Origin of the sequence: Enterobacter sp. BNK-13 (genome assembly GCF_048685015.1) — a bacterium.
Classification (GTDB): Bacteria; Pseudomonadota; Gammaproteobacteria; order Enterobacterales; family Enterobacteriaceae; genus Enterobacter; species Enterobacter quasiroggenkampii.
In genome coordinates, this window is record NZ_JBLQTP010000003.1 from 57,040 (window position 1) to 113,833 (window position 56,794).

A 56,794-nucleotide genomic window follows, 5' to 3' on the forward strand; every position below is an offset into this window, starting at 1 on the left:
AAGGCCATGCAGGCGCTGGATAAGCACCTTGTGGATAACGAAGGAGGGCTGATCAAACTGTTAACGCCTCCTTTCGACGGACACGGTCCAAATCCGGGCTACATACAGGGGTACCTGCCCGGCGTGCGGGAAAACGGAGGGCAGTATACGCATGGCGCCATCTGGGCAGTGATGGCCTTTGCCCGAATGGGGAATGCCGAACGAGCCTGGCAACTCTGGTCAATGCTCAGCCCTGTAAATCATACCCTGAATGCGGACTCTGTCGGGATTTATAAAGCTGAGCCTTATGTCATGAGTGCTGATGTCTACAGCGTCGCTCCCCATACCGGACGTGCAGGGTGGAGCTGGTATACCGGTTCCGCAGGCTGGGCCTGGCGTTTACTTACCGAGGAATTACTGGGGATAAAACGTTCCGGCACTGACTTTAGTGTTCATGCCAGGTTACCGGATGAGTGGTCGTCTTTTTCTATGGCATATCAATATGGTGAAAGCCATTATCAGATTAGTGTTTCACGCGGCGATGCAGAATATTGCGTGACGCTGGATGGTGTTCTCCTCCCTGATGACAGAATACCGCTGAAGGATGATGGACAAAACCATACGGTTGAGATCATTCAGAACTGACACTGATCCCGGAGGTGCATTAACGTCTGCCGTTAATGCGCTGATTATCCCTGAGAACATCAATCGCAGTCTGCATGGCGATTTTGTCATCCCGCCTTTTTTGTTTGTCCTGCATGACCTGAAGGTATTCCAGCAAGGTGCGGGTATTAATCGGTCGGCCCTGTTTACCCACAGCCAGCACGGCTTCGCCAAGAATAATTTTCACAGGCGGTAGTTGTGCCGGATACCAGTCAAGGGTGTCTTCTGATTTCATCTTAAATTTCTCACGGAAGGGTAGTGTACCATAAATCAGACGTTCAATTTTCAATATCTGATAACCTCATTCAGACACAACTTAACATAACTTATGCCAGTTATTTTTATATTAAAGCGTATAATAATTACTATATTTCTCAGAGAATTATTTATGTCTTATACAAATGGGCTCAGGTATTTTAAAGAAAGACCGGTTCATGTTGCCTGCCCGGTATGCGCATACAGAGCCGATCAGAAAGCAGGTAAACTAAGAAAAGATGCGGTTCTTGAGTGCCCTGCCTGCGGACTGTTGTTCAGACCTTCAGAATGCTGGTGTATCGGCGGCTGAACGGCTTCTGCCACGTAACGTCAGTGATGTCGGAAAATGACAACGTTCCTCCTGTACTGCAGTTGTCGAGGGTATGATAATGAAATCTAAAAAATCTGTTTTTATTGAAGGACATATCCTGTCGAACAGCTGTCACGGGCAGGCTGGCCAACCTTTCTGTATTCACCGGGTCAGGTTTAGTAATGGTAAATATGCGATTATTCGGGTGGCATCCGGGATATGTTTCAAACCAGGGGAAATTATTCAACGAAACGATTGTGAGTGGTTTTATAAACTTACCAAAATTCGGCTTCTTTCTTTTGAGTACCTTGATGATGATGAATCAAGAAGACAATTTCTTGAGTATCAATGATAAAACATGGATTTATAACAGAATAACTTTGCTGGCTTACAATTCATTCCTGACTCTTTAAATTCTTTACCAGTCATTGCAAAGTTATTTTTTTCTGAATTTAGATGACTTTAAATTGTCTAAAACAAAATGTATCGCTAAAGACAAATTGCTTCATTGTTTTCCTTTTGCGTTATAACCTTCATTAGCATTAAGGAAATTTATGGCACAGACTTTTACTCATAATTTACTTCATCCTCGCCACTGGCTTACCTGGTCTGGTTTGGGTCTGCTGTGGCTTCTCGTTCAACTTCCTTACCCGGTTTTACATACTCTGGGCTCTGGCCTTGGAAAAATATCCAGACCCTTTCTGAAACGCCGGGAAGGAATTGCGATTAGAAATATCGAACTGTGCTTTCCCGAGATGACACCGTTTGCCCGGAGCCAGATGGTCAATAAAAACTTTGTTTCTCTCGGGCTGGGACTGATGGAAACAGGAATGGCCTGGTTCTGGAGCGATGCGAGAGTCAAAAAATGGTTTGATGTCGAAGGGCTTGAAAACCTGACCGGCGCGACAAAAGGAGTAATGGTTGTCGGGATTCATTTTATGTCCCTTGAGTTGTGTGGAAGAGTAATGGGGTTATGCCATCCTATGATGGCAACGTATCGCCCACACAATGATCCATTAATGGAATGGGTACAGACAAAAGGTCGTATGCGTTCAAATAAGGCTATGATTAATCGACGTAATTTATCAGGTTTTGTTCATGCGCTAAAAGCAGGTGAAGCCGTTTGGTTTGCACCAGACCAGGATTATGGGTCTAAGGGAAGCGTTTTTGCACCTTTTTTCTCGGTAAAAAAAGCAGCCACGACGAACGGAACGTATGCTCTGTCAAAACTCGCTGGTGCACACTTGATCACACTTAGCATGGTTCGACGTAGCGATAAAAAAGGTTATCACATGTATATCAGCAATCCGTTGGCAGGTTATCCAGGGGAAGATAAGGTCGCCGCAGCGGCTTATATGAACAAGATCATCGAGCGTGAAATTCTCCGTGCTCCTGAGCAATACCTGTGGATGCATCGCAGGTTCAAAACGCGTCCTGAAGGCGAAGTCTCTTTATACAAATGAACAACTCAACTTGTCATGAGCCAGAATCTATCTTTCTTGCCACTGCGTATTTGTAAAAATGCAATAAGGAATTTTCGATCGGATTCATGTTAACGATGGCTTGACTGACAGCCAAGGTTAATCAATTGAACCGGTTCGGATTTGAAGGTCCGTTTTTCGCTCAAAGCACAAGTAAGGTAGCGTTACAGGGAACATACAATGTTCCCATTTAATTCTCGTATCAGCGTTTATTCAGGTCCGGCTGAGAGCCTTCAAAGGCTCGTGGTTCTTTTTCCCACCGGTTAATGACTAATGGAGCAACAACATTTCCCAGGACGTTGAGGGTTGTTGTTCCGCTGTCAATAATACGGAATATCCCGGCTATCAAGGCAACGGCGTCAAGCGGTAATCCCGCAGACGCCAGAGTGGCTGAGAGAATCAGAATGGCAAACCCCGGCACACCGGCTGCTCCTTTCGACGTTAGCACCATTGTGACAACTAAAATGATCTGTTGCATCAGCGTCAGGTCAATGCCGTAAAGCTGAGCCACAAATATGGTCGCCACACCGAGAAATATCGACGCGCCGTCAAGATTAAAAGCATATCCCACGGGCACCACAAAGCTGACGATCCGACCCGGTACGCCATAGCGTTCAAGCTTGTACATCAGCTGTGGCATAACCGCTGCAGAAGCGGCGCTTGAGAATGCCAGCACCAGTTCCTGACGAAAATGTTTTATCAGCTTAAAGACGTTTTCCCCGATCAGCGCGCAGATACCGCCCAGCACGATCAGGGCGAATAAAACCAGACCCAGATAAACGGTGCCTACAAGCTTAATCAGCGGCAGAAGGGAAGCGAAACCAAAAGTGGACACGGTGGCACCAATCATGCCGAAGACGCCAACCGGCGCGTAGGCCATGACAATGGACACCACCCTGAACATGCCATCTGATACGCTTTGGAGAACGCTGAGGATCGGGGCTGTTTTATCCCTGGGAAGGCCATTAAGCGCCAGGCCAAACAGCACGGCAAAGAACAAAACTGACAGCAGTTTGCCCTCGGAGAGCGCAACAAACAGGTTATCAGGAACGATATTCTGGAGAATAATCAATGCGCCCCGCGCCGGCTCCATTTTCATGTGTCCGTCGCCGTGCGCCATTCCCTGAATACTGGTGCCTTCGCCTGGGGAAATAAGGTTAGCCAGCACCAGTCCAAAGATGGTGGCCAGCCCCGTGACGATAAAGAAGTAACCGAGCGCTTTCGCGCCCATTCGTCCGAACGACTTGTTGTCACCGCTTCCGGTTATGCCCAGAATCATGCAACAGAAGACAATAGGCACCACGACCATTTTCATCATTTTGATGAAAATATCGCCCAGCGGTTTAAGGATTTCGTGGCTGACCCACTGCTGATACTCAGGGTGCGTATTAAAATACCATCCCACAATTATTCCAAGTACAAGTCCAATAACTATCTGCCAGACCAGTGTTATTTTTTTCATTACGCCCTCAGTTTAAACAGGGGCAACTTCTGCCCGAAAGAGGCAGAAGCCACGCTTAAAAAATTCGGGTGAAGGAGTGGTATGGCACGGCCTCAGGCCGTGCCGGGTAATCATTTTGCGAAAAGCTGACTCATATCCTTGAACGCTTTGAACTCAAGCGCGTTGCCACAGGGATCGAATAAAAACATGGTGGCCTGTTCTCCGACCTGTCCCTTAAAGCGGATGTAAGGTTCGATTACAAATTTGGTGTTAAATGATCTGAGGCGTTCTGCAAGTGCCTCCCATTCCTCCCACTTCAGGATGATGCCAAAGTGCGGGACGGGTACGTCGTGACCGTCGACGGAGTTGGAATGCACGCTCTCCTGCGATGCGGTTTTAGGATGTTCGTGAATGACCAGCTGATGACCGTAAAAGTCAAAGTCAACCCACTGTTCGCTCGAACGGCCTTCACTCAGGCCGAAGGTCTCGCCGTAAAAACGACGTGTTGCTTTCAGATCATAGACAGGAATCGCCAGATGGAAGGGGGAAAGGCTCATTTATGCATCCTCAGTAAGAAGATCAGCCTGCTTGCGGCAAGATCGATAATTTAGGGAGGCGTAATGTTCAATGCACAGCCGGGTTTCAGTACTTTCCCGCATTAACATTACCGTCACAAATGAGCTTATGGATAATTTAATTTGATTAAAATCAATTTATATCTTTATATATAACAAATAATATTTGTGTATCGTGAGCGCGATGATCCGTGAACTGAAAACGTTTCTGATGGTGGCAAAGGAAGGGACCTTTGCGGCGGCTGGCAATAAAATTGGTCTGACGCAGGCGGCCGTCAGCGCCCAAATGCAGAGGCTGGAGGCCGACTTAAACTTCCCGTTGTTTGACCGGTCGGGGAGAAACGCACGTCTGAACCAGAAAGGGCTACAACTGATCTCTCAGGCACAGGAACTCCTCGCGTTGTATGACGGGCTGGGTGAGCGACTGAATTTGGCTACCCCCGGTAAGACCATCACGATAGGCGCAATTGCCTCAATACAGCGTACGCTGCTGCCGGATGCGCTGACGGCGTTTTGCAGACACAGCGCCGGCTGCCGTATCCGCGTTATACCGGGCCTGTCGATGGAACTGATTAACCTTGTGGACGCCGGTGAAATAGATATGGCCGCGGTGCTGAAACCTCCGTTTGCGCTGCCGACAGGGCTGCAGTGGAGTGCGCTGGCACATGAACCTTTTCACCTCATCGTGCCGAAAAATGTGGCAGGTAACGATATTGCCGCTCTGCTGAGCGACCAGCCTTTTATCCGCTACGATCGTTCGTCCTTCGGTGGACGCCAGGTTGATCGCTTTCTTCGCGAAATGAATCTCTCGGTCAACGAAATCTGCGAGGTGGACGAGCTGGAGGCCATCCTCAAGCTCGTCAGTAATGGCATGGGGGTTGCTCTGCTGCCCCGGACGGCCAACTGGCGGCGCTGGCCGGCCTCCGTCAGGGCCATCGGTCTGAATGAGAAGGTTTTTTACCGGGACGTCGGGCTTATTCACCGCCCGCTTGAAAACCTTGACGATAACGTCAGGCGGATCTCCGAGCAGATTATCCTGCAGGCGGGGCGGTAAACTCGACCGGCAACAGCGTGAGACTCAGCCTTGCGGCTCTCCGGGCGTTTGCAGCGGCGCGTCCGGCACGTCCAGCGGATCGCCGGTAGTGTAAAAGTGGCCGCCCGCGATATAGTGCAGACTTCGCCAGTCCGCCGCTCCCCGTTCAAATTGCCAGTGTCCGTCCTTAAAAGCGCGACTGTCAGCCCAGGCCGCTTTTATTTCTCCGATGAATAAATCATAGGCCTGCTGGGTATGTGCTTCAGGGATGAGTTCGCAATACAGCCACGCGGCACATCCTGACACCATTGGCACATCCGCGCCGGGCAGTTCAAACAGCAACACCCCGGACTGAGCGAGTTTATCCGCTTCGCAGGACAGTGAATGTGAACCGAGGTAGTGCACGAGTGAGGCCTGGCCTGCCACCGGGACCTGAATAACAAAGGAACGGCTTTTTTCAATCAACCCGCGGGTGAATGCGGTCTTGTCCAGCACGACGGTCAGTCGCGCCGGTTCGTAATCCAGGGCGCAGACCCATGACGCAGCCATGACGTTGTCCGTTCCGTTATAGCGCGCAGAGACCAGCGTTGCCGGTCCATGATTTATCAGCCTGTAGGCCTTTGCTGGCTCTACGGGCACAATGTAGTCAAGCATTTCCGGGCTCCGTTAATACGTTACAGGTTTTCAAGGTAGGCAGCGAGGCTGCGGTGGCCTGACGCTATCAGCTCCAGAACGCTCGCCTCCATCGCTTGCACCTCGTTGCGGGACCGGGCTTCAAAACTCGCCTGCCAGGCAATGACCGTTTCGTCGCTATCGCTCAGAGGAATGAGGCTGACTGTTGCCACATAGCCATCTACGGCCAGCGGGGCTTCAATAAAGCGATATGAGAAGGCCCGCTTACCTGCATCCAGCATGAGGAGCTCTTCGCGCAGGACATCGCCGTTTTCAAGTACCAGTCGGCGCCGGCAGCCCGGGCGACCGTCGGGCTGATTATCTTCGATTTCGCTGCTGCAGATAGCAGGATGCCAGTCGCTGATGCGTCCGAACTGGCTGAGCGTCTGCCATACGCGGTCCGCATGGGCGTTAACCACGGCATTAAAGTTCACTACTGACATTACGGTTCCTTCTTAATCATTCATCTTCAGAAAATTATCTTGCAGAATTTATTTCACCCGCAGAAACAATATGAATGCCCGACCTGGGTGTGGTCACAGCTCTGAGGAGATGGCGGGCTATGTCTTCAGCCGGGCTGAGCTGCCAGCTGCGTGGCAGAACCGGCGATAAGAGCCTGAGCGCCTGCTTCAGCGCCGTTTCACCCGGGCGGGATTCAGCCCGATCGCCGGCAATAACGCCGGGACGGACCAGCGTCAGTGAGGGGAAATTTTCGTGCCTTAGCGCCTGTTCAAGCTCCCCCTTCACCCGGTTATAAAAGAATCGGGAGCCGACATTTGCGCCGGTCGCCGAGGTCAGCGCGAACGCTGAGGCGCCGCCATTACGTGCCAGCCGGGCAAACATCAGAGGATAGTCATAATCAACCCGCCGGAATGCCTCCCGGCTGCCGGCTCTGGCAATTGTTGTGCCGAGCGCACAGATAACCGCGTCAACGCGCCACTCCAGAGCGTCAGCGTCGGGGGCATCAAAGTCGATCAGGGGATTAATAAGCCGGGTATGGCCTGTGGCGCACCATGCGAGAGGTTTTCGCGTCGGCGCAATAACGGTACCGATGTGCGGGCTGGACATCGCCTGTTGCAGGACATGACTGCCCACGAGCCCCGTTGCACCGAGCAGCAGTAGCCGCATATCCGGTTCTGAATCAGCGGACCAGTCCATCTCAGCGTTCCGCCATCTGCTGAACCGCCTTTCGTACCGGCACCTCACCGTCGGTCAGCTCAATGATGACGCGGCTGACGCGGGGCTGAGCGATAATTTCAGCCAGCGTGGCCGCCACGTTATCCCGGGCGACCTCCCCGTAAGGTATGGCCAGCCCGGCGCGGACATATCCTGAACCTTTGTCATCCAGCAACAGGCCGGGGCGCAGAATGACCCAGTCCAGCGAGCTTGCGGCCAGCACGACTTCTGCCTGCTTTTTCACGCGCATATAGTTTTCAAACGACGCCGAGGTGGATTCATTTCTTGAAGCCTCCGGAAAGGCCGAAACCAGCAGGAAGCGGGAAATGCCGGCCATCGCGGCCGCCTCTGCGGCCGTCTTAAGCCCTTCTCCGTCAATGGCGTTCGTCATTTCCGGGCCACCTTTGCCGCCGGCACCGGCCGAGAAGACAACCACATCGCAGCCTCTCATCATGGTCGCCAGAGCCGCGGCATCCAGCTCCGTCAGGCTCCCGCTGACGGGCTTTGCTCCCTGCAGACGAATCAACTGCGCTTGCTCCGGCTGACGGTGCAGCGCATGAACAGCGTGCCCTTTCTCCGTAAGAATTCTGGCCAGGCGCCGGCCCACCTTGCCTGCGCCGCCGATAATAAACACCGTACTCATGGATAACTCCTTTGCGAGACCTGTTTTTTGCTAAAAAACTGCCGCCAGTCAGCCCGTAAACTGGTGATAGACTTTCGCAATCACCTGCCAGCGACCGTCGATGCGGATGAGGGTCAGGTAGTCGTTATAGTCGGCGCCGATAGCATCCTTTTCCATGTCCACGCGCACCACCGCCGTGGTCGGAGTGATGGCCAGCACATCCAGATGCGTTTCAATCTCTGGCGCACTGCCGTTTTCACGGACGAATTTATACAGGTTGTCGACAGACCCTCCCAGCAGTTCACCGTCAGTAAAGCCATACATGACGGCGTCCTTGTGAAACGCTTCTGCCACCGTTTCGGCGCAGCCTTTTTTCAGGCCGTCAACGTAGCGACGCGCCGTGTCGAGAACGGCCTCATAGGAAGAAACAGGGACGGTTTTGATATTCTGGCTCATGTTTTTTCCTCTCTGGGTTTCGCCGCGTCTGGCGGTCAGACGCGACGGATGAAGGGAGAATGGCGGATGTCAGGAAGCGGCGTGGGTATGGTAAATTTTGCTCACTACGATCCAGCGCCCGTTGACCTTCAGCAGGTTGAAAAAGTCCGTAAAACGGAAGCCTGAAATATCGTCGGTATCGATACGCGCGCTTGCCGCGGTGCCCACGATGTCGACGTATACAATGGCGGCCTTCGCCTCCGGTGAAGGTCGGAACGCGGTATCGATGGTGTCGAAGAGGCCCTGGATCGGACCGCCCGTGAGATTTGCATCAGCGTCAACACCAAAAATCGTGGCCTGGTCGCTGAAAGCGGGCTTCATTACCTCACTCTTTGCCTGCTTTCCGCCTTCGTTATATTTGCTGAGGACTTCCACGATAGCGTTATATTCCTGCACATAAGTTAAGTCGGTCATATCATCTGTCTCCGATTGTGTTGTTACGGGTATCCGCACGGATGCCCGCTATGCGGTTGAAAATCTTTTTTATGACAAACAGTAGCATCAGACCCGCCACAGCAACTGCCATGCCGGTTAACACATCCGCTCGCTGTAAAATATCCCCGGCGCTGAAACCGCCGTGCAGAAGCACCTGGACGTCAGAAATAACACTCCCGGCAGCGGCATACACATACGTGCCGGGGATCAGGCCAAACACCGTCGCTGCGGCGTACTTTCGTAGCGATACACCGCTGACCCCAAGCACGTAATTTAGCGGCGTGAACGGCAGGACCGAGCTCAGACGTAGCAACAAGATCAGCAGGAGGGCATTGTTATGCGACAGTGAAAGCAGGGTTTTCAGATAGCGGTTCCGGCCTGCAGCGCGCGATGCGACCGGAAATAACTGACTTTTACTGAGGCAAAACGCGACCAGAGCGGAGGTGGTGCCCGCCAGCAGAGCCAGCACGGCTCCTCCGATAGCGCCGAACAGCCACCCGGACAGCGCGGCCAGCAGAGAAGCCGGGAAAAACATCAGCGTGGCCGTGACAAAAATAACGAAATACAACACAACCCCTGCCTCTCCGGAGGACTGCAGATAATGGCTGAAGGAGAACGCGAGTTCTGACATAGGGGGCTCATATAATTGTGTAGTGGTCACTAAGTAATGTTATTATTGTATAGTGATCGCTATGTAATATGTCAAGAGAATGATTTTATGCCCGACATGAAGACGAAAAACGCAGGTGCCACTGGCGAGAAGCCAAAAGGCCGGCCGCGCAGCTTTGATCGTGACTGGGCCCTGCTCAGGGCGCTGGACATTTTCTGGCGTAAAGGGTTTGAGCCAGCATCGGTAGCCGAGCTTTGCGCTGCGATGGAAATCAATCCGCCCAGCCTTTATTCCGCCTTCGGTAACAAGGCAAAACTTTTCCTGGAGGCCGTGAGCTATTACGAGAGGGTCTACTGGAAGGCAACCTGGGAGCGGCTTGAAGAAGAGCCAGATATCACGCGGGCGATTGATAAGTTCTTCAGCGAAGCGGCTGATATTCTGCTTTCGCCTTCCGCACCTTGTGGCTGCATGGTGGTCCTTGCGGCCATCAACGTCTCTCAGGAGTCTGCTGACGTTGTGGAGGCGGTAAGCATACTCAGGCAGGAAGGAAAAGACCTGTTTGAAAAGCGACTGCGCAGGGCTGTACATGAAGAGCAGTTACCTGCAGGTACCGGCACCGCCGCGCTGGCCACCGCGCTGAATACGCTTCTGGAGGGGATGTCGATCGAGGCGAAAGATGGCGCCACACTGGAAAGCCTCAGAGCAACCGGCCAGTATGCGTCGCGTCTGCTGCCTTGCAGAAAACAGTGACCGCACAAAATGCGAACTGTAACACTAGACGACCGGTCAGTTTTATAGCTAAGCTATACGGACTATGAAAAAACAAACGGCTAACGTGCGTCAGCACATCATTGATGTTGCCCGAACGCTTATCACCCATAAAGGTTATAGCGCCGTCGGCCTTGCTGAGATTGTCAAAGCCGCTGGCATTCCTAAAGGATCCTTCTATTACTACTTCCAGTCCAAGGAAGAGTTTGCTGAAGCTTTGCTGGAACATTACTTCACTCATTATCTCGTTCAGGTTGAAGAGCAGTTGTGCGGCAGCCAACCCGCAAGAGAGCGGCTGCTGCGCTACTTTACGTTTTGGAAGGCCACACAGGGAGCAGATCTGCCGGAAAGCAAGTGCCTTGTCGTCAAACTCGGGGCAGAAGTCTGCGACCAGTACGACAAAATGCGAAGCGTCCTGGCAAACGGAACCCATGAGATTATCCTTAGGATCACGGCGTGCATACAACAGGGGCAGGAGGATGGCTCCCTGCCATCAGGTGTGGATTCAGAGGCTCTTGCAGAAGAGCTTTACCAGCTGTGGCTGGGCGCATCCCTGATGGCAAAAATTCATACGCCTGAACAGGCGTTCGACAAAGCAATGAGTGCAACAAAGCGGCTGCTCGCGTAGCCGCATTTTTTTCTGCCAATTTACTAGACGACCGGTCAACTATTTAGGAGTAATCATGACTGACAACAGTAACCGTACCGATCTCTTTTCCCCTGTGACTATGGGGAAACTTCAGCTGGCTAATCGTATCGTTATGGCGCCTGTCACCCGTAGCCGCTATGGTGAAGATGGTGTACCAAATGAGTTACATGCAACATACTACGCTCAGCGCGCCAGCGCTGGACTGATTATTTCAGAAGCGACAAATATCTCAGCTCAGGGCCGCGGATATGCGGCAACGCCGGGTATCTGGAGTGAAGAGCAGGTCGCAGGCTGGAAAAAGGTCACCGATGCCGTTCACGCAGAAGGCGGTAAAATCGTCTGTCAGCTCTGGCATGTAGGCCGTTTTTCAAGCGTTGAACTGCAGCCCAACGGCGAGCGTCCTGTCGCCCCCTCCGCAATCAAGGCCGAAGGCCAGACCTATACCGTCAATGGCTTCGTACCGGTATCGACGCCACGCGCGCTCGAAACCGACGAGATCCCGGGCATTATTGAGCAGTATAAGCGTGCCGCAGAAAACGCCCTGCGCGCAGGTTTTGACGGCGTGGAAGTGCACTCTGCAAACAGCTATCTGCTCGATCAGTTCCTGCGCGACTCAACCAATCATCGTACCGACGCCTACGGCGGCTCTGTAGAAAACCGCGCGCGCCTGACGCTGGAAGTCACTGAAGCGATCGTCAACATCTGGGGCAATGACCGCGTAGGCATCCGCCTGTCACCGGTAACTCCTGACGCAGGCAACACGCCGCCGGACAGCAACGTGATGGCGATGTATGGCTATCTCATCCAGCAACTTAACCGTTTTAATCTGGCATACCTGCACTTCGTTGAGGGTGCCACTGCAACGTCGCGTGACGTGCCTGCCGACGTGGATATGGATGCGCTGAGTGCGCAGTTCAGCGGTCCGTTCATCGGTAACAACAACTATGACCTCGAAATGGCGATCAGCCGCCGTAATGCAGGGGTCATCGATGCCGTTGCCTTTGGCCGCCTGTTTATTTCCAATCCGGATCTGGTTAAGCGTCTGCGTTATGGCGCCGAGCTGACCATCGCGCCTAAGGAAGCCTACTACGGTGGCGGCGCGAAAGGTTACACCGACTGGCCGGAAGCGAATTACTGATAAATACAACCGGCGGGATCTGCCCGCCGCCTGTACCTCATCCCAAAGGATAAGAATATGAATCATCTGCAGAACAAAACCGCGGTAATTACTGGTGCGTCATCGGGCATTGGTGCCGCGACCGCGCTGGAACTTGCACGTCATGGTGTGAATATCGTAGCCGCGGCACTTGATCAGACCGGTCTCGATAAGCTGGTAAAGGATATTGAGTCAGCCGGTGGCCATGCTTCCGGTCTGGTGACGGATGTGACTCGTCTTGAAGATACACAGGCGCTGATAAAGCATGCTACCGATACCTTCGGTACCGTTGATATCCTGATTAACAACGCCGGGCTGATGCTCTTTTCAGCCTGGAGTGACATCGCGTGGGACGACTGGAACAAGATGGTCGACGTCAACATCAAGGGCTATCTGAACGCCATTGCGTCCGTACTCCCGGTTATGCTCAGCAAAAGTGACGGCCAGATCCTGAACATGGCTTCTGTGGCAGGCCACCAGGTTGACGCCGGCGCGGGTGTGTATAGTTCGACCAAATTCTTTGTTCACGCCATGACAGAATCAATGCGTAAAGACCTGGGCGTGAATAAAGGCATCCGGGTCAATACCATCAGTCCTGGCGTAATTAACACAGGATGGGCTGATAAAGTGAGCGATCCGGAAGGGCGTAAGGTGGCGCAGGAGCTGACAAAAATTGCTATCAGCCCGCAGGATGTGGCAAATGCGGTGGTCTATGCACTCAACCAGCCCAGAAACGTGACCGTTAACGATCTCATCGTGTCCCCTACTAAGCAGAACTGGTAAATCAACAATGGCAGCCGGCTGGCTGCCACTTCATCTCTGAAATAAAAGTCGTCAGCCTATCGTCATCAGACCGACGCGGTCTGCAAGGCTTTAATTCCAGCCAGATAAACATCATTTTCCAGCACCCTGCGCATCTCGCTGCATAAGTCCGGTTTGCAGTTAAAAGAGGCTGACCAGACAACATGCGTGTGTCCCGGAGTGCAGGTTGGCAGCAGTTGAATGGTGGAGAGATAATTTTCAACAGGCAGAGGTGCTGTTTCAAAGGAATAGGTCAGCAGATATGCTTTGCTGTCTTTACGGATTAACTTTTCGGTTCCCGTGGCTCCGTTTCCAAGGGTTACGCGGCGAACGGCTCCTACCACATCTTCTGTGCAACCCTCTTCGAACTCACTGCTGACTACGGCAGGATGCCATGCTGACAGAGCGTGAAACTTTTCAATAATTTCCCAGACTTCTTCAATATTGCGCGGTATAACCAGCGATGCGACAGTGCTTTCCATGATTCTCTCTTCAATTTGATTACGACCACAAATCTTTTTGTATCGGTCACTATGTAATGTGTTTATATTTTTAGTGATCGATACATAATAAGTCAACTGGATTGTCTCTCAGCCAGATACTTTGAGTACTCACAAACGCTGATTTACTGATAATTAATTAACTCAGACCTGATAACTATCTACAACACTACTTCCGCTTTTCGCTCATAGCGGACAGTTTCATCTCTATGCGCTTCCATCAGCCTTTATTGGTTCATATGTGGCTTTCGATAGCTCCGCTGGTGCCAGCCTGTCCGCGAAACTTGCGCAGCAAACGCGCCGCGCATATACGGTTTGGGCTTACCTTTTATCAAACGCTTAGACTACGATTCGCCTGCCAAATTTTTTGGATAAAAGCCATCATTACCAAAGCAACATCGAAAAATGCTTAATTAAAAGTGCTCACGCCTGCATTCCCTTACCCCGTGCCAGATTAATTCTTTCAACGCATTCCCTAAACGCTTTAAGTTGCTCCGTAGAGAGTTCAGATTCATCAATTTTGACCAGAAGAGCGTTGAGAGAGCGTTCAATATCATTTTTAATTAGCCGTAAGCAGATAACCTTAACCCAACGTGGAGAAAGCTTACTGAGGCCAATTGCTCTTGTGATTTGAAATTTCATGCGATGCCTCTCAACCGCCAGTGTGCCGGTTTTCAACCTCGGTTATAACACGCAATGGACAGGACGTCTGTTATTCCTTCGCCTAAAATTTAGCATGAAGCGCTTAGCCTAGGATCAACCAGCTTTCAGCGAACATCAAATTTGGTTGCCCAGCCTGATGCGCAAGCGATACGTCATACCAGAGAGTTACTAGCTTAACTTATGGCAATTTTAATGATCTGATACAGGTTGGGATGTCAGCTTTGTGCCATGAGCAGACGTTCCTAATGTAAGTCCTTGCTAGTTAACGGAGAGCAGGTCGCAGCGGAGGATTAATATCAAACAATTCAAAATCGATACGGGAAAAACTCAAAAGCAGTGAATGGTTTTTGTTGCCCGCTAAAGTTGAACGAAACCCTTATCGAGTTGTGCTTACATCGTTGATGTCACCAAAAAAGATAGCAAGCGATTGTTCTATAATACAAATAATCTTTCGTTGAGGCTAACTGCAATCTTGCTGCCTACTAAGAGGGGAAAAGAAAAGATATCGGTACTTACATTTATTATAAAAATTCAGCATACTTTTTGATTGTAGCTTATAATGAATAAGCTTCTTATGAAGCACATGAATGGTAAAGCAACCTTTTCTGATTTTCAGAAACCGTGTTAAGCACACGGTTTTTTTTGCACGCACTCAAAAAGTTAGTGTGTGAATTTTAAAAGAAATATTAGAATTCTTTTTTTGCAATAAAATCGGAAATTCATGCAACCTCTACACTCATCTGCAGATGGTTATTTCTTTAAATCAAACGACCGTTAGATGACAAAAAATATTAAATGCGTCCATTAACTCTCGAAGAATTGCATATTGACGAAAACATGATCTTATTCTAACTTTATCAAGTGGTGAATCCCCCTCAGCGGCGGGGCGAACCAGTCAAAATGCAATATGCTCGCGTATCTCAGGACTGGTAAAGATACATCGGGAGGCACCCGGCACCACATCTTAACGTATCTTTATAAAAGAACATTTTTCCTTAAGCAGTTGTTCGATTTTTTTATACAAAAATCTAGAGGATTTTTTTCAAAAAAAAACGGGATAATCGACATCGAATATCCCGTCAAGAATTTCACATCGATAATATTCTTTATCTTCTTTATACAATATACACGACGAGCCATGATTAACAATCTAGTAATTCTTTTGTGTTATATATAAAACAATAACAAGAAAACTATTAATTTTTAAAATCAATTAAAGGGGAGGCTATTTTCTGCACAGCTAAGACTTTATGTTCCAATAGCGGGCCAGTTCTTACCAACATATCTCATCCCGACAATACAATCGCATTATCATGGATGGGCAGCAACGCTTGGTCTTGATGACACGCTGTAAGGCACTGATTCCGTGAGGAGAACAAAATCTTAACTGAGATACAAGAAAAGCAAGAATCTCAAGGGGATCCATCTTCTGTTTGGCCATAACAAACTGGAACGCACAGTCCGCTATCTGGGCATTGAAGTCGATGATGCGTTAGAGATATCTGAGTCGATGGAGTATAAGATTGTCAGGGCTATAACAGCAACCTTGCGCCATAAGCGGAAGTAAAGATTTCTAAGGCGATCAGGGTAGCATCACATCCCTGTATCTGAAAACGAAGTCTCAGGAAAAGTGCTCGCTTTGTGCAAAATATTTCTATGTTTGTCATGGTTAATTTTTATCTTATCAACCATGCTTTTTGTAATTACAGAATTGGGCACTTCGATGCTCCATAGTAGTCTAATCAGACATCCCAGGATACGTAAATGCGCAATGCAATTCTTCCCATCGCCGTAGCCGTGGCAATGTTTATCCTGGGGTTATTCATTCTTAATACACAGGTCTGGTACACCACTCGCGCAGACGGTCTTGCTGGGGCAAGGTATGTATCAAACAATATGACAGTGATTCTGAATGAAGCCCGCCTTGCTAACCGGACGGCGATGGGTATTGCCGAAAAAGGCTGTGGCCCGGAAGAGCAATATCAGCTTGGTACTTTAGCAGCACTCCTCCCCCATCTCAGAACTATCATTATAGTCAGGAGGGGAGCAGTCTGGTGTTCATCCCTACCGGGAAATCGCGTACTACTGGTTAACATTAACGCATTGCCGAATTCCCAACTGTTACTTGTGCCTTCCAGCAGTACAGTTGACGGTCTTCCTGTTCTTCTCGTTCAGACCAAATACGCTGACAGCCGTATCATAGTCACAGTAAGCGATAGTCATATCAGGGATGCGCTGGATATCCCATTAAAAGGCCTAGGATACGCCCTAAGGGTAGGGAATAACGTAATAGGTATGTCCGGTGATGTCACTAAGGTAAACGAAACGCAACATCTTTCTGCACACGTTAGGGACTCAGAATATCCCTTCAGTATTGATTACAACTACGTTGCGTTTTTCAGCATGCAGAACCTGCAGAATATGATCAGTCAGGCTGGGGGGATACTGCTGTTTTTACTGCTGATGTCCTGTCTCGCCGCCTACATCCTTAATAAATATCTTACTAAAACTACTCTCCCTGAAGAAGCGCTTGGTCGGGCCATTTCCAAGGGGGATATCGTCCCTTTTTATCAGCCTATCGTAAATGGCAAAGATGGCACACTTCGTGGTGTTGAAGTGTTGGCCAGATGGAAGAATCCGAACGGAGGGTATATTTCTCCTGCTTCATTTATTCCTCTGGCGGAAAAATCAGGGTTGATAGTACCGTTAACGCAAAGCCTTATGGCCCAAGTAGTGTCTAATTTGAACGCCGTTGCCAGTAAAATACCAGAAGGATTCCATGTTGGGATTAACTACAACCCTTCTCATATCGCAGCGCCCACATTTGTGGAAGAGTGTTTGAAATATAAGAATTGTTTCAGTCGGCACGATTTGAAACTTGTCATTGAGGTAACCGAGCGTGAGCCCCTGAATATCGATGAAAAACTTGCTCAAACCCTGAATGAACTGCATGCAAATGGTTTTTCCATTGCACTTGATGATTTTGGAACCGGCTACTCAGGGCTCTCCTACCTACAGGATCTCAATATTGATTACATCAAAATTGATCAAACTTTTGTAAGTCGGGTTAATGAGCATGAGGACTCGACTCTCATACTGGATTCTGTCCTTGACCTTGCGCGAAAACTTTCAATAAGCATTGTTGCAGAAGGTGTAGAAACGCAAGAGCAGCTTGACTATCTAATCAGGAACAATATCTTATTTATGCAGGGATATTATTTCTTTAAGCCAGTTCCTTTTTCTGAATTAATAATGATTTTGTTATCTAAACCTAAAGTGAGAGTGAAGGTTGAATGAACAGTTGGATGTTCACAAGAAACGTCCGCTCCTCGCTCATTGCCGACCTTCAACTCAACTGCCTTGTCCGCTTCGTGCCATAAACGGACACTATTGACCTTGAACAATGAAAATGAATAACAACCCGGCCGGGCCTACCCAATCATTTTTCAGAGTATGAAATGCGGTAGCCACTGCCTTCCCTGAGAACACTGGCAAACCCAGCCTGACTTAAATGCATGCCGGCAATGATCATTTTTTCGCTGGCGGCTTTTCTCATAATTTTCTTTCTTGTTTCCTCAGCCTGAGCGGCATCAGTGTCGAATAAAATAGAAACAGCCGGTTGCGCTGACTGAATATGCGGATAATGGACAATGTCTCCCCATATTAATAAGCATTTATCATCCGCATCGATGCGAAAACCGGTATGCCCAGGCGTATGACCCGGTAGCCATACCGGCATAATACCTTCTGCTATTTTGTCGCCGTTAAAAAAACGCACCTTACGGGCATAAGCGTCTAAGGTTTGGCGGACCAGCCAAAAATTACGTTGTCCGCGCTCATTTGCGATGCTGAGTTTTTTATCATCCTGCCAGTGTCTCGCTTCGAGAGGATGAAGAAAAATTTCAGCATGTTTGAAAACAGGCTGTTTCTCAGAATCCAGCAGGCCTCCAATATGATCCGGATGGCAGTGCGTCAATAAAACAGTATCGACGTCGTCAGGGCTTACACCCGCAGCAGCAAGGTTCGCGTTGAGTTGTCCTGCCATGTTGTTCAACGGGCCTGTGCCAGCGTCAACCAAAATGATCCGACCCAGACCGCGGATAAGATAACAGTTTATATGGATATCGCCGGGCTCACTGACTCCGGCACGGCATTGAATAACGTCCGCATCAGCTTTTTCAATGCCTGACAGCAAATCCAGACTCGCCGTCATATTGCCGTCACTCAGCGCAGTTATTTGAAAATCGCCAATCTGGCAGAACGGAAAGGGATGGCTCATCATTTCCTCGAGGTTAGTTGCGGGCGAACAGGTGTTCTGCTGGATAGCCAAAACAGCGAATACGGGTCGTCAGACCAGAGGCCTGATGAGTGACAAATTCCAGTTCAAGCATAAAGTTTTCCATGACTTCATGGGTTCGCAATGTTGTCAGACGATAAAAGAGCTCGGCATAGACCGGGTGCCCGCATCCCGGCTTAACATCGACAAAAACGATATGAACGTTTTTGGGCTCTGCATCAAGGATGTCACAGCAGAGGGCGCTGCATTTATAGGTAAAATCACCAAGATTTTTAAACTTGTCAGAGTGATTTTCAGAAATATAAAAAGTCAGATTAGGCATGATGTTATGGCTTCCCTTTATCAGGGCTCTGCAACTGAGGTGTCAGAGGTTCGTAGAGATACACTCCAGATACCTCTGTAAACAGCGGGACCATCTCAACAGGCAAGACATATGCAACGCGATAGTCAGGGGATTTATCCAGCCCCACTGCATGCATTTCCAGCCCCTGATATCCCTGTTCTGTCTCTAAAAAGTCTATTGGCTTTGCGCTCAATAGCAGAATGTTATCGAAAGAGATGGGTGTAGCAAGGCCCTGGCCTTCATAGAGGTTACGATGCCAGTCCGTAATGTAGACCTGCCAATGAGAGAAATTACCGCCCCCTTTTAAACGATAATCCTCACTGCTGAGAATCTCCGCATCATTAATCGTATGAATGGCCAGGTAAACAGGACAGCCGGATGTTAAGGCGCGAAAGCGTTGAGAAGTCGTGAAGCCAGCAACAGATATCAATGCGGGCAGTTTTTGCTGGCTGTAAAAGGCATTCCATTCTGCCTCGCTTTCAGGATCGTTATACGAGCATTCCACGGTATAGAACATAAGCCCATCTCTCTATGAGTCATAAACGCAAGCAAACAGATTTGCTCAATGATTTTATGTCATGCTACAGACTGTATGTGCCGCTTAAAAACGATAATATGTCACTGGTTAGTGACATTAAATCAATGAGAGCACATTGCAGGCATTGAGCAAGGAACAGGTTTTATGCGCAGAAAAATACCCAGTAGTGCGTCCCTGCAGGCTTTTGATGCCGCCGCAAGGCACGGCAATTTTGCTCGTGCCGCAGAGGAGTTATCCTTAACGGAAGGGGCGATTAGCCGTCAGATTGCGCGTCTTGAAACGTTGCTGAACTGTAAATTGTTTGACCGTATGGGAAGCCGGGTAAAGCTTAACCCTGTTGGCGCGCGCTATGCACATCACGTACGTGAAACGCTCGATCGGCTCGAAAGAGATACGCAGTACATAATGGGAATGCCTGAGGGCAGTAAAAGTCTGGATATTGCTGTCCTGCCGACCTTCTCCTGCCGTTGGCTCATTCCCCGCCTGAGCGGGTTTAACTCTTTGTTCCCGGATATAACGTTAAATATTGCGGCGAGAACGGATCCGTTCATATTGCCAGGCAGTGGCTTTGACGCGGTCATTCATTTTGAACATTCCGCATGGGCAGGCATGCGTATGCAGTTTCTGTTTCAGGAAAATCTGCTTCCTGTTTGCAATCCCGCACTGTTAACTAATATTGATGTCAATAGACAGTTAAACGAACTTCCGCGCATTCACCGTCGACAGAATCCTGATGCATGGCATCACTATGCCCGGGAAAGTGGAATACACCTCGATAATCCGGCTCAGGGTGTGCGGTACGATCTTCATGAAATGGCTATCGCTGCCGTCATCGCAGGACACGGCGTAGCATTGGTTCCGCGTATGTATGTCGAGAACGAATTAAGTTGCGGTATGCTTGTTTCGCCATGGCCCGCCTCAGACTGCCTGAGTAAAAAATTCTGTTTAGTAAAACCGACGGAAACGGGAATCAATGAGGCTGCGCTGGAAAGTTTTGAATGCTGGTTGCTTGCTGAAATGAATATGCCCATCAGCTTTAATGCCGAACGATGACATTACGTCTGTTTCTCGCTAATAAGGGACAACCATACTCAAATCTCCCACATTGCAGGAGATTTGAGTATGAACATGTCACCGTGGAACAAAGACCGTATCATCGGCCAAAAAAGACCACTTCAGATATCTCATATCTGGGGGATCCGAATCCGGCTTGAACTGGAAGGTAAAACGCGCGATTTAGCTCTGTTCAATATGGCCCTGGACAGTAAGCTTCGAGGCTGTGATCTGGTCAAACTCAAAGTATCTGATGTCGCATATGGTAGCTTGGTTTCAAGCAGAGCAACGGTGTTGCAACAGAAAACCGGTAGCCCTGTGCAATTTGAGATAACTAAAGGAACAAGAGAAGCTGTTGCTGCATTGATAAAGCTTGGCAATTTGCATAGCAAAGACTTCTTGTTCCGGTCTCGAGTCGGAACTAACCAGCACATATCAACCCGGCAATACAACCGAATCTTTCATGGGTGGATAGAAAAGCTTGGTCTCGAAGATTCGCTTTACAGCACACATTCCATGAGAAGAACAAAACCTTATCTGATCTACAAGAAAACCAAGAATCTCCGGGTGATTCAACTTCTATTAGGCCATAAGAAACTGGAAAGCACAGTCCGTTATCTGGGCATTGAAGTCGATGATGCGTTAGAGATCTCTGAATCGATTGAAGTCTAAGGTTGTCAGGGCTGCAACAGCAGCCCTGTGCCAAGAGCGGACATTATTTACGTTCGATGCATCCCTCGTAAGATAGGCCATCCCGGTTCGCCTTCAGCTACACTTGTTCCTGTTTTTCATCATGAACAGATAGTATTCCGCTGCAGCAGGCTGGTATGTTTGTTCCAGGACATTTAAATCAACAACATGCATGGTCCAATAACGATGAAAGTGATTCTTGTTCGACACGCAGAAACAGAGTGGAATGTGAGAGGCGTTATTCAGGGGCAGAGCGATAGTACGTTGACCCACCGGGGGGAGCGCCAAACATCAGCCTTACTGGCAGCATTTGCCGCAAGTGATTACCAGATTGAACGTGTTTACGCTTCTCCACTTGGTCGTACCTGGCAAATGGGACAGAGCCTGTCTGAGTGCTTTGGTTGCTCATTGGTAGCTGAAACCGCCCTTAAAGAACAGGCATTTGGTCAGTTTGAAGGCATGTCAACGGCACAGTTCCTGCAACACCATCCGAACGATGCAAATGCGTTATTCAAACTTGATGCAGAGTATTGTCCGCCAGAGGGAGAGTCATTAGCACAGGCAACTCAACGCGTAATAAGTTTCTTACAAAACCTGCAAGGCACCAAAGAACATCAGTGCGTATGTATCGTCTCGCATGGGCATGTCAGTCAGGGAGTGCTGGCAATACTTAAAGAAGGGACTATCGATAACTTTTCCCGATATGCTCACCCCAATGCAAGTTACTCCGTTTTAGATTTTTTTGATGGAAAATGCATTGCGCTCAGATGGGGAATTGCCACACACCTACTTGAACGATAGGTTTCTAGTGGCCATTTGAGTTCAGCGATCTTACCGTAACACGATGTCCGCTCCTCGCTCATAAATGACGATACCCCCTTGCAGTAATCCCTCCTATTAGGCCTCGCCAAAATCGCATTCACCTTTTTGCTTAACCGGCTTTTATGTGGGGATCCGACTTGGTTATTTTACGGATTCTGGCGGAGGAGAAGTGAGACTGGTGATGATAAAACACTAACATGTGAATAAGTGGATGTAATATAACTCAATAATATTCCGGCCACTTTATTGTGGGGCATCTGTGGGGCATTGAAGTCAAAATTTTTGTTCAGCAGAGCTACCCGGCCTCCGTTTTGTTCCGACATCCATTTACCATAGACGTTGAAAACTATCTGGGAATTTGTGTGTCCCATCTGGTTAGCAAACGAGTACGTGGCAGATTCTCAATACTGCACATATGCTTCTTAAGCATCCTTCGGAATGGATGTTTCTGAAAGCTTTTTTGTGGTGGATCTCCCTAAGCGGAGGGGCGGTTCAGCAGGACATTTCTCCAGAGTGTCTAACCAGCGCGCGGAAATGAATGCTGTGATCATTTCCACCGGGAGGCACCCGGCACCACTCCCTCAGTTATTGTCAACTTAGCTATTTATGCCTGCTTTTCCGAGCAGGCTTTTTTTTCCTTTGTGTTTTGTAAGTGTTCTCAGGGCTATGAAAGGGTGCTAATCCTCAGTATGTGTTTTAGCAAAACGATCCTCGAAACAATACAAGCTCGTTTGAGATAAAAAAGCGCGGAGAACGACATCACTCCTCTCCGCAATAATAATTCCATCTTCTGCCCGTTTGTCTTTCTTTTATCCACAAAAGCTAAAGCCATGACTTAATGTAAATAATAACATTTTTAAACTATGTGGATAGTTAATTATTTTTTGTATAAATGACTCTCCTTAAGGATTGTTTAATCTATGGCTTTCCTAATAAGAAAGAAGCGCCGGAGAGTATCTATCATCATCAGGCTGCCGTTTGGCAGCCTTTTTTATTTCTAGCTACAGCACTCGCACTTAGCGAGGTGAGAGACCATGAAATTGAATGATTCAGGGAACATCTTCACGCAGTTCTTCGCGTGGGTAGCAGCTCTGGCGTCAGCCATTGAATTTACCACTCAGGATCTGGTGTCCATGTTCTTTGGCGCTGCTGGTCTGCTTATCTCCTACATTAACGGGCGGGTAGATGCAAACCGCAGGCGTAGAGAGGATGAGAAGCGAACAAAAATGGTCAATGACTACCTGAAAGGCGTTGGTGATAAATCCCTAAACGAGCGTCCAGCTGCTGCAAGCGTGGTCGTTGAGGCCTTACAAATGGAAGGTGAGTGATGGGATCCAGAGCAAAGTCGAGTACAGCAGTTCTGGGCCTCGTACTGGCTGGTGCACCGGCATCCGTCATTCTCGATAATTCAGGTGACCGCCACGGGGCATGCGAGGCAATTCGCTGGTGGATTAAAGACGGTGGTCGCGATTGCCGCATGACTAAAGGCCAGAAGAATGGATGCTACGGTTAGGTAGAGCGGCGAGACCAGGAAAGTGCGTTGGCGTGCTGGGGGATAGACCAGTGAAATTTAATCTTTTACCAATCGTGGTTGTGGTTAATGCTGGTCTATCAGCTGCACTCGGTAAAAGTTGCTCAGACGCCAATGTCCTATAGAGTGATAACGAAGTTCTTCGCAGTGACAATGCTCTGCAGGAGCAGTTAATCGCTACTCAGGCATTCAATTTTAATCGGTTCAATCAGGTTGCAGAACATGCCAACAGACTTATCTCCCTGATCGACACCAGTACAGAAGAAACCATAATCGAATACCGTGAGATTCTTCGCCGTGAAAAAACCTGTGATCTGCCTGTTTCTGCTGATATCGCTGGCGGGTTGCTCGAATACGCGCACCGTTTACGTGCCAGCGCCTTGCACACCGATACCAACAGACCTGACACAGCCGATGATCGTGCCGCTGCTGCCAGATCAATGACGTACTGTCAGGCGGTCTCGTGGATAATGCCGCTACTGGCCGTAATTGAGAAGGGCAACAATAATTTCGCTGGCATAAGGCAGATCGAGCTGGAAAGAAATTACCAGGGATGGCTCGTCCTTGAGCACACGGGTATTCCTGAACGACGGCTTTACCTGACATAGCAAAGCACTATTAAATTGTAGAAAAGACTCAATATTTAACAAGCGTGGCACAGCATTGAAAAAAAGCCCCCGCATGGAGGGCTACCAGAGTCTCAGTTTCACTTGCTCTTTTTATAGATGCTTCCCTGGAGTGGCAAACTCCTCATCAGAGTCCTAAACAGCCTGGCAAATAGCTAGTAATCAACAAGCATAAGCGGTAGCGATTAGGATAATCCTTACCTGATCATTTGGGCTGGGCAGAAACATCAAATGTTCTGATTATCCATAGGGCTGACATAGCGACTGCAAAGGTATAGAGTTGATGTGTCTTTATGGAATGAGGATTAACATGAAAGGTAAAGTGATTATCGCTGCTATGGCTTTGGTTTCGTTCAGTGCTCTTGCCAACGAGGGGCAGTATCTTTCTGACTTCGCCAGTGCAAAAAGCACCTCTAAAAGCTACTCTCAGTTGATTAGTAAAAACAAACTACCTGCATGGGTAAAAAATGGTGGCACGAGCACGCCATCAACCGAAGTTACAGTTGCAGGCAAAAAGTATATTGCCCTGTCAGGGTGTAAACCACACAGTTGCCCAGAACAGAATATTGCTGTTCTCTACTCACCTGATAGCGGTGATATCCATGGTGTTTTTTCTGATTTCAATGCAGAAAAGAATCGTGAGACATTGACCTGGTTAAACGTGGATCCGATTGATTCTGATGCGATGAAAAATGCGCTTTTCAATCGGCTGTACGGCAATTAAATAACCCAAGCTTCAAACTGTAATCCACTAGTTTGAAGCTTCAAAATACAAATCAATCGCCATTCAGTGTGTTGGTTGCTCACATCGCACCCTCATTTCGCTTAACTTTAGCAATGAACTCCTCTGTTATTGATAGTCCCGCTATGATTTCCGAGTTTAAGACAGAAGCACCAAATTTACTTACGAGGTCCAGAAGAGTTTCATATGTCTGGATGAGTTCCATTAGATCGGAAATCACTAATTGGTCATGCTCAGTGCGAAAATGAGACTCGGCGGAGGTTTGATGCACTATCCACTCGAGATTGGTCTTGATTTTCTGTACGTCATCGTAGTTATACATATTTCATAAGCTTAAATCCTCATTTCAAGATTTCTTTGAGAAAAATACTTCATTGCTTCAAATACTGAAGCTGTGAGTGACGTCTAAAGTTCATTCAGTTTAGAGGTAACAATGGCTAAGCCGGACTGGGGCGAGCTGCAGAAGCGGTTCCTGTCTGATCACGCTGCTACTGGCATATCCCCTAAGGAATGGTGCGAGGCGCATAATCTTAATTATGTAACTGCTCGCCGCTATATCAAGAAAACTGCTGCGCAAAATACAAAAATTTACCCGCGAAAGATAGTGCGCACTGCGCAGAAAGATAAAAGCGCAGATGAGCTGGTGGACATAAAGCTAAGCGCGAAGGTAAAGCGCTTTATTGCTGAATACCTGAAGGACAATAACGCCACAGCCGCCGCTGCGCGTGCTGGTTATAGTGACCCAAACTACGGTCGTCAGCTTATAGCGAATCCTAACGTTGCGCAGGCTATTGCGCAGCAGCAAAAAGCGTCCATTGCGCGCACGCTTGGCAGTGCCGATGAGGTACTCGAACAGATGTGGCAGCTAGCCACCTTCGATGCAAACCAGCTTTCGCAGTATCGTCGCGGCGCGTGTCGTTACTGCTGGGGCTTCGGTCATCACTACCAGTGGCTCGGGGGGGTAACGGCGGTAGAGAAGTTAATCATCTGCGGAAACAAGCCAGGTTCATTCAGATTGTTGATGTTCTGGGTATAGTTAATCGTGTGGTCAGTTCTGAAGAAATGACAGGAGTCTGCCGGTGCTCCCTGTGCACCGGTAGCATGCGAAATCAGGTGCTGCTGGTGGACGAGCTTCGAAAGCGCGGTATTCACTTCAAGAGCCTCACTGACAGCATCGATACCTTAAGTCCGATGGGGCGTTTCATTTTTCATATTATGTCTGCTCTCGCAGAAATGGACAGGGAGTTGATAGTTGAACGCACCCGGTCAGGTTTGGCGGCTGCGAGGGAAAAGGTGCGAATTGGCGGCAGGCGTCCGAAGTTAACAGCCGAACAATGGGCACAGGCCGGGAGGCTCATTGCTGATGGGGTTGAAAGGAAGCAGGTGGCGATCATTTACGATGTGGCTGTCTGCACACTGTATAAAAAGTTCCCTCCTTCTAAACAGGCTTAATTTTGTTCACATGAACGTTCAGCCGGAAAATTTACAATAACCATAATCTGAAGTGAGAGAGAAACTTACAAACGAAACGGCGAAGCTTTAAACAGTCACAGCGTATCCGGTGTCTTGCGTACCCTGGTAAATAAAACTACTGTATATAAAAACAGTATTCGAGGTGTGCATTATGGAGTTCACCAGGCCTGCAGAACTGCGAGAAATTATTACTCTTCCGCTTTTCAGTGACTTAGTGCAGTGTGGTTTCCCAAGCCCTGCAGCTGATTACGTTGAACAGCGCATTGATCTTAATGAGTTACTTGTCGCTCACCCAAGTTCAACGTATTTCGTTAAGGCCGCTGGCGACTCAATGATAGAAGCAGGGATCAGTGACGGTGACCTGCTGGTTGTGGACAGTTCGCGCACAGCTGAGCATGGAGATATCGTTATCGCCGCGGTAGAAGGGGAGTTTACAGTTAAGCGCCTGCAGCTACGCCCGACAGTCCAGCTCATACCGATGAACAGCGCTTACTCGCCGATAATTGTCGGCAGCGAGGACACGCTTGATGTGTTCGGTGTCGTGACTTTTATCGTGAAATCTGCGAACTGAGCATGTTTGCACTCTGTGATGTGAATTCGTTCTACGCATCATGCGAGACGGTGTTTAGACCTGATCTGAGGGGGCGGCCGGTGGTCGTGCTCTCGAATAATGATGGCTGTGTAATCGCGCGCAGCCCCGAGGCCAAGGCCGCTGGAATTACCATGGGGGAGCCGTTTTTCAAGCAAAAAGAGTTGTTCCGGCGCGCTGGTGTTGTTTGCTTCAGCAGCAACTATGAGCTCTATGCAGACATGTCGAACCGTGTGATGACGACGCTTGAGGAAATGAGCCCTCGTGTCGAAATTTACAGTATCGACGAAGCTTTTTGCGACCTGACCGGTGTTCGCAACTGCCGGGACCTGACTGAGTTCGGCAAAGAGATCCGCGCTACAGTTCTGAAGCGTACGCACCTTACTGTCGGAGTCGGGATTGCCCAGACAAAGACACTGGCGAAGCTGGCCAACCACGCTGCAAAGAAATGGCAGCGGCAGACCGGCGGGGTAGTGGACCTGTCCAATATCGATCGCCAGCGCCGATTACTGGCTATCGTGCCGGTAGAGGACGTATGGGGCGTCGGTAGGCGTATCAGCAAGAAGCTAAACGCCATGGGCATTAAAACGGCTCTGGACCTCTCTGAGCAGAGTACGTGGATTATTCGAAAGCACTTCAATGTCGTCCTGGAGCGAACCGTCCGAGAACTGCGCGGTGAGCCCTGTCTCGATCTGGAGGAATTTGCGCCTGCAAAGCAGGAAATCGTCTGCAGCCGGTCATTCGGTGAACGCGTCACTGATTACGAACAAATGAGGCAGGCCATTTGCTCCTATGCAGCGCGGGGTGCTGAAAAACTGCGTGGTGAGCACCAGTATTGCCGTTTTATCTCGGCGTTCGTGAAGACATCACCCTTTGCCCTAAATGAGCCGTATTACGGTAACAGTGCATCTATGAAACTTCTTACCCCCACTCAGGATTCCCGCGATATTATCAACGCTGCGGTAAAGTGCCTGGATAAAATCTGGAAGAATGGTCACCGGTACCAGAAAGCCGGTATTATGCTCGGGGACTTCTTCAGTCAAGGTGTGGCCCAGCTTAATCTGTTTGACGAGAACGCGCCGCGGGCCGACAGTGAAAGGTTGATGGAAGTGCTCGATCACCTGAACGCAAAAGGCGGGAAAGGAACGCTCTATTTTGCAGGGCAGGGCATACAGCAACAGTGGCAGATGAAACGGGATATGTTATCTCCACGATATACTACGAGGTATTCAGACCTAATAAAAGTTAGATGATTCTTTAAACGGTCTATTCATTCGAATCTAATTATCGGGTATGAGTATTAACAGTAATATGTCTACTACTATGCTTTTGTAATGTAAATAAGCCCCTGCAATTATACAGGGGCTTATGGATATGATGCCGGGTGCCTCCCGGTGAGTCATTGAACTAACCACTCGTGACTCGCTGCTTCAGAAATTCACGATGAGTCGCTTGATATACAAATCATCAGGTTAATTAGCCCTGCCGCTGAGGAGGATTCATCATTAAACCGAATGTAACAGCAATGCTTAGCAAATGATACAATAATTACTGATGTGCCTCATGATTTTTTTCGCAGTTTGCACGGTCAAAGTATTTTCAGATGGCGAAGGTTAAAATATCGATGTTCATTTTTTGACTTTAAGTCTTGAAACAAAGGTTAAGGTTTTGTCTTCTGGGCAAATCATTAGAAAAATTGCTGTGGGAGATTCTTCTAAACGTGTAATTCCATGCAGCATCTGGTAGAGTCTTTTTTTTAGTTTTTCTGCTCCATCTTTTTCAGACTCCCACTCTAAAACTGCCTGACCCTCTGAACCAATGAATGCATGGGATGGAAGTTTGACACCTCGGTTTGACTTACTTGAATAGTTCCGGTCATGCAAGAGACCCAAGAGAAGAGGGTTGATATTATTATCTGAGGCTCGTGCTTCAATTACTATTAATACTGTGTAATGTAGGATTTTCATGGAAGCCTTATGGTTGCTTCAGCAATAAAGTCATATTGCCATGGTGTTGGATGTATATGTCTTAATTATAAATGTTTGTGTGGGGGTAAAAAAAGCCTGCGTTAAGCAGGCTATAATAATTAAACGTAGTTATAATAATGATTTCATGAATGTCGGTGTTGAATCCCTAACGTCAAAGATACTTCTGCGCAGCATCTAATATTTCCTGAGAGGTAAGCTCTCGATCTGATGCCACATGGGCCACTTCATGGTCACCTGTTAAAGAGGGTAAACCTGCTGACATTATCTGAAGGTTTATCACTTCTCCATTAGGATATTCTTCGCGTATTGATGTCACACCTTTAAGCACAGTGATAACTTTACCTGGCTTACCATTAAAAAAAATGATTACTTTTTTCATATATCACCATGTACTTTGAGGGTTTTTAGCCCCTGCAGGTGTTCGAAAGGGTTCTTTTTGTCCATTTTTTTTGCCTCTTTCGAAATTAAAACAAGCATTATACTGCCTTAACGTGTACTGTAACGGTCCATTTGAACTGGAGAAGTCTATGTCTGCACGTAAAAACACTCAATTCCGCCGAAATTATTTAGTAAAATGTCTTTGTCCAAAATGCTCAAAAGATTCCGAACATAGTTACAATCGTGTACAAAAGGGGGCTCAATTGGTGTGCCCGTACTGCTGTGCTTTATTCAAATCTTCCCAGCGCTTCTAAAAAATTAATAAAAAATAAGAAGTGATGCTTTTAGAGGCTGCCTAACCTCTTACGCACTTTAATATTTTATAAGCAGTTAGCTTCTGCTTTGAGACTGTTCATGCAGCAGTCCTGCATTTCATCACATCGGTCAGCAAACTTGATAGTAAGTAAATATGCTGGCCTGTTGTAATGATGTGCGTAACCGAGCAATCACCTTCCACTGATAAAGTCATGCTGGCTTAAGTAAACCATCTAAAAATTATCTATCGCAAAGTGTTACATTGGCAGCGATTGGACCTTTAGTTCCAGCTATGATAGCGAATTTGACTTTTTGTCCTTCAAATAGAGTATTAAATGTTTCTCCCAGCAGGGAAGAAGTGTGAACAAGAACATCTTTACTTCCATCGAGTGGGGAGATAAAACCAAACCCCTTATCTTCGTTAAACCACTTAACAAGACCTATGATTTTAGATGACATACAAACTCCGTATGAATATTTAAACTGACAAGCAAGCTCATGATAAGAAACGTATTAGGGTATACGTATGGACTCAAGAGGAGGAGGTATCAGAGATAACACCTGGTTATGAGAACGGCTTTTGGAAAAGTTAGATTCATCATCGCAACGAATCAGTCAAACCATTAAGGCACGTGTTGAATGATTAAGCAAATTTTATTTTAGCCTTCCAGAAGGCCGTTAAAATAGGATTAGCTATTATTAACCAATCCTGTATAGTTCAATCTGGATTGCCATTAGGAAAATATTTTTCTCGTAAAATGACAGGAATTGTCAAAAGTTTTGACTTCAAGAGCGGAAAGGGATTGATTATCCCATCAGATGGCAGAAAAGATGTTTTTTTTACATATTTCTGCATTGAGTAATAATGAAAGCCAAACGTTAAAACCTGGCGTTCGTGTTGAATTTTATCGTATAAATGAGCTTAGTGGTTCGATGGCTGCAAATATATTTATTTCTTAAAGTAAGATAATGTTGAACCAAATATAAAGTGCACATCAAAAGTACATCAGATTATATATCTATTTGTTCTATCAATTTTCTCCCCTGATTTTTTACTCTTCCTACTTCACGGGTCACAGCATGCCAGATAAACATCTCAGCTGGTACAGAGCCGTCAGATGCAATCTCTTTCGCTTCTTTCCCTCCAACGTCCTGCCGTATCCATTCCCGGGCCGCTTCTGGTGACAAAACAAGTGGTCGGCGGTCGTGAATGTCGACCAAACCTTTATCAGCTGCAGATGTCACGATGAGAAAACCTTCTGCTTCATCGCCGCGCTCAAATGGTGTGCTGCCGATCGATGCCATAAATATTGGCTGGCCGTCGGCACGGTGAATGAAGTAGGGCTGTTTCTTGTCTCCTTCCTTCTTCCATTCGAACCACCCATCTGCGAAACAAATCGCCCGTCCATGCAGCCATAACGGTTTGAACATGCGACTCGTAGCCGCCGTCTCGACGCGCGCGTTAATCAGTGGCGGCTTATCCCACCACCCGGGCGCGTAGGACCAGAGAACCGGATCGAGATGCAGCTGTTCGTCGCGTTCGCTCAACAGCAGGACTTTGGTACCTGGTGCCACGTTGTAACGTCCAATGGGTTCCGGGTCGTATGCGATGTCGCGATCGGCTTCATCGGCCAGGTATGCCAGATATTCTTCGCGGGTTTGGGCTTGTGCAAAACGTCCACACATAGAAACCTCCAGTCAGTCAGACTGAAAGTATAGGTGTTATCCCGTTTTTTCCGGCGGCAGAAGTTTCAATGCGGCATCCATGAAATCGTTCATCACTGAGATTGGGATGTCGGGTTCCTGATAGGTCAGGGTTAGCTCGTGTGTTACTTCCGAGTAGAAAACTTCAGCGAGTTGCTTTTGCGGGGAGGTATCCGCCTCTATGAGCTCAAGGAACATTCCGTCGCGAACAACATCGCTGCCTCTGATGTAGTGGTAGGTTTTCTGTTTCATCGTCCTGATGCTGTAGTTGGGAGTGATGCAAAGAGTTTGAACGGATTTGGATGGAGGGTAAACGTCCGGAAGTGGATAATGGAAAAACGCTCGCAAGATTTTGATGATGGGGCATAGTTGGGGCAAAAAATCAGCTCAAAACAACTCAAAACCTCATAAGGCAGTGACTCGTCTTGCGCTAATGCTTTGGTTTTAGCTAGCTACTGACTTACTTCAACTTAGTTCGTCAAAAAGATGCCGCACATGCAGATAAAGCACTAATTAATGCAAATTACTATCGGGAACGCATTATTGCTCAAGAAGCAACTAAAAATGAATTATGCGTCATGAAATCAAAAAAAGGTGTGTTTTGCTGTACGGCTGAACCGCGGGTCCGTGGAGCGGGGTCAGCAGGGAAATAGGGGTCAAGGTTCTGTTTTCTGTGACAAGATCTTTCGTTTTTTCTTCAGGTACATCACTTCGTCACATTTACCGATCATCTCCGCCAGCGTCGCATACTGGTCTGCGTTATTGATCAGTTCGCCAAAGGAGAAATTGATGTTGTAGGGCTTACCCGAGGTGTCATTGTAATGATCGAGACTGGCACTCAGTGCGTCCAGAAAAGAGACGGTGTTACCGTCCCGCCGAAGAAGGGCGGCAAACTCATCCCCGCCGAGGCGGCCTGCAATTTCGCCCGGTTCGAGGTGCTGATGTAAAAAGCCGGCAAAGACCTTCAGCACCTCGTCACCCTCAGCGTGTCCCCAGAGATCGTTCACCGGTTTAAATTTGTCCAGATCGAAATAGATGAGGCTGAACGACGCATCCTGCCGGTTCATCGCGCGAAAGAGTTTTTCGCCGGCGCGGTAAAACCCGCGCCGGTTGGGAATGCCCGTGAGGCTGTCCGTCATGGTCATGCTGATGGCCTCGAATTCGTCCTCTACGATACAGGCCAGGTCCCGGAGGGACGCAATGTCCTCATCCGAGAAGTCACGGGGAGAGGTGTGGATCAGGCACAGCGTGCCGGCCACCGTGCCGTCCGGCAGGCTCACCGGCTGGCCGGCGTAGAACCGGATGTGGGGCTCACCGGTGACCAGAGGATTATCGTGAAACCGGGCATCGGCAGCCGCATCGTGAATGATAAAAGGCCCCCTCTGCAGAATGGCGTGCCCGCAGAACGAAATATCACGTGGGGTTTCGCGCACGCCGACGCCCTGACAGGCGAGGAGCCACTGGCGCTCGCGATCCAGCAGGCTAATCAGGGCCACCGGAACCTGAAAGGCTTTGCGGGCCAGCCGCGTCAGGCGTTCAAAGCGTTCATCATCACGGGTATCAAGAAGACCGGTAATATACAGGGACTTCAGTCTCTGTTCTTCATTCTCCGGAATACCGGGTGCCTGCATGTGCTCTCCTGGACTGTTCAGAATTTTATAAACAGGCAAGTATGTGCCTGAGTCTGGCTGAGTATAGTTCACAGCACTTGAGCCGGTGACTATCGCCATTCCTGTCCGTGGCAGACGTTCAGTATTCGGAATTTCGGTTCCTGAAGGTACAATCACGCATTAAGACTGCAGGCTCACAGATCCTGTTTGCCAATTTTCGGATCCAGAGGGAAGAAAAGCGGAACTAATGCAGCCCGAGCACAAAAGGGGGGTGTTTATTGCTGAATGGGCATTAGCGCTGCGGAAGCACAGAAAGAAAGTTTATGTGTAATAAAATGAACAGGGTTCCATTTGCGAGTAAGGCGTCAGATTTCTGGAGCCTGGTTAATCCGCATCCGGAACGATAAATCCTGACCCGGACTCAGACGTCCGCGTCAAGCCTGCGGCAGGAACGCGCTCCGCTCAGTTTTTTTTATTCACACACAGTGCAAAAGGTGACTGCGGATTCCCCAAAAGCCAGGCATTGGCTGTAGAGCTTAATCGTAACTGGCGTTCTGTGCCTTCAGGAACAAAGAAAAAACTCTTTTCGATAATCTCATCATCTGCATTATCCCGTGCTGTTTTAATATGACGCATGTTGCTCACAACTATTTCTCCCGGCGTCTTAATGTCATAGTCAAACATAATGTTACGTGAGACCGTCTGCTTGCCACTTGCGGTCCCGATACTACCGGAGAGCACAACCAGCCCTTCAAAATCACTGTCCAGCCTGAATGTTAACTCCAGCGTGGAAATATAATCCGGATTAGCATGATCATAATGAAGAATGGTTGAACAGTTTATTGTCAGGCCGGGTTTCTGTGAACGCTTAAGCCACGTCAACCCAGCGGCTATGATTATCAGCCCTGAGATAAATAAGGTTATCCATTTTTTTTTAAATCCTGCGTTCATAACCACTCCAGTAATAATTCAGACAGGAAATGTATTCATTGTCCTTCAAGGTACATCGGCTGATAAATGCCCGGCCTTCGCGGCCGTAAAGATAAGCCTCGGAAACCTGGTACAGGAAGGTCGTGCCATTCAGACATGAAATCCCCCCCTCCTTGACCAGTTCGGTGAAGATCATTTTTTTACGTTCTGACAGCGCCGGGGAATTATTCTGAGTGGTGTATACCGGGCACTGGCCATAGTCGAAGAGAAAATACGTCGACATATCGTTCTTCGGTATCTGTACGTTTTTCCAGGGCACTACGCCAGCAAGCATAAAATAAATTGCCGTTGCGAGGACACACAGGACCATTGCTGCTGTTATAAATATGCGACCGGAAAGAAAGGGCCCTTTTGTTTTTTCTACAGTGCTGTCAACAATTTCAACTGTATCGCTTTCGGGGGCTGAGGCAGTAATGATGTCCTGTGGTGCATCTTCAATAATCTGTACGTCCACATCACCGTTAAACATAAAACCTATTTTGGGGATAGTAGATATACACTCTGTGCTGACACCAAAGATTCGGAACTGTTTCCTGAGCTCGGAAATGTATTTGTTCAGCGTATGATTTGAAGAGTGCAGGCCATGTAAATCCCATACGTTAAGGAGCAGGTCATCACGTGGTACAACCTGAGTACGCTGTTCAATCAGGTACGAAAGCAGTCTGTTCATTATCACCGTCAGGACGATAAGTGAACCCTCATCGTCCTTAAGCCACATCGCGCCGTCTTCAGTACGGTACTTAATCCGCATATCAATCAAATAAACCATTTCCGACTCTCCGTGCCTCATGGTTAAAGGGGCCAGAAGATGAAGACTTCCGGTGAAAACTTATACTGCCGACTCGTTTCCAATGATACCACAATCCCCTTGCTGTGCACTTTATGTAGTTACATTATCTGTATTTGGTGTTTAATTTGGATTTTTTACTTGTAATTAGGTTGTTTGGCGATACATGTTGTCGCTTCAGGAATTGACTGGATACCATATCCCCACAAAATGAAGTCACCAGAATACGCAAAAGCGATGACTTCACTAAGCGAATCTTGGGGCAGGATGGCTGGTGTGGCCAGTAGAGAATAAGGAGCTAACAGAAATGAAACTCATCAAGATACTGATGAAAATTGAAAGCATCTTCAGTTCCTGGCATACAGCTGTCAGAAACAAGGTTGTTTCAGCCCAGTTAAGCGAAGCAGAGTTCATACCTTATATACAGCCAATATATAACTCCCGGGAGCTAATTGGCGGGGAAGTGCTGCTGAGAGTAAAAAAGAAAGGTATCCTGTATACGCCTGAAAGTTATATTTCATTAATGGAGTCTGGTGAAATTATTAACGACGTTACGTGTGAGCTCCTTGAGAGTGTCAAAAATCACTTCACTCCCTATATGGAACTGTTACCAGAAGGATTTCATCTTTCATTCAATATCTGTTCAAAGCAACTTAACTCACCACGAGTGATAAGTGCTATTGAAGATTTTAATCAGCATTTTAAGGGTAAGGTAGCCGTTATCCTTGAAATTGTAGAGCGTGGAACAATGGTTCTCGATGATTTTGCGCTTGAAACAATGCAGCAACTCTCCGATGCAGGCGTTCGGTTTGCTATTGATGATTTCGGTAGCGGGAGTGCGTGCCTTAAATATATTGAGCATACTGGTTTCTCAACAATCAAGATTGATAAATGTCTGACCGTTGCCAGTAATGGTTCACTGATTTATTCCGCTGTCATCGATTCAATAATATCCCTGTCCGAGAGACTGCAAATCCAGGTGGTTGCAGAAGGTATAGAAAACAATGTCCAGCTGGAGCTTTTAAAGGAGAGAGGTGTGCAGATTTTTCAGGGATATCTGTTTTCAAAACCTTTAAGCATGGGAGAGTTTTGTAGACACATTTGACTTCTGGAATCATGACAACGCGTTAAGCATCAAACACTGGCGTTGGATTAAATATTAATTAAAACGCCAAAAACATTTTACTCACCTGCAGTAAGGCAGACAGGTAAAGTCTGAATCGCATTGAGATCTGAAATAAAAGAGTTCTCAAGCTGCCACAAATTACATTACTGAATATTCAGTGGTGCAGGTTATTGCATCACTACCAATTTAAATTATTACTGAGGATATATAAGTTATGTCTGCTAACTTCCCGAACCCGCCTGAGTTGCCGACCTGTACCGGGCCGGAAGGTATTCTGTTTGATTTTAATTACGGCGCCCGCGTTTACCTGCCAGAAGGAAAATGGCACGTCATCTTAATGGATGATGACAGTGGCAATATTCTTTTCAGCTGCGATTCAGAAGGTGGGTGGGTTACCAGCAATAAAAAGTATTACGTCCGTTTTCGTATCCAGGTATTCCACCAGGGAGAAGCGATTCCGCTCCTGGATGAAACGCTGAACATGAAAGACAAGCCCGTTGTCATCTTTTTCCCGACGGGCACGCTGGGCGACATGCTTGGCTGGTTTCATTATGCAGAGCGCTTTCGCCAGCTGCACCGCTGTCAGCTCGAATGCGTCATGGGGCAGGAAATCATCGAGTTGCTCAGCGCGCAGTATCCCGAGATCACGTTCTCCACAAAGGACAATCTGCAGACGCTCAATCCCTACGCGTCCTGGTATGTCGGCCTTTTCTTTAAGGGCGACACCACTCATCAGCCCATCGATTTCAGGAAGGTCGGCTTCCACCGTAATGCCGGCTACATCCTGGGAGTAGATCCGCGGGAGTGCCCGCCGCGCCTGAAGCTTGATGCGGAGCGGAAAATTGCGGAACCGTACGTCTGCATCGCCGCGCAGTCAACCAACCAGGCAAAGTACTGGAATAACGGCCATGGCTGGGCAGAGGTCGTTGCTCATCTTAAGTCTCTGGGATACCGGGTGCTGTGCATTGACCGCCATGCACATTATGGCCAGGGCTTCATCTGGAATCACATTCCACAGGGTGCCGAAGACTTCACGGGCAATATTCCGCTTCAGGAGCGGGTGGACCTGTTAAAGCATGCGAGCTTCTTTATCGGGCTGGGCAGCGGGCTGTCATGGCTTGCCTGGGCTTCCGGTATCCCGGTGGTGTTAATCAGCGGATTCAGCCTCCCCAATAGCGAATTTTACACTCCCTGGCGAGTGTTCAGCAGCCATGGCTGTAACGGCTGCTGGGATGACACGTCCGTTGATTTTGACCACGTGGATTATTTGTGGTGTCCGCATCACAAGAATACCCCCCGACAGTACGAGTGCACGAGTCTGATAACCGGTAAACAGGTCATCGGCATGGTGGATCGTCTGCATTCAGGATTAGTTGATAAGTAAGGAAAATAAACATGAACAAGATATATACCACGGTCTGGTGCGAGTCGCGCCAGCAGTGGATTGTCACCTCTGAACTGGCAACCGGGTCCGGTCGCCCAAAGCTGACGCCTAAAAAGAGCGCGCTGGCACTGCTGCTGGGTGCAATGCTGCTGCCTTCAGGGCCAGCTATGGCTGTGAATTATGAAGGGGTTACGTTAGACGGGAGTACTCAGGAGCTGTATTCAGGCGATACGGCCACCTCAACGACCATTAACAGCGGTGGTCAGCTGCTCATCGACGCCCTTGGCTCTGCTACGTCCACTACTATTAACTCCAGCGGAGAGCAATTCGTTTACGATGGCGGTACAGCTACTGTCACGACCATTAACAGTGATGGCACTCAGAATGTTGAAGGCGGCTCTGCCACAGATACCACAGTAAGCAGTGGCGGCAGGCAGCACGTTTATATTGGCGGCTCGGCCACCTCTACGACCATCAGCAACGGTGGTATCCAGGCTATCTTTGGCAACGGCATTGCCTCCTCCACGATTATCGACGGTGGATTACAGGACATTGGCAGCGGTGGTAAAGCGATTGATACCACCATCAACAGCGGTGGTAGTCAGCGCGTCTCCAGTGGCGGCTCGGCCACTTCTACTACCATCAACAGCGGTGGTTATCAGCGCGTCTCCAGTGGAGGTTCGGCTACTTCTACCACTATCAATGGTGGTGGTCAGCAAGTCTCCAGTGGAGGTTCGGCTACTTCTACCACTATCAATGGTGGTGGTCAGCACGTCTCCAGTGGAGGTTCGGTCACTGACACCACCATCAATGGTGGTTATCAGCACGTCTCCAGTGGAGGTTCGGCAACTTCTACCACTATCAATGGTGGTGCTCAGTTCGTCTCCAGTGGCGGCTCGGCCACTGACACAACCATCAGTGGCGGTGGTCAGTACGTCATTAATGGAGGCTCTGCCACCTCTACCACAATCAATGGTGGTGGTCAGTACGTCTCCAATGGAGGTTCGACCAATTCTACCAATATCAATGGTGGTTATCAGGATGTATTAAGTGGAGGCTCAGCCACCTCTACTATAATCAACAGTGGTGGTATTCAGTACGTCTCCAGTGGCGGTTCGGCCACTGACACAACCATCAGTGGTGGTATTCAGTACGTCTCCAGCGCCGGCTCGGCTACCTCGACCACAATCTATGGTGGTACTCAGCACGTCTCCAGCGGCGGCTCAGCCACCTCTACTACCATAAATAGTGGTGGTTCTCAGCACGTCTATGGCTCGGCCACCTCTACTATAATCAACAGCGGGGCTCAAGGCGTCTTTAGCGGCGGCGTTGCCTCGATTACAACCGTCAGCAGCGGTGGGCAACAGCACGTCTACAATGGCGGCTCGGCCACTGACACCACTATCCACAGTGCTGGTGAGCAGCACATCTTCAGTGGCGGCTCGGCCACTGACACAACCATCAGTGGTGGTTATCAGTACGTCTCCAGTGGAGGTTCGGCCACCTCTACCACAATCAATGGTGGTGGTCAGCACGTCTCCAGTGGAGGTTCGGCAACTTCTACCACTATCAACAGTGGTGTACAGCGCGTCTCCAGCGGCGGCTCGGCCACCACTACCACAATCAATAGTGGTTCTCAGTACGTCTACAACGGCGGCTCGGCCACCTCTACCACTATCAATGGTGGTGGGCAACAGCGCGTCTACAGTGGCGGCTCGGCCACCACTACCACAATCATTAGTGGTTATCAGCACGTCTCCAATGGCGGCTCGGCCACCTCTACCACTGTCAACGGTTGGGGGGTTCAGCACGTCTCCAGCGGCGGCGTTGCCTCGATTACAACCGTCAGCAGCGGTGGGCAACAGCACGTCTACAATGGCGGCTCGGCCACTGATACCACCATCAACAGCGGTGGTTATCAGTACGTCAGCGGCTCGGCCACTGACACAACCATCAGTGGTGGTGGTCAGCACGTCCGCAATGGCGGCTCGGCCACTGATACCACTATCAATGGTAGAGGGAATCAGCATGTCTCCGGTGGAGGTTCGGCCACCTTTACCACTATCAACAGCGGTGGTGCTCAGTACGTCTACAGTGGAGGCTCGGCCACTGACACAACCATCAGTGGTGGTATTCAGAGTATCTTCTTTGGTGGCTCGGCTTTCTCAACGACCATCAACAGTGGTTCTCAGGATATTTATGATGGAGGTTTGTCTACTTCTACTACCATCAACGCTGGTACTCAGGTCATCGGCGTCCTGGGTGGTGGTGGATCGGCCACTTTCACAACTATCAACAGCGGTGGTGCTCAACATGTCTCTCGTGGTGGGCGGGTCGACTCTACTGATATAAAAAGTGGTGGCAGGCAGTACGTCTCCAGCGGCGGCTTGGCCACCTCGACCACAATCAACAGTGCTGGTTATCAGACTGTCCTCAGTGGCGCCTCGGTCACTGATACCACCATCAACAGCGGTGGTGCTCAGTACGTCTCCGGGGGCTCTGCCACCTCTACCACAATCCACAACGCTGGTTATCAGGCCGTCTACAGTGGCGGCTCGGTCACTGATACCACCATCAATAGTGGTTATCAGTATATCACCAGCGGCGGTAAAACCACCGACACAACTATAAACGGCGGCCAGTCCTGGCTGAGAAACGGTGCAGTGGCCGACGGCGAAACCCGCGTGAACGCCGGTGGCGAACTGTTGATGGACGCCGGCGCTCTCGCAACGGACGTCAACATCTCCGGGGGCACTCTCTCAGTCAGCGACCTTACTGATGCCACAGCCAGCCTGGACACGGCTCAGGTCGGTAAGCTCACCATGGACGGCGGCAACGTCAACTTCCTGCGCAACAGCGACGGTGAATTTGCAAAGCTGACGATTATGGAGCTGAACGGCACCGGGAACTTCCTCCTGAACACCTCACTGGCTGATAAAGCCGGCAACTTCGTCACGATTGAGCAGGGCTCAGGCCAGTTTGGTCTTGCCGTGGCTGACTCCGGTAAAGAGATATCGAGCCACGATGACCTGACGCTGAATCTGATTCATGAGAAGGGTGGTGACATTGACTTTGAACTGGTCACGGCGTCCGGCCGAAGCACCCGATTCGTGGATGGCGGTACCTACATGTACACCCTGTACAGCCAGCAGGATAAGGACGGCCATACCGGCGGTAACGTCTGGTATCTCGGTGCCATGGATAACGGTGGCGAGAACCCTGGCGGTGGTGAAAACCCTGGCGGCGGTGAAAATCCTGGCGGTGGTGAAAACCCTGGCGGAGGTGAGAACCCTGGCGGAGGTGAAAACCCTGGCGGAGGTGAAAACCCTGGCGGAGGTGAGAACCCTGGCGGCGGTGAAAACCCTGGCGGCGGTGAAAACCCTGGCGGTGGCGAGAACCCTGGCGGCGGTGAGAACCCTGGCGGTGGTGAGAACCCGGGCGGCGGCGAAAACCCTGGCGGCGGTGAGAACCCTGGCGGCGGTGAGAACCCGGGCGGCGGTGAAAATCCTGGCGGTGGTGAAAATCCTGGCGGCGGTGAGAACCCTGGCGGCGGTGAGAACCCGGGCGGCGGCGAGAACCCTGGCGGTGGCGAGAACCCTGGCGGTGGTGAGAACCCTGGCGGTGGTGAGAACCCTGGCGGTGGTGAAAACCCTGGCGGAGGTGAAAATCCTGGCGGAGGTGAAAATCCTGGCGGTGGCGACAACGGCAACGCGGGCGGTAACGGCAGCGGCGGCAAGAAGCCGATGACCACCCCAGCAACCGACGCTGTTCTGGCCATGTCCAATGCCGGTCTGAACGTGATCCATGGCGAGCTGGATGGTCTTCGCACGTATCGCGCGAGCCTGGACAAAACCGGACCGGAAAGCAGCGTCTGGGGTCATTATCTCGGCAGCAAGAACCACACGGATACCAGCAACGGCGCAGCCTACACCCTGAACCAGAACGGACTGGAAATCGGTGCCGACATCCGGACTGACTTTGAGCGCGGCAGCCTTGTCACGGGTGCGTTCATGTCTTACAGCGACAACACGGTGAAGCATGCCCGCGGCGGTAAAAGCAAAATCGACAGCTACGGCCTCGGCCTGTATGCGACCTGGTTTGATGCCAGCGGCTTCTACGCTGACGGGGTGGTGAAGGGTAACCGCCTGAACAACAAGCTCAGGGCGGTCATGACCAACGGGGGCATTACCGGTGGCGACTGGACGCAGTATGCGCTCAGTACCGCCGTGGAAGGGGGATACCAGTTCAGCATCAGTGACGACCTGAGCCTCACTCCTTATGCCCGGATGTCGTTCGTGCAGATGACCGGTGAGGACGTGAAGCTCAGTAACGGCATGAAGGGCAGTACCGGGACCCCGCGTTCCGTCACGGGTGAGGCGGGTGCGAAGCTTGCCGGCAAGTTCAGCCTGGGAGCAACTGAGTTCAAACCTTACCTGTCCGCTGCGGTGGTGCATGAGTTTGCTGACTCGAATGAAGTAACGATCAACGGGCGTAACCGCTTTGACAACAACGTCAAAGGCACGTCAGGCAGGTACGGCCTGGGCGCGTCGGTTGACGTGGGCAAAGATGTGACTCTGTACGGTGAGGCAAACTACCGTCAGGGCAGCCACGTCGAGGCGCCGGTCCAGGGCGTGGTGGGGATCCGGTTTGGATTTTAATCGCTGACAGTCACAGTGAGAGGATATGCCTCTCACTGTGCCCCCTTTTTTATTTAATTACGGTCTCCTTATGAAAAATATCATTCTCACCAGGAATGTATTTATCTGTCATGCGTTTCAGGAAATCCTGAGCGAATATAAATGCAAAGATATTTGTGTAGTGGATATCGATTCATATTATTCGCTATATGAATTATTGAAGGTCATGAAGGATGCGAATTTACATCGTGAGCAGAAAATATATTTCCTGAAAGGCACAGGCATTCTTTCAAAAATGCTGATTTCGATCACCGCCTTTCATGTCCTTGATTCTCTGTTACGCCTTAAAAAGGTGATACGGACAGCCAGGGTGCCAAATTATGCGTTTGCAGTGAAGTACATACGATCTTATACGAAGCTGAGCATGATGACACACAAAGAGAAGCTAATTGCTAATGAAATTTTAAAGTACAGGGATGTGCCAAGCATGGCGCGTGCGATGAAGTTAAACCATAAAACGCTGTATTCACGCGTGCGAATAATGGCTATCAAGCTAAACCTGCGCGATATAGGCCAGATGCGTAAATATTTTTCGTCAGAAATGGCGGCGGCTACCTGTGTGTCAGATAACCGGCTGGAGATTAATTAAATATCAGGCTGCCTGCATTGCGATTTTATTGATAAATAAGGTACGTAAATATGAACAAAATATATACCACGGTCTGGTGCGAGTCGCGCCAGCAATGGGTGGTCACCTCTGAACTGGCAACCGGATCCGGTCGGCCGAAGCTGGCGCCGAAGAAAAGCGCACTGGCTTTGCTGCTGGGTGCAATGCTGCTGCCTTCCGGGCCAGCCATGGCTACAGATTATGTGGGCGTGACGTTAACGGGCAACCAGTTTCTGTGGTCAGGCGATACGGCCACCTCCACGACTATCAACAACGGAGGCACCCAACAAGTCAATGGTGCCAAAGTGAGCACCACAACCATCAATAGTGGTGGCACCCAGCGTGTCTTCAATGGCGGAGCTGCCACTTTAACCACAATTAATAGCGGTGGTATTCAGAATGTATCAAGTGGCGGCTCGGCCACTGACACCACTATCAACAGTGCTGGTGAACAGCACATCTTCAGTGGAGGCTCGGCCACTGACACAACCATCAGTGGCGGGAAGCAGTACGTCTCCAGCGGCGGCTCTGCCACCTCTACCACAATCAATAGTGGTGGTCAGTACGTCTACAACGGCGGCTCGGCCACTGACACAACCATCCGTGGTGGTTATCAGTACGTCTCCAGCGGCGGCTCTGCCACCTCTACCACAATCAATGCTGGTAATCAGCACATCTTCAGTGGCGGCTCGGCCACCTCTACCACTATCAATGGTGGTGGTCAGTACGTCTACAACGGCGGCTCTGCCACCTCTACCACAATCAATAGTGGTGGTCAGTACGTCTCAAGTGGCGGCTCGGCCACTGACACAACCATCAGTGGTGGTTATCAGTACGTCTCCAGCGGCGGCTCGGCTACTTCTACCACTATCAATGGTGGTAGTTATCAGGTCGTCTTGAGTGGAGGTTCGGCTACTTCTACCACTATCAATGATGGTGAACAGCGCGTCAACAGTGGCGGCTTGGCCACTGACACCACTATCAACAGTGCTGGTGCTCAGTACGTCTCCAGTGGCGGCTCGGCCACCTTTACCACAATCAACAGCGGTGGTGAACAGATTGTCAGCAATGGGGGCATTGTAAATACTACTACCATAAACGACTGGGGTTTTCAGCGTGTCTACAGCGGCGGCTCGGCCACTGACACCACTATCAACAGTGCTGGTGAACAGCACATCTTCAGGGGCGGCTCGGCCACCACTACCACAATCATTAGTGGTTCTCAGCACGTCTACAATGGCGGCTCGGCCACTGACACCACTATCAACCGCGCTGGTGAACAGCACGTCTCCAGCGGCGGCTCGGCCACTGACACCACTATCAACCGCGGTGGTTTTCAGCGTGTCTCCAGCGGCGGCTCGGTCACTGACACAACCATCAGTGGTGGTGGTTATCAGTACGTCTTCAGTGGTGGAGCTGCCACTTTAACCACAATTAATAGCGGTGGTGTTCAGAATGTATCAAGTGGCGGCTCGGCCACTGACACCACTATCAGCAGCGATAGTTATCAGAACGTCTATGGCTCGGTCACCTCTACCACTATCAACAGTGGTGGGCTACAGCGCGTCTCCAGTGGTGGCTCGGCCACTTTAACCACAATTAATAGCGGTGGTGTTCAGAATGTATCAAGTGGTGGCTCGGCCACCTCTACCACTATCAACGGTTTGGGGTATCAGTATGTCTACGCTGGCGGCTCAGTCACTGATACCACTATCAGTGGTGCTGGGCAACAGTTCGTCTCCAGCGGCGGCTCGGCCACCTCTACCACTATCAACGGTTGGGGGCAACAGTACGTCTCCAGCGGCGGCTCGGCCACCTCTACCACTATCAACGGTTGGGGGAATCAGCACGTCTTCAATGGCGGAGCTGCCACTTTAACCACAATTAATAGCGGTGGTGTTCAGCGTGTCTCCAGCGGCGGCTCGGCCACCTCTACCACTATCAACGGTTTGGGGTATCAGTATGTCTACGCTGGCGGCTCAGTCACTGATACCACTATCAATGGTGCTGGGCAACAGTTCGTCTCCAGCGGCGGCTCGGCCACCTCTACCACTATCAACGGTTGGGGGTATCAGGACGTCTTCAATGGAGGTTCGGCCACTGACACCACTATCAACAGTGCTGGTGAACAGCACGTCTATGATGGCGGCTCGGCCACCTCCACCACAATCAATAGTGGTTCTCAGTACGTCTCAAGTGGCGGCTCGGCCACCTCCACCACAATCAATAGTGGTTCTCAGTACGTCTCAAGTGGCGGCTCGGCCACTGGCACAACCATCAGTGGTGGTGGTCAGGTCGTCCAAATTGGCGGTAAAACTACTGACACCACCATCCACGGCGGGCAGTCCTGGCTGATGACTGGAGCAGTGGCCGACGGCGAAACCCGCGTGAACGCCGGTGGCGTACTGCTGATGGACGCCGGCGCTCTCGCAACGGACGTCAACATCTCGGGGGGCACCCTCTCAGTCAGCGACCTTACTGATGCCACAGCCAGCCTGGACACGGCTCAGGTCGGTAACCTCACCATGGACGGCGGCAACGTCAACTTCCTGCGCAACAGCGACGGCAAATTTGCAAAGCTGACGATTATGGAGCTGAACGGCACCGGGAACTTCCTCCTGAACACCTCACTGGCTGATAAAGACGGCAACTTCGTCACGATTGAGCAGGGCTCAGGCCAGTTTGGTCTTGCCGTGGCTGACTCCGGTAAAGAGATATCGAGCCACGATGACCTGACGCTGAATCTGATTCATGAGAAGGGTGGTGACATTGACTTTGAACTGGTCACGGCGTCCGGCCGAAGCACCCGATTCGTGGATGGCGGTACCTACATGTACACCCTGTACAGCCAGCAGGATAAGGACGGCCATACCGGCGGTAACGTCTGGTATCTCGGTGCCATGGATGACGGCAGCGGCGAAAACCCTGGCGGAGGTGAAAACCCTGGCGGAGGTGAGAACCCTGGCGGCGGTGAAAACCCTGGCGGCGGTGAAAACCCTGGCGGCGGTGAAAACCCTGGCGGTGGCGAGAACCCTGGCGGCGGTGAGAACCCTGGCGGTGGTGAGAACCCGGGCGGCGGCGAAAACCCTGGCGGCGGTGAGAACCCTGGCGGCGGTGAGAACCCGGGCGGCGGTGAAAATCCTGGCGGTGGTGAAAATCCTGGCGGCGGTGAGAACCCTGGCGGCGGTGAGAACCCGGGCGGCGGCGAGAACCCTGGCGGTGGCGAGAACCCTGGCGGTGGTGAGAACCCTGGCGGTGGTGAGAACCCTGGCGGTGGTGAAAACCCTGGCGGAGGTGAAAATCCTGGCGGAGGTGAAAATCCTGGCGGTGGCGACAACGGCAACGCGGGCGGTAACGGCAGCGGCGGCAAGAAGCCGATGACCACCCCAGCAACCGACGCTGTTCTGGCCATGTCCAATGCCGGTCTGAACGTGATTCACGGCGAGCTGGATGGCCTGCGCACGTATCGCGCGAGCCTGGACAAAACCGGACCGGAAAGCAACGTCTGGGGTCATTACCTGGGCAGCAAAATTGATACCGATACCAGCAACGGCGCAGCCTACACCCTGAACCAGAACGGACTGGAAATCGGTGCCGACATCCGGACTGACTTTGAGCGCGGCAGCCTTGTCACGGGTGCGTTCATGTCTTACAGCGACAACACGGTGAAGCATGCCCGCGGCGGTAAAAGCAAAATCGACAGCTACGGCCTCGGCCTGTATGCGACCTGGTTTGATGCCAGCGGCTTCTACGCTGACGGGGTGGTGAAGGGTAACCGCCTGAACAACAAGCTCAGGGCGGTCATGACCAACGGGGGCATAACCGGTGGCGACTGGAAGCAGTATGCGCTCAGTACCGCCGTGGAAGGGGGATACCAGTTCAGCATCAGTGACGACCTGAGCCTCACTCCTTATGCCCGGATGTCGTTCGTGCAGATGACCGGTGAGGACGTGAAGCTCAGCAACGGCATGAAGGGCAGCACCGGCACCCCGCGCTCCGTCACGGGTGAAGCGGGCGCGAAGCTTGCCGGCAAGTTCAGCCTGGGAGCAACGGAGTTCAAACCTTACCTGTCCGCGGCGGTGGTACAGGAGTTTGCTGACTCGAATGAGGTCACCATCAACGGGCGTAACCGCTTTGACAACAACGTCAAAGGCACATCAGGCAAGTACGGTCTGGGCGCTTCGGTTAACGTTGGCAAAGACGTAACCTTGTACGGAGAGGCTAACTACCGTCAGGGCAGCCATGTCGAGGCGCCGGTGCAGGGCGTTCTGGGTATCCGGTTTGGGTTTTAATCGCTAATTGTCCTGGTAAGAGCCGAGTCTCTTACCAGGACCCGACTGATACCAAACATATTGTACATACGCTAAGTAGATGAATTATTAGGTATTTTAGTGCTCGCAACTTAATGCATTAAACAGATCAAATTCATCTATCATAATGTTAGATTCACGTCAGATTCAGGCGGTCTCTTGCTTTACGCAATCTGGCTTCCCCGCGGCGATCGTACTGCTGGGTGGTGGTGACGCTGGCGTGACCCATTGCATCCTTCACGGTAATCAGGTCTTCACCGTTATCCAGCATGGCGGTGGCAAAGGTGCGACGCAGGTCGTGCGGGGCGCATTTCGCTATTCCTGCCTGACGCTGACGCACCTGCAGGACATAGTACACCGCCTGATCGGTCAGCCGGTCGTACGTAAGAGTGTCAAAGCGGCGAATCCGGGTGAACAGCGGTCCGTCTTTTTCTCCCCGCACGTCATCGATCCACGTCCTGAGCCGATGCCAGGTACCAGCCGGCATGAAGGCCAGCCGTTCCTTGTTTCCTTTGCCCAGCACCCTGAGTGCCTGTTCATCTGTGACAACGTCACGCAAATCCAGCCCTACGGCCTCCGACCTGCGCAGGCCGCAGCCGAGAATGACGGCCAGCATTGCCGCATCGCGTACCCCAATACTGGAGTCATCGGCCTCGCACGCACCAAACAGCGCCCGTATCTCCTCCGGCGGCAGGGCCCGGCCGCGCGGCAGGCGGCTGCCCCTCAGGTTACGTACCGCCCGGATGTGCTGGAAACTCTCGACGTCCATCAGCCTGAGCATCCAGGCTTCCTTCGCCACGCCCTTCAGCGCCGAAATATAGGTATTGACGGTGGCCGTAGCCCGGCCGGTGTCGCGCAGCAGCTCGGTCACGGCCATCACATGATGGCGCCGCAGGCTGCCCCAGCTGCAGGACTCCAGGGACGTGGCGCCGAGCATGCCGGCTACAATGTTCAGGAACGAGGCCATGGTCTGCCGGCTGCGGGGAGAATTGAGGGAAAGCAGGTAGGCCCGGGCAGGACCGACCGGACTTTCAGCACCGACCAGCGCTGGCAGGAAATCCATATCTGAGGTAATAACCACCGGCGACGGGTTCAGCTCTGGTTCATCGTCAGGCATCAGTGTCATCCAGTGCTCCGTCCAGGCCGGAAAGCCTCCGGCGCGCTGCGTGAAAAATTGGGGAAAAGTATACGCCAAAGCGTACCGCAGAGAGTCTACTTTTTCAAAGATACATTTTAATTAGTAGAACAATAATTGATATAACTTCTTGATCTCTTGTTAGTATCCAGCTCAAATGGAAAAGGACATATCGCTACTATCAGATGTTTCATTCTGAGGGCGGTAGCGTGGTACAAGCATTTATGTTTCAGACATACTTTCATGATCATGTCCCTATGACATTCATAAAAAGAGAAAAGAATGAAAAAAATAAAAGCCAAAAGAAAAAAATCAGTAACTATAGATAAATTCGTCTTTAGGTCTATGTTGAAGTCCAGCACAACTGAAACACTAGCTGGTCTAAATATGTTAAAAAATGACACATTAACTACTGACTTGTTTGATAAATACAGAGAACTGGTTAACAAAGAAATCCTTGAGAAAACCATATCAATCAATTACAAAAAGAATATAAATGATTTATACTCTGGGGATGGTATTCTAAGACTTTCATCTGCTGCCAATGAAATAATATGGTGTATTTCTACATGTCTAGTTTATAAGTCAGAATTAAAAGATTACTTGAAGTTAAGTGAAGATATCGAATCCTATGTCGTTTCAAATAACCCAATAAAATTTAGTGAATCTCTACAGGAAATAGAAATGAAATTTGGGTGGTCAGTTTGGCTACTTGAAAATAGGATTGCTGCGACACAACACTGGCACGGCCCAGAGGCGAAGAAAGAAATAGTAAAGGAAATGAGAGAACATGTTAAAGAAAACATATTATTAGATTTAATCATTAACTTTATTGGTAAAAGAGTAGAAGATTCATCTATACCTGGTTATTTACAAACTGAATTAGCCAAATCATTTAAAAACTCTGATTCCAAGCTTATTCATGAATATGCAAGAGCAAAAATATTTGATAGGCACAGTCTAAACTTTGAACAAATAAGTATATTGTTGTGTTTGGACTATAATGCAAACTTAATTGATTATTATGAATCTCTTATTAACGTATTACGCTGGTCAGTAAGTAACGAACAGGTATTCAGACAGCTAGAAAAAAGTATAAGGAAACCAATTAAGGTATTATACAACGCCCTACAAGATCCGAGGCTTATACCTATTCTAATTTGTCTTGGTGAATATTTCGATACACCTATAAATTATGAAAGGGAAAGCATTCTAGAAAAATATACGGCTGGTAGATATTTAGAAACCATTAATTTAGTAGAAAACTATTTCAAAGATTCAAAAAATATCACTGATATTTCTATTCTATTTATAGGAATTAAATCAGAATCTAAGGTTAACTTAGAGATCGAATATCCATTTTTACTATCTGAAATATCGGACGACATCAAAGAAGTTTTGAAATTTAATGAAAACTCGTATGCTTCTGCACTGACTTTAAATGTTTATAATGATCGCTTCATGAATCACTCATGGTCTACACATATTAGATTTGCCGTTATGAATGAACTATCTGTGCAAAACTATAGCATGACTATAGATTATCTGCGAGATTTGTTTTTGATTGACAATAGAATTAGTCCTTTTACTTTGTTGTTATCGACAAATCCTAGTTATACAAATGAATGTATTAATGCCCTATTTAAAAATCATTATGAAAATACAAAAGAAGTGTTACGTCTAGCCACCCTCGGTAAAGTAAAATCAAACTATCAAATTGAACAGATAAGTCGTGATAGATACTTGAAATATCTTGGAAGATACTATCAACATAATAATTTCCATGACAAGGCTTTAGTTACACTGGAGGAGGCACTAAAATATTCAGAATCATCAGAATCGTTAAAAATTCATGCAGCAATCATCATTTCCCTGGCGCGTTCAGGTAATATTGAATTAGCGATCACCAAATTAATAGATACATATCTAGTATGGCATGCGGTCCCTACGAAATTACCATTTGATGAATTAATTGATTTGTTAGATGATCCAGATCAATGGCCAGCATCTATTTCACTACCTTTAATTTTAGCACTTTACACAAATTTCTTCGGAAATTCTAAACTAGCACATCTTCGATATTCATTTGAGAAATATAATATAGAGAATTCTGTCAATACTCCGTTTGATTTGATAAGTGGTAGTGGTAATGTTAATAAAGAATATATTAAACTATATTTACAATTAGTATGGCGGCCTGAAGTTATGGGGCAGACCTTAATATATAATGGCACCAAAGAAATTGAGGAAGCTAGAATTCAAGTTTGCAAGGCATTGATAGAAATAGACCCTAATAATTCAAGCGATTACCAAATGGAGATTAGAGAGAGAGTTAAACAATTAGAACTAGCTAAAGCAACTAAGCTAGTTGACCAGAGTAGAGTATATGTGGATGTTGGAGCCATAAAAAAATCGCTAAAATCACGTTTAGGTGATGTATATTCAAAATATATAACAACAATGCAATATGACGAAAGTGATAATATAGGGATTGTTAACGTTCTTACTGATGTTTTTGGTAATTTTGAAAGTACAGGAACATCGCTTACAAAATTAATGTCCACTGTACATATATTAGGGGAGGAGGATACACAGTTTGCAGCATTATTTTCAGAAATTACGACTGAATTTTTATTAGGAGATCATGGTTTAAATACATATCTTAGCACAAGGGTCAGGCACGGAAAATTTAGTAATGCTATACGTAAACCGTTAGTTGATGAAATTCTGATAACTGAAAAATCAGAAGGCACTGGTAAATATAATAAAAATGTCTACTGGTACGAAAATTTATTAGAGCTAGATGAGGGTGAAAAAAACAATGTATTACAATTACTCGAAGTTTTTGGTAAAAAGATTGATGATATAATTTCATATGTTAGGGATGAACTGATACAGGTACAGGTAGTTGATGATATAAGTGTTAGAGGGGGAGGTGTTGCATTATTTTCATATAGAACGACGAATGTTGAGAGGATTTATGTCAAGTCTAAGCTACAAGAGCTCGATAACATAGACGAATTCATAGACATATGTATCGATATACTTTGGGAAAAAACAGATGATAACTTAGTTAAAGTTAAAAATAGCATGCAGACAATAGTAAAATCCAGTATCCTTACGGCTTTTGAGAAATTAAATGAATCACTGGGTACATTAGGTTATTCCGAGCGTTTGGGTGAATTGCCAAACCATATAGCCAGAGCAAAAACCAACATACAACATCAAATTAGTATTGTCTCAACATGGTTTACAAGAAATGAAGTTTACGATAGACCAGATTATTCAATAGACTTTCCTGTTTTGATTGCTCAAACCATGGTTACAAATTTGATATCAGGTGCTGAAAATTGGGGGGGCGTAAATATAAATCTTATAAGCAACGCTAGCCAGATGCCTGGTCGTACTCTAGATGGCATGGTTGATTTATATTGTGCATGTTTCGAAAATGCTATAGAGCATTCAGGGTTAGCAATCTCAGATATCAAAATTGACGTTGAACTTAACTATCAAAATGGTATTTTTGAATTGGCTATCAGAAATAATATTGATAACTACACTCTTGAACTTGAAGAAAGAATAACTCAAATTAGGACAGAGATCAGCAAGAAAGACACAAGAGTAAAAGCTCAAAAGGAAAAAGGTAGTGGTTTTCATAAAATTTGGTCAACAATAAATTCTCCACATTATAAGGATCCTAAACTTACATTTACGTACAAAGGAAGATCGCAGTTTGAAGTTACTGTACAATACAAAATTGAGGTATTGGATGAACAATATACTTATAATTGAAGATGATGAGGATAAACTTGAAACCTTGATAAACTTCATACATTCAGAGTTTCCTTTGTTCCAGGTTGATACAGCTAGATCTTTTAGTAGTGGGCTTCGGAAGCTAATGTTAGGTTCGAAGATTTACACTGGAATACTATTGGATATGAGCATGCCGAACTATGATTCATCTTCAACTGAGCCCGGTGGAGGGAAGCCTGAACACTTCGCGGGATCTGATTTACTGGCACAAATGAAACTACGAAAAATACATATACCTACAATAGTCGTTACTATGTTTGACATGCATGGAGAAGAACCGAATAGACTTTCTATAGATCAACTTAAAGACCAATTAACTAAGATGTACAGTCCAATTTTTAGAGGTCTTACATACTATAGTTTATCGGAAAGTGGATGGCGAAACTCTTTAAAAAATCAAATTGAAAAAGAACTTTTTAAAAATGATTAATATACTCGTTGTTGATGATGAATATAATAAAACTAAATTGATATCTGATTTGCTTCGCACAATAGATGAAAATGTCTACATCGAGCATGTAACAACATCACAAGCTGCTAGACGAAAAACTCGAGAGATGAGTTTTGATTTCATGTTAATTGACATAAACTTGCCTACATTAGTTGGTTCAGCACCTAACTCATTAGGAGGGATTGAATTATTTGATATGTTAATAATTGATCCGCACTCTAAGATTCCTATGGATATAGCTTTCATTACAGAAAAAGAAGATTCTATAGAAGAGTACCAAAATGAAGCATCCAAGCGTGGAATTACCTTATGCCGATTTGATTCTTTAAATGATTCATGGAAAGTTGTTTTAGCCGGTAAATTAAAACTAATGTTAGTACGGTCTAAAAGAAATCTATTAAATTCGCCTACGGTAGATGTAGCTATCGTAACTGCTTTGAGAGATCCTGAAATGGAAGCCGTTTTACAGCTTCCATATGAATGGAGGCAAACCCGTTTCCATGATGACCCAACTGGTTATCATTTTGGTGAGAAAAAGATAGAAAACTCAGTTCGAAAAGTTGTCGTTGCCTCAACTAATCGTAAAGGAATGCCTTCTGCATCAGCTCTAGCAATGAAGATGGTTGAAAGATTTAAACCAAAAATTATTGTAATGCTTGGCATTTGTGCTGGAGTTAAAGGAAAGGTTTGTTTAGGGGACATCATTATTGCTGATCCTACGTGGGATTGGGGAAGTGGTAAAATGACACAAGATGATAGTGGTTCTAGTGTTTTTATTGCCGCACCTCATCAGGTACCGCTAGAATCACATTTATCTCAAATTGCGCAAGAAATTGGGAATGATAGAAATATATTAGCATCCATCGTTAGCGGATGGAAAAATGATGTTCCAGAAGGTAAATTAAGAGTACACATAGGGCCACTAGCCTCTGGTGCAATGGTACTAGCTTCCGACTCTTCGCTCGCTTCAATTACTACTCAAAACCGAGATTTGATAGGTGTTGACATGGAAGCTTATGCAGTCATGGCAGCCTCAGATTACGCCAGGAAAACAGCCCCCATATGTTTAGTTATAAAATCAGTATCAGATTATGCGGACTCAAGTAAAACCGATTCTTGGCAGGAATATGCGTCTTATACATCTGCTCAATTTTTTGACCGATTATTAAGCAATGAATTTTTACCATTCTAAATTATAGGTTGATATTTTTTATGTATGATAATGAATTGATGTTAGAGCACGCGTGGAAATATTTTGAGCTTCATGCACAACAACGTATTACTGTTTTTAATTTTTACCTCGCTATTTCAGGGTTGGTATCTACTGGGATAGGGGTGTGCTTACAGCAAGGTGGCGCATTTAATTATATTTCCTCTTTTTTATGTTTGTTTTTGATGTTCGTGTCTTTTATTTTTTGGAAGCTTGACCAGCGAGTGTCATTGCTTATTAAAGAGGCTGAAAAAACATTGTCTATCATAGAAAGGAATATTTCTGAACCTGCTCTGCACTTATTTGACAAAGACAATAACAACACAGCATTAAAAAATGGCATCCTGTCAGTGTGGACATACGGACGGTGTTTTAGATGTACTTTTGTAATAGTTGGTTACTCATCTTTCATACTTGTTTTTGCACCTTGGTTTATATCTATATTATCACGATAATTATAAAGAATTGAACCGCCGCTGGTTAAAAAGACATCTTAGAGTTATTTATGATGACTTAACAGAGAGGTGCCCATTGGCGGTAAACTATATCCCGAAGAATTCAAAATAGAAGCGGTTAACCAGGTTGTTGATCGCGTTAATTCCATCGTAAGCGTCGCCATCCGTCTTGATATCACTATGCACAGCCTCTATGCCCGGGAAAAAATATTACCCTAATTCATCAACTACTAAATTCAGTCCGATACTCAGTCTGAGTTCCGAGGACTTCAGAAAGAACTGAATCGGATTACTGACGAGAGGCACATACAAAAAAAAGCCGCGGCGTACTAAGCAAAACTGTCCTACTGAGTTACGCCTACGGCCATTGCTGAATTATTAGTCTGCTCTGCTGGGTTATGGATGTTCATCCGAGTTGATTTTATCTCTAGTTTCAGGAGCCACATTTACAACGTAACCAGGCAGACCTAAGGTTGATGGCCAAATCAAACAGTTCTCGCTTGATTCAGGCTGTGTCTATTTCAACGCACGATCCATCTTGTTCTGCGTGATACCGGACTACAGTGCGGAATGAACCGGGTCATGCGGCTGATTAGGTGTGTTGAAATAAAGGCTCGGGTAGGGGACCGGAGCCCATTAGCACGCAAAGGTGAGGGCTGCATCGTGGTACCTAACAGGCTCCACCGGCAGTTCATTCCGGACGCACCGAATGAACTTTGGGTGATGGACATATCCTATATCCGGCCCCATGAAGGTTCGATGGGTCTGGCCGTCCTGGCTGATCTGTTCTCATGAAAATTTTTTGGCTGGTCAATGCAAATTCGTATGACAAAAGATATAGTCCTGACCGCGTTACTGATGGCGCTATACGGCGTAATCCTCAAAAAGAGGTACTGGTTCATCCCGACTAGGGCAGTCAATACATAAGCCATGAGTGGCAGCCCTTCCTGATATCACACGGTCTGGAAGGCAGCATGAGTCGTCGCGGTAACTGCCACGACAATACGGTTGCGAAAAGTTATTTCCAGCTACTGAAACGCGAACGGATTAAGAAAAAGATCAACGGAACGCTGGAAGCAGGCCGCAGCGATGTTTTTGATTACATCGAAATGTTTTATAACTGTAGGCATTGGCATGGTTCATTTAATCATCTGACCCCGGCCGGTGCGTTTTTTTTGAGGTCGCTGAAATGTATGATGCAGGTGATAAAGCGGCACTAAAAGCTGAGTGTAAAGAGCAAAAAAAGGCTAAAAAATTGGCTTTACGAGACGATCAAAAGACGCGGGTAGAAGAGGCTGCAAAGGCTCGTAGAGGAAAGCGCCGTGAGCTTATAGATAAAGCCAAATTTGTATGCGAGCAACTGGGGATAAATTCCTACTCAAAATCTGGTTTCGAAATCTATCAAATTGCATTCAAAATGGCCGACAATAAGAGTATTGGGATAATGATCGCCATACTTCAATCACACCCGCGATTAGCTCAAGCTCGTGAAGAAAATCGACCGCCACCGGAACTCGTTCACCGTAAAGAGGATTTCATTGTCAACGAAAGTGCGGCCCTTGTGCGCTCAAAAAACAAGGCGGGCTGGGATGCTTTACGTCAAGGCATCACAGATTCGTCTTCAAAAGGTCTGACTTTTGGCATAAATTTTCAATGCCCAAAAGATAAACCTCTGGGAAGGCAACTCGCCTCAGTTCCAGTACTTGAGGTTGTGGATCCAGATGTCGTTCTTGCAAGGACTGCAACACGAAAAAAAATTTATATACCTGCGAACCGTGATGCATCTATGAGGACCGCAGCTATGCCGTCCGGGCTGTTGGTAGCAAGTAAAATAAAAGTTAAGCCAACAACTCCTGTTGAAGGATTAGCCGATGTTATCCGCGAACTAATCCCGGCAGGACTGATACCTGATTTCCGCAGATTCGTATTTGAACAGCGTCATTCAGGATTGACCGCGAACCAGCTGGCCGACCGTTTCCTGACGGAAAATGAATTGATACCGTCAGTTACTGAACAGTCCTCACTTAGCGTGACAGACGTCAAACCAGCAACGGTGACGGATGTTAATCTTGACCCGAGAAATTCTACAATGGTTAACCCCATTGCTCAGCACGTCGATATGACCGATTACACCTCATTTGCGACTAATGAGGGTGTGTTTGTCCAGTCTCAGCGAAATACAGCGGCACAAAAGGCCTTCCGCGATGCAGTAATGGCAAACTGTTTCGGACGCTGCTTGGTATCCGGCAAGAGCTACCAGCGGGCGCTTCAAGCGTGCCATATTCAGCCTCACGCTCAGTACGGGAAAATGCAGGTCTGCAACGGCCTGCTGCTGGAAACGTCTCTGCATGATGTGTTTGACGCGGGCGATATGGCTATCCATCCGGCCACCCTGCGCGTTTATTTCAGCCGTGCGGCGCTGGATGGTGGTTTTAATGAGTATCATGGCAAGGTCATCGGAAAGACTCAGGTTGTCCTCGGTACTGAGGAACTAGTGGCTAGGTGGGAAAGTTTCGCTGCGATCCACGACATTATCAAAGAGCCGACCTAAACTATTCGCTTTTCAACAACTGACTTAATAATGTTGATCCGGCTGAGTTATTTATCTTACATGGTCACAAGCATTCTGATGTCTCCATTGTCTGAGGATTTGATCCTTTATGCTAGAAAAAGTGACATCACTAAATGGGTTTAAAGTGACATTAGAATATTGCAGTTACAATTTTGGTGCGCATAACAAAGATTATGTTAAATGTGGTAAAATTAAAGATATTAATCATAAGGTTACATAGAAGTGTTGCCCTACTTCGATTTCTAAACCTACTGTGGTAGTTTGAGAAACAATG

At 48.3% G+C, this 56,794-nt stretch carries 53 protein-coding genes and 7 pseudogenes (2 of these 60 running past the window's edge); 35 read left to right on the top strand and 25 right to left on the bottom strand.

Features of this window, described 5'->3' with window-relative positions; all coding sequences use genetic code 11:
- A protein-coding gene (locus ACMGGQ_RS23375) for a GH36-type glycosyl hydrolase domain-containing protein (protein ID WP_420290637.1) crosses the window boundary here: on the top strand, positions 1-624 show its 3' end. The gene continues 7,959 nt to the left of window position 1, outside the view; the window shows 624 of its 8,583 coding nt (coding positions 7,960-8,583); its start codon lies off the left edge, out of view; it ends in the stop codon at positions 622-624.
- A 19-nt stretch (positions 625-643) separates the two neighbouring features.
- On the opposite strand, the gene ACMGGQ_RS23380 is transcribed toward ACMGGQ_RS23375, so the two are convergent.
- Positions 644-877, bottom strand: coding sequence for a hypothetical protein (locus ACMGGQ_RS23380; protein ID WP_004132711.1), 234 nt, complete (start codon positions 875-877; stop codon positions 644-646).
- 153 nt (positions 878-1,030) lie between these two features.
- Here ACMGGQ_RS23380 and ACMGGQ_RS23385 point away from each other — a divergent pair, with 153 nt between their 5' ends.
- The 3 genes from ACMGGQ_RS23385 to lpxP all read left to right on the top strand — a co-directional run bounded on the left by ACMGGQ_RS23385 (position 1,031) and on the right by lpxP (position 2,670).
- A complete protein-coding gene (locus ACMGGQ_RS23385) occupies positions 1,031-1,207 on the top strand; it encodes a YnfU family zinc-binding protein (protein WP_213842549.1) in 177 nt (58 codons plus the stop codon).
- 79 nt (positions 1,208-1,286) lie between these two features.
- Positions 1,287-1,559, top strand: coding sequence for a hypothetical protein (locus ACMGGQ_RS23390; protein ID WP_016239704.1), 273 nt, complete (start codon positions 1,287-1,289; stop codon positions 1,557-1,559).
- 202 nt (positions 1,560-1,761) lie between these two features.
- Positions 1,762-2,670, top strand: a complete 909-nt coding sequence (lpxP, locus tag ACMGGQ_RS23395; RefSeq protein ID WP_023329314.1) for a kdo(2)-lipid IV(A) palmitoleoyltransferase — start codon at positions 1,762-1,764, stop codon at positions 2,668-2,670.
- Between the two features lie 220 nt (positions 2,671-2,890).
- Here the strand turns inward: lpxP and ACMGGQ_RS23400 are convergent, their stop codons facing one another.
- Positions 2,891-4,150: a cation:dicarboxylate symporter family transporter gene (locus ACMGGQ_RS23400; protein ID WP_348556752.1), complete on the bottom strand. Its 1,260-nt coding sequence runs from the start codon at positions 4,148-4,150 to the stop codon at positions 2,891-2,893.
- 110 nt (positions 4,151-4,260) lie between these two features.
- On the bottom strand, positions 4,261-4,686 hold the full coding sequence (locus ACMGGQ_RS23405; protein WP_004946583.1) for a VOC family protein: 426 nt from the start codon (positions 4,684-4,686) through the stop codon (positions 4,261-4,263).
- A gap of 202 nt (positions 4,687-4,888) precedes the next feature.
- Here ACMGGQ_RS23405 and ACMGGQ_RS23410 point away from each other — a divergent pair, with 202 nt between their 5' ends.
- The gene (locus tag ACMGGQ_RS23410) at positions 4,889-5,758 is read left to right on the top strand and encodes a LysR substrate-binding domain-containing protein (protein ID WP_348556753.1); all 870 of its coding nucleotides are present in this window, start codon (positions 4,889-4,891) and stop codon (positions 5,756-5,758) included.
- Between the two features lie 24 nt (positions 5,759-5,782).
- Here ACMGGQ_RS23410 and ACMGGQ_RS23415 read toward each other — a convergent pair whose 3' ends face one another.
- The 7 genes from ACMGGQ_RS23415 to ACMGGQ_RS23445 all read right to left on the bottom strand — a co-directional run bounded on the left by ACMGGQ_RS23415 (position 5,783) and on the right by ACMGGQ_RS23445 (position 9,768).
- Entirely contained in the window at positions 5,783-6,391 is a 609-nt protein-coding gene (locus tag ACMGGQ_RS23415) for a flavin reductase family protein (protein ID WP_420290638.1), read from the bottom strand.
- Positions 6,392-6,411: 20 nt separating this feature from the next.
- Positions 6,412-6,852 carry an SRPBCC family protein gene (locus ACMGGQ_RS23420; RefSeq protein ID WP_342124039.1) on the bottom strand — a complete coding sequence of 147 codons (441 nt, stop codon included), beginning with the start codon at positions 6,850-6,852 and terminating at the stop codon, positions 6,412-6,414.
- 34 nt (positions 6,853-6,886) lie between these two features.
- Complete coding sequence (locus ACMGGQ_RS23425; RefSeq protein WP_248059285.1) at positions 6,887-7,567, bottom strand: NAD-dependent dehydratase; 681 nt, start codon at positions 7,565-7,567, stop codon at positions 6,887-6,889.
- Between the two features lies 1 nt (position 7,568).
- Positions 7,569-8,228: an NAD(P)H-binding protein gene (locus tag ACMGGQ_RS23430; RefSeq protein ID WP_248059284.1), complete on the bottom strand. Its 660-nt coding sequence runs from the start codon at positions 8,226-8,228 to the stop codon at positions 7,569-7,571.
- A 48-nt stretch (positions 8,229-8,276) separates the two neighbouring features.
- On the bottom strand, positions 8,277-8,663 hold the full coding sequence (locus ACMGGQ_RS23435; RefSeq protein WP_420290639.1) for a nuclear transport factor 2 family protein: 387 nt from the start codon (positions 8,661-8,663) through the stop codon (positions 8,277-8,279).
- Positions 8,664-8,732: 69 nt separating this feature from the next.
- Positions 8,733-9,116, bottom strand: a complete 384-nt coding sequence (locus ACMGGQ_RS23440; protein ID WP_420290640.1) for a nuclear transport factor 2 family protein — start codon at positions 9,114-9,116, stop codon at positions 8,733-8,735.
- Between the two features lies 1 nt (position 9,117).
- Positions 9,118-9,768, bottom strand: coding sequence for a TVP38/TMEM64 family protein (locus tag ACMGGQ_RS23445; RefSeq protein ID WP_420290641.1), 651 nt, complete (start codon positions 9,766-9,768; stop codon positions 9,118-9,120).
- An 87-nt stretch (positions 9,769-9,855) separates the two neighbouring features.
- Between ACMGGQ_RS23445 and ACMGGQ_RS23450 the strand changes: the two genes are divergently transcribed.
- From ACMGGQ_RS23450 to ACMGGQ_RS23465, 4 genes are all read left to right on the top strand, one after another.
- On the top strand, positions 9,856-10,497 hold the full coding sequence (locus ACMGGQ_RS23450; RefSeq protein WP_420290642.1) for a TetR/AcrR family transcriptional regulator: 642 nt from the start codon (positions 9,856-9,858) through the stop codon (positions 10,495-10,497).
- Between the two features lie 64 nt (positions 10,498-10,561).
- Positions 10,562-11,143 carry a TetR/AcrR family transcriptional regulator gene (locus ACMGGQ_RS23455; protein WP_420290643.1) on the top strand — a complete coding sequence of 194 codons (582 nt, stop codon included), beginning with the start codon at positions 10,562-10,564 and terminating at the stop codon, positions 11,141-11,143.
- A 55-nt stretch (positions 11,144-11,198) separates the two neighbouring features.
- Complete coding sequence (locus ACMGGQ_RS23460) at positions 11,199-12,302, top strand: alkene reductase (RefSeq protein WP_420290644.1); 1,104 nt, start codon at positions 11,199-11,201, stop codon at positions 12,300-12,302.
- A gap of 57 nt (positions 12,303-12,359) precedes the next feature.
- A complete protein-coding gene (locus ACMGGQ_RS23465) occupies positions 12,360-13,103 on the top strand; it encodes an SDR family oxidoreductase (protein ID WP_248059275.1) in 744 nt (247 codons plus the stop codon).
- A 65-nt stretch (positions 13,104-13,168) separates the two neighbouring features.
- Here the strand turns inward: ACMGGQ_RS23465 and ACMGGQ_RS23470 are convergent, their stop codons facing one another.
- A complete protein-coding gene (locus tag ACMGGQ_RS23470; RefSeq protein ID WP_348556762.1) occupies positions 13,169-13,603 on the bottom strand; it encodes an SRPBCC family protein in 435 nt (144 codons plus the stop codon).
- Between the two features lie 441 nt (positions 13,604-14,044).
- Positions 14,045-14,263, bottom strand: a complete 219-nt coding sequence (locus ACMGGQ_RS23475) for a hypothetical protein (RefSeq protein ID WP_412730771.1) — start codon at positions 14,261-14,263, stop codon at positions 14,045-14,047.
- Between the two features lie 1,283 nt (positions 14,264-15,546).
- Between ACMGGQ_RS23475 and ACMGGQ_RS23480 the strand changes: the two are divergent.
- Together ACMGGQ_RS23480 and ACMGGQ_RS23485 are read left to right on the top strand one after the other, a co-directional pair.
- Positions 15,547-15,851, top strand: a pseudogene (locus tag ACMGGQ_RS23480) (hypothetical protein); the annotation flags it as partial.
- 197 nt (positions 15,852-16,048) lie between these two features.
- Positions 16,049-17,581 carry an EAL domain-containing protein gene (locus tag ACMGGQ_RS23485; protein WP_420290645.1) on the top strand — a complete coding sequence of 511 codons (1,533 nt, stop codon included), beginning with the start codon at positions 16,049-16,051 and terminating at the stop codon, positions 17,579-17,581.
- A gap of 142 nt (positions 17,582-17,723) precedes the next feature.
- On the opposite strand, the gene ACMGGQ_RS23490 is transcribed toward ACMGGQ_RS23485, so the two are convergent.
- The 3 genes from ACMGGQ_RS23490 to ACMGGQ_RS23500 are packed head-to-tail and all read right to left on the bottom strand — an operon-like array spanning position 17,724 to position 19,441.
- A complete protein-coding gene (locus ACMGGQ_RS23490; protein WP_420290688.1) occupies positions 17,724-18,563 on the bottom strand; it encodes an MBL fold metallo-hydrolase in 840 nt (279 codons plus the stop codon).
- A 13-nt stretch (positions 18,564-18,576) separates the two neighbouring features.
- Entirely contained in the window at positions 18,577-18,903 is a 327-nt protein-coding gene (locus ACMGGQ_RS23495) for a hypothetical protein (protein ID WP_420290646.1), read from the bottom strand.
- A 4-nt stretch (positions 18,904-18,907) separates the two neighbouring features.
- Positions 18,908-19,441, bottom strand: a complete 534-nt coding sequence (locus ACMGGQ_RS23500; RefSeq protein ID WP_420290647.1) for a sugar ABC transporter — start codon at positions 19,439-19,441, stop codon at positions 18,908-18,910.
- 165 nt (positions 19,442-19,606) lie between these two features.
- On the opposite strand from ACMGGQ_RS23500, the gene ACMGGQ_RS23505 reads away from it, so the two are divergent.
- The 11 genes and pseudogenes from ACMGGQ_RS23505 to ACMGGQ_RS23555 all read left to right on the top strand — a co-directional run bounded on the left by ACMGGQ_RS23505 (position 19,607) and on the right by ACMGGQ_RS23555 (position 28,241).
- The gene (locus ACMGGQ_RS23505; RefSeq protein WP_420290648.1) at positions 19,607-20,515 is read left to right on the top strand and encodes a LysR substrate-binding domain-containing protein; all 909 of its coding nucleotides are present in this window, start codon (positions 19,607-19,609) and stop codon (positions 20,513-20,515) included.
- Positions 20,516-20,584: 69 nt separating this feature from the next.
- Positions 20,585-21,187, top strand: coding sequence for a site-specific integrase (locus tag ACMGGQ_RS23510; RefSeq protein WP_420290649.1), 603 nt, complete (start codon positions 20,585-20,587; stop codon positions 21,185-21,187).
- Between the two features lie 204 nt (positions 21,188-21,391).
- Positions 21,392-22,006, top strand: coding sequence for a histidine phosphatase family protein (locus ACMGGQ_RS23515; RefSeq protein ID WP_407859543.1), 615 nt, complete (start codon positions 21,392-21,394; stop codon positions 22,004-22,006).
- 1,055 nt (positions 22,007-23,061) lie between these two features.
- Positions 23,062-23,355 (top strand): hypothetical protein, encoded by a 294-nt coding sequence (locus ACMGGQ_RS23520; protein WP_420290650.1) that lies wholly within the window; start codon positions 23,062-23,064, stop codon positions 23,353-23,355.
- Between the two features lie 77 nt (positions 23,356-23,432).
- Positions 23,433-23,540 (top strand): annotated as a pseudogene (locus ACMGGQ_RS23525) (lysozyme); the annotation flags it as partial.
- Between the two features lie 50 nt (positions 23,541-23,590).
- Positions 23,591-24,166: pseudogene (locus ACMGGQ_RS23530) on the top strand (hypothetical protein).
- Positions 24,167-24,494: 328 nt separating this feature from the next.
- On the top strand, positions 24,495-24,908 hold the full coding sequence (locus ACMGGQ_RS23535; protein ID WP_248223303.1) for an Ivy family c-type lysozyme inhibitor: 414 nt from the start codon (positions 24,495-24,497) through the stop codon (positions 24,906-24,908).
- Between the two features lie 451 nt (positions 24,909-25,359).
- Positions 25,360-25,905, top strand: a pseudogene (locus tag ACMGGQ_RS23540) (terminase small subunit); the annotation flags it as partial.
- 116 nt (positions 25,906-26,021) lie between these two features.
- A pseudogene (locus ACMGGQ_RS23545) lies at positions 26,022-26,378 on the top strand (recombinase family protein); the annotation flags it as partial.
- A gap of 172 nt (positions 26,379-26,550) precedes the next feature.
- Complete coding sequence (locus ACMGGQ_RS23550; protein ID WP_420290651.1) at positions 26,551-26,970, top strand: translesion error-prone DNA polymerase V autoproteolytic subunit; 420 nt, start codon at positions 26,551-26,553, stop codon at positions 26,968-26,970.
- Positions 26,971-26,972: 2 nt separating this feature from the next.
- On the top strand, positions 26,973-28,241 hold the full coding sequence (locus ACMGGQ_RS23555; protein WP_420290652.1) for a Y-family DNA polymerase: 1,269 nt from the start codon (positions 26,973-26,975) through the stop codon (positions 28,239-28,241).
- Between the two features lie 375 nt (positions 28,242-28,616).
- Here ACMGGQ_RS23555 and ACMGGQ_RS23560 read toward each other — a convergent pair whose 3' ends face one another.
- Entirely contained in the window at positions 28,617-28,955 is a 339-nt protein-coding gene (locus ACMGGQ_RS23560; RefSeq protein ID WP_420290653.1) for a hypothetical protein, read from the bottom strand.
- 172 nt (positions 28,956-29,127) lie between these two features.
- Positions 29,128-29,355 (bottom strand): hypothetical protein, encoded by a 228-nt coding sequence (locus ACMGGQ_RS23565; RefSeq protein WP_420290654.1) that lies wholly within the window; start codon positions 29,353-29,355, stop codon positions 29,128-29,130.
- A 148-nt stretch (positions 29,356-29,503) separates the two neighbouring features.
- On the opposite strand from ACMGGQ_RS23565, the gene ACMGGQ_RS23570 reads away from it, so the two are divergent.
- A complete protein-coding gene (locus ACMGGQ_RS23570) occupies positions 29,504-29,668 on the top strand; it encodes a YnfU family zinc-binding protein (protein ID WP_420290655.1) in 165 nt (54 codons plus the stop codon).
- A gap of 241 nt (positions 29,669-29,909) precedes the next feature.
- Here the strand turns inward: ACMGGQ_RS23570 and ACMGGQ_RS23575 are convergent, their stop codons facing one another.
- Complete coding sequence (locus ACMGGQ_RS23575) at positions 29,910-30,128, bottom strand: cold shock domain-containing protein (RefSeq protein ID WP_042719078.1); 219 nt, start codon at positions 30,126-30,128, stop codon at positions 29,910-29,912.
- A 299-nt stretch (positions 30,129-30,427) separates the two neighbouring features.
- On the opposite strand from ACMGGQ_RS23575, the pseudogene ACMGGQ_RS23580 reads away from it, so the two are divergent.
- Positions 30,428-30,629: pseudogene (locus ACMGGQ_RS23580) on the top strand (cold shock domain-containing protein).
- Positions 30,630-30,680: 51 nt separating this feature from the next.
- Here ACMGGQ_RS23580 and ACMGGQ_RS23585 read toward each other — a convergent pair.
- The 5 genes from ACMGGQ_RS23585 to ACMGGQ_RS23605 all read right to left on the bottom strand — a co-directional run bounded on the left by ACMGGQ_RS23585 (position 30,681) and on the right by ACMGGQ_RS23605 (position 34,742).
- Positions 30,681-31,355 (bottom strand): SOS response-associated peptidase, encoded by a 675-nt coding sequence (locus tag ACMGGQ_RS23585; protein ID WP_420290656.1) that lies wholly within the window; start codon positions 31,353-31,355, stop codon positions 30,681-30,683.
- Between the two features lie 36 nt (positions 31,356-31,391).
- On the bottom strand, positions 31,392-31,625 hold the full coding sequence (locus ACMGGQ_RS23590) for a hypothetical protein (RefSeq protein WP_420290657.1): 234 nt from the start codon (positions 31,623-31,625) through the stop codon (positions 31,392-31,394).
- A gap of 404 nt (positions 31,626-32,029) precedes the next feature.
- Complete coding sequence (locus ACMGGQ_RS23595) at positions 32,030-33,004, bottom strand: diguanylate cyclase domain-containing protein (RefSeq protein ID WP_420290658.1); 975 nt, start codon at positions 33,002-33,004, stop codon at positions 32,030-32,032.
- Between the two features lie 441 nt (positions 33,005-33,445).
- Positions 33,446-33,934, bottom strand: coding sequence for a hypothetical protein (locus ACMGGQ_RS23600; protein WP_420290659.1), 489 nt, complete (start codon positions 33,932-33,934; stop codon positions 33,446-33,448).
- Entirely contained in the window at positions 33,918-34,742 is an 825-nt protein-coding gene (locus ACMGGQ_RS23605; protein WP_420290660.1) for a winged helix-turn-helix domain-containing protein, read from the bottom strand. The genes ACMGGQ_RS23600 and ACMGGQ_RS23605 overlap by 17 nt, the downstream gene beginning before the upstream one ends.
- A gap of 325 nt (positions 34,743-35,067) precedes the next feature.
- Between ACMGGQ_RS23605 and ACMGGQ_RS23610 the strand changes: the two genes are divergently transcribed.
- The 5 genes from ACMGGQ_RS23610 to ACMGGQ_RS23630 all read left to right on the top strand — a co-directional run bounded on the left by ACMGGQ_RS23610 (position 35,068) and on the right by ACMGGQ_RS23630 (position 46,866).
- A complete protein-coding gene (locus ACMGGQ_RS23610; protein WP_420290661.1) occupies positions 35,068-35,865 on the top strand; it encodes an EAL domain-containing protein in 798 nt (265 codons plus the stop codon).
- 235 nt (positions 35,866-36,100) lie between these two features.
- Positions 36,101-37,270 (top strand): autotransporter strand-loop-strand O-heptosyltransferase, encoded by a 1,170-nt coding sequence (locus ACMGGQ_RS23615; RefSeq protein ID WP_420290662.1) that lies wholly within the window; start codon positions 36,101-36,103, stop codon positions 37,268-37,270.
- Between the two features lie 11 nt (positions 37,271-37,281).
- Positions 37,282-41,928 (top strand): AIDA repeat-containing protein, encoded by a 4,647-nt coding sequence (locus tag ACMGGQ_RS23620; protein WP_420290663.1) that lies wholly within the window; start codon positions 37,282-37,284, stop codon positions 41,926-41,928.
- Positions 41,929-41,998: 70 nt separating this feature from the next.
- Positions 41,999-42,556, top strand: a complete 558-nt coding sequence (locus tag ACMGGQ_RS23625) for a hypothetical protein (RefSeq protein ID WP_420290664.1) — start codon at positions 41,999-42,001, stop codon at positions 42,554-42,556.
- A gap of 50 nt (positions 42,557-42,606) precedes the next feature.
- Entirely contained in the window at positions 42,607-46,866 is a 4,260-nt protein-coding gene (locus ACMGGQ_RS23630; protein ID WP_420290665.1) for an autotransporter outer membrane beta-barrel domain-containing protein, read from the top strand.
- A 154-nt stretch (positions 46,867-47,020) separates the two neighbouring features.
- Here the strand turns inward: ACMGGQ_RS23630 and ACMGGQ_RS23635 are convergent, their stop codons facing one another.
- Positions 47,021-48,010: a tyrosine-type recombinase/integrase gene (locus tag ACMGGQ_RS23635; protein WP_420290666.1), complete on the bottom strand. Its 990-nt coding sequence runs from the start codon at positions 48,008-48,010 to the stop codon at positions 47,021-47,023.
- A gap of 291 nt (positions 48,011-48,301) precedes the next feature.
- On the opposite strand from ACMGGQ_RS23635, the gene ACMGGQ_RS23640 reads away from it, so the two are divergent.
- The 6 genes and pseudogenes from ACMGGQ_RS23640 (at position 48,302) to ACMGGQ_RS23665 (ending at position 56,499) form a co-directional block, all read left to right on the top strand.
- Positions 48,302-51,811, top strand: coding sequence for a hypothetical protein (locus ACMGGQ_RS23640; protein WP_420290667.1), 3,510 nt, complete (start codon positions 48,302-48,304; stop codon positions 51,809-51,811).
- Positions 51,789-52,262: a hypothetical protein gene (locus ACMGGQ_RS23645; protein WP_420290668.1), complete on the top strand. Its 474-nt coding sequence runs from the start codon at positions 51,789-51,791 to the stop codon at positions 52,260-52,262. The genes ACMGGQ_RS23640 and ACMGGQ_RS23645 overlap by 23 nt, the downstream gene beginning before the upstream one ends.
- Positions 52,255-53,475 (top strand): response regulator, encoded by a 1,221-nt coding sequence (locus ACMGGQ_RS23650; RefSeq protein ID WP_420290669.1) that lies wholly within the window; start codon positions 52,255-52,257, stop codon positions 53,473-53,475. The genes ACMGGQ_RS23645 and ACMGGQ_RS23650 overlap by 8 nt, the downstream gene beginning before the upstream one ends.
- Positions 53,476-53,495: 20 nt before the next feature.
- Positions 53,496-53,948 carry a hypothetical protein gene (locus ACMGGQ_RS23655; RefSeq protein WP_420290670.1) on the top strand — a complete coding sequence of 151 codons (453 nt, stop codon included), beginning with the start codon at positions 53,496-53,498 and terminating at the stop codon, positions 53,946-53,948.
- Positions 53,949-54,023: 75 nt separating this feature from the next.
- A pseudogene (locus ACMGGQ_RS23660) lies at positions 54,024-55,168 on the top strand (IS3 family transposase).
- Positions 55,138-56,499, top strand: a complete 1,362-nt coding sequence (locus ACMGGQ_RS23665) for an HNH endonuclease (RefSeq protein ID WP_420290671.1) — start codon at positions 55,138-55,140, stop codon at positions 56,497-56,499. Before ACMGGQ_RS23660 ends, ACMGGQ_RS23665 begins: the two are co-directional and overlap by 31 nt.
- Positions 56,500-56,768: 269 nt before the next feature.
- Here the strand turns inward: ACMGGQ_RS23665 and ACMGGQ_RS23670 are convergent, their stop codons facing one another.
- On the bottom strand, positions 56,769-56,794 hold the 3' end of the coding sequence (locus tag ACMGGQ_RS23670; RefSeq protein WP_420290672.1) for a GNAT family N-acetyltransferase. The gene runs 460 nt beyond the window's last position; only the last 26 of its 486 coding nucleotides appear in the window; the start codon falls outside the window, past its right edge; its stop codon occupies positions 56,769-56,771.

Excerpts from the sequence above, each read along its gene's own strand:
- ACMGGQ_RS23380 (WP_004132711.1), bottom strand. The coding sequence starts at position 877 with ATGAAATCAGAAGACACCCTTGACTGGTATCCGGCACAACTACCGCCT.
- ACMGGQ_RS23385 (WP_213842549.1), top strand. The coding sequence starts at position 1,031 with ATGTCTTATACAAATGGGCTCAGGTATTTTAAAGAAAGACCGGTTCAT.
- ACMGGQ_RS23390 (WP_016239704.1), top strand. The coding sequence starts at position 1,287 with ATGAAATCTAAAAAATCTGTTTTTATTGAAGGACATATCCTGTCGAAC.
- lpxP (WP_023329314.1), top strand. The coding sequence starts at position 1,762 with ATGGCACAGACTTTTACTCATAATTTACTTCATCCTCGCCACTGGCTT.
- ACMGGQ_RS23400 (WP_348556752.1), bottom strand. The coding sequence starts at position 4,150 with ATGAAAAAAATAACACTGGTCTGGCAGATAGTTATTGGACTTGTACTT.
- ACMGGQ_RS23405 (WP_004946583.1), bottom strand. The coding sequence starts at position 4,686 with ATGAGCCTTTCCCCCTTCCATCTGGCGATTCCTGTCTATGATCTGAAA.
- ACMGGQ_RS23410 (WP_348556753.1), top strand. The coding sequence starts at position 4,889 with ATGATCCGTGAACTGAAAACGTTTCTGATGGTGGCAAAGGAAGGGACC.
- ACMGGQ_RS23415 (WP_420290638.1), bottom strand. The coding sequence starts at position 6,391 with ATGCTTGACTACATTGTGCCCGTAGAGCCAGCAAAGGCCTACAGGCTG.
- ACMGGQ_RS23420 (WP_342124039.1), bottom strand. The coding sequence starts at position 6,852 with ATGTCAGTAGTGAACTTTAATGCCGTGGTTAACGCCCATGCGGACCGC.
- ACMGGQ_RS23425 (WP_248059285.1), bottom strand. The coding sequence starts at position 7,567 with ATGGACTGGTCCGCTGATTCAGAACCGGATATGCGGCTACTGCTGCTC.
- ACMGGQ_RS23430 (WP_248059284.1), bottom strand. The coding sequence starts at position 8,228 with ATGAGTACGGTGTTTATTATCGGCGGCGCAGGCAAGGTGGGCCGGCGC.
- ACMGGQ_RS23435 (WP_420290639.1), bottom strand. The coding sequence starts at position 8,663 with ATGAGCCAGAATATCAAAACCGTCCCTGTTTCTTCCTATGAGGCCGTT.
- ACMGGQ_RS23440 (WP_420290640.1), bottom strand. The coding sequence starts at position 9,116 with ATGACCGACTTAACTTATGTGCAGGAATATAACGCTATCGTGGAAGTC.
- ACMGGQ_RS23445 (WP_420290641.1), bottom strand. The coding sequence starts at position 9,768 with ATGTCAGAACTCGCGTTCTCCTTCAGCCATTATCTGCAGTCCTCCGGA.
- ACMGGQ_RS23450 (WP_420290642.1), top strand. The coding sequence starts at position 9,856 with ATGCCCGACATGAAGACGAAAAACGCAGGTGCCACTGGCGAGAAGCCA.
- ACMGGQ_RS23455 (WP_420290643.1), top strand. The coding sequence starts at position 10,562 with ATGAAAAAACAAACGGCTAACGTGCGTCAGCACATCATTGATGTTGCC.
- ACMGGQ_RS23460 (WP_420290644.1), top strand. The coding sequence starts at position 11,199 with ATGACTGACAACAGTAACCGTACCGATCTCTTTTCCCCTGTGACTATG.
- ACMGGQ_RS23465 (WP_248059275.1), top strand. The coding sequence starts at position 12,360 with ATGAATCATCTGCAGAACAAAACCGCGGTAATTACTGGTGCGTCATCG.
- ACMGGQ_RS23470 (WP_348556762.1), bottom strand. The coding sequence starts at position 13,603 with ATGGAAAGCACTGTCGCATCGCTGGTTATACCGCGCAATATTGAAGAA.
- ACMGGQ_RS23475 (WP_412730771.1), bottom strand. The coding sequence starts at position 14,263 with ATGAAATTTCAAATCACAAGAGCAATTGGCCTCAGTAAGCTTTCTCCA.
- ACMGGQ_RS23485 (WP_420290645.1), top strand. The coding sequence starts at position 16,049 with ATGCGCAATGCAATTCTTCCCATCGCCGTAGCCGTGGCAATGTTTATC.
- ACMGGQ_RS23490 (WP_420290688.1), bottom strand. The coding sequence starts at position 18,563 with ATGAGCCATCCCTTTCCGTTCTGCCAGATTGGCGATTTTCAAATAACT.
- ACMGGQ_RS23495 (WP_420290646.1), bottom strand. The coding sequence starts at position 18,903 with ATGCCTAATCTGACTTTTTATATTTCTGAAAATCACTCTGACAAGTTT.
- ACMGGQ_RS23500 (WP_420290647.1), bottom strand. The coding sequence starts at position 19,441 with ATGTTCTATACCGTGGAATGCTCGTATAACGATCCTGAAAGCGAGGCA.
- ACMGGQ_RS23505 (WP_420290648.1), top strand. The coding sequence starts at position 19,607 with ATGCGCAGAAAAATACCCAGTAGTGCGTCCCTGCAGGCTTTTGATGCC.
- ACMGGQ_RS23510 (WP_420290649.1), top strand. The coding sequence starts at position 20,585 with ATGAACATGTCACCGTGGAACAAAGACCGTATCATCGGCCAAAAAAGA.
- ACMGGQ_RS23515 (WP_407859543.1), top strand. The coding sequence starts at position 21,392 with ATGAAAGTGATTCTTGTTCGACACGCAGAAACAGAGTGGAATGTGAGA.
- ACMGGQ_RS23520 (WP_420290650.1), top strand. The coding sequence starts at position 23,062 with ATGAAATTGAATGATTCAGGGAACATCTTCACGCAGTTCTTCGCGTGG.
- ACMGGQ_RS23535 (WP_248223303.1), top strand. The coding sequence starts at position 24,495 with ATGAAAGGTAAAGTGATTATCGCTGCTATGGCTTTGGTTTCGTTCAGT.
- ACMGGQ_RS23550 (WP_420290651.1), top strand. The coding sequence starts at position 26,551 with ATGGAGTTCACCAGGCCTGCAGAACTGCGAGAAATTATTACTCTTCCG.
- ACMGGQ_RS23555 (WP_420290652.1), top strand. The coding sequence starts at position 26,973 with ATGTTTGCACTCTGTGATGTGAATTCGTTCTACGCATCATGCGAGACG.
- ACMGGQ_RS23560 (WP_420290653.1), bottom strand. The coding sequence starts at position 28,955 with ATGAAAATCCTACATTACACAGTATTAATAGTAATTGAAGCACGAGCC.
- ACMGGQ_RS23565 (WP_420290654.1), bottom strand. The coding sequence starts at position 29,355 with ATGAAAAAAGTAATCATTTTTTTTAATGGTAAGCCAGGTAAAGTTATC.
- ACMGGQ_RS23570 (WP_420290655.1), top strand. The coding sequence starts at position 29,504 with ATGTCTGCACGTAAAAACACTCAATTCCGCCGAAATTATTTAGTAAAA.
- ACMGGQ_RS23575 (WP_042719078.1), bottom strand. The coding sequence starts at position 30,128 with ATGTCATCTAAAATCATAGGTCTTGTTAAGTGGTTTAACGAAGATAAG.
- ACMGGQ_RS23585 (WP_420290656.1), bottom strand. The coding sequence starts at position 31,355 with ATGTGTGGACGTTTTGCACAAGCCCAAACCCGCGAAGAATATCTGGCA.
- ACMGGQ_RS23590 (WP_420290657.1), bottom strand. The coding sequence starts at position 31,625 with ATGAAACAGAAAACCTACCACTACATCAGAGGCAGCGATGTTGTTCGC.
- ACMGGQ_RS23595 (WP_420290658.1), bottom strand. The coding sequence starts at position 33,004 with ATGCAGGCACCCGGTATTCCGGAGAATGAAGAACAGAGACTGAAGTCC.
- ACMGGQ_RS23600 (WP_420290659.1), bottom strand. The coding sequence starts at position 33,934 with ATGAACGCAGGATTTAAAAAAAAATGGATAACCTTATTTATCTCAGGG.
- ACMGGQ_RS23605 (WP_420290660.1), bottom strand. The coding sequence starts at position 34,742 with ATGGTTTATTTGATTGATATGCGGATTAAGTACCGTACTGAAGACGGC.
- ACMGGQ_RS23610 (WP_420290661.1), top strand. The coding sequence starts at position 35,068 with ATGAAACTCATCAAGATACTGATGAAAATTGAAAGCATCTTCAGTTCC.
- ACMGGQ_RS23615 (WP_420290662.1), top strand. The coding sequence starts at position 36,101 with ATGTCTGCTAACTTCCCGAACCCGCCTGAGTTGCCGACCTGTACCGGG.
- ACMGGQ_RS23620 (WP_420290663.1), top strand. The coding sequence starts at position 37,282 with ATGAACAAGATATATACCACGGTCTGGTGCGAGTCGCGCCAGCAGTGG.
- ACMGGQ_RS23625 (WP_420290664.1), top strand. The coding sequence starts at position 41,999 with ATGAAAAATATCATTCTCACCAGGAATGTATTTATCTGTCATGCGTTT.
- ACMGGQ_RS23630 (WP_420290665.1), top strand. The coding sequence starts at position 42,607 with ATGAACAAAATATATACCACGGTCTGGTGCGAGTCGCGCCAGCAATGG.
- ACMGGQ_RS23635 (WP_420290666.1), bottom strand. The coding sequence starts at position 48,010 with ATGACACTGATGCCTGACGATGAACCAGAGCTGAACCCGTCGCCGGTG.
- ACMGGQ_RS23640 (WP_420290667.1), top strand. The coding sequence starts at position 48,302 with ATGAAAAAAATAAAAGCCAAAAGAAAAAAATCAGTAACTATAGATAAA.
- ACMGGQ_RS23645 (WP_420290668.1), top strand. The coding sequence starts at position 51,789 with ATGAACAATATACTTATAATTGAAGATGATGAGGATAAACTTGAAACC.
- ACMGGQ_RS23650 (WP_420290669.1), top strand. The coding sequence starts at position 52,255 with ATGATTAATATACTCGTTGTTGATGATGAATATAATAAAACTAAATTG.
- ACMGGQ_RS23655 (WP_420290670.1), top strand. The coding sequence starts at position 53,496 with ATGTATGATAATGAATTGATGTTAGAGCACGCGTGGAAATATTTTGAG.
- ACMGGQ_RS23665 (WP_420290671.1), top strand. The coding sequence starts at position 55,138 with ATGTATGATGCAGGTGATAAAGCGGCACTAAAAGCTGAGTGTAAAGAG.